The 57,671-nt window shown below is 65.2% G+C and carries 55 protein-coding genes (2 of these 55 running past the window's edge); 38 read left to right on the top strand and 17 right to left on the bottom strand.

Annotated features, from left to right (window positions below; genetic code table 11):
• A protein-coding gene (manB, locus tag CH295_RS25330) for a mannose-1-phosphate guanylyltransferase (RefSeq protein WP_037189923.1) crosses the window boundary here: on the top strand, positions 1–144 show its end. 951 nt of this gene lie to the left of the window's left edge; only the last 144 of its 1,095 coding nucleotides appear in the window; its start codon lies off the left edge, out of view; the stop codon is at positions 142–144.
• 16 nt (positions 145–160) lie between these two features.
• Here manB and CH295_RS25325 read toward each other — a convergent pair whose 3' ends face one another.
• From CH295_RS25325 to cofD, 3 genes are all read right to left on the bottom strand, one after another.
• Positions 161–622 (bottom strand): NUDIX hydrolase, encoded by a 462-nt coding sequence (locus CH295_RS25325; RefSeq protein ID WP_094742242.1) that lies wholly within the window; start codon positions 620–622, stop codon positions 161–163.
• A gap of 106 nt (positions 623–728) precedes the next feature.
• The gene (locus CH295_RS25320; RefSeq protein ID WP_052047542.1) at positions 729–2,108 is read right to left on the bottom strand and encodes a coenzyme F420-0:L-glutamate ligase; all 1,380 of its coding nucleotides are present in this window, start codon (positions 2,106–2,108) and stop codon (positions 729–731) included.
• Positions 2,105–3,079: a 2-phospho-L-lactate transferase gene (gene cofD / locus CH295_RS25315; RefSeq protein WP_037189921.1), complete on the bottom strand. Its 975-nt coding sequence runs from the start codon at positions 3,077–3,079 to the stop codon at positions 2,105–2,107. Before cofD ends, CH295_RS25320 begins: the two co-directional genes overlap by 4 nt.
• A 715-nt stretch (positions 3,080–3,794) precedes the next feature.
• On the opposite strand from cofD, the gene CH295_RS25310 reads away from it, so the two are divergent.
• Entirely contained in the window at positions 3,795–4,028 is a 234-nt protein-coding gene (locus CH295_RS25310; RefSeq protein ID WP_027496498.1) for a WhiB family transcriptional regulator, read from the top strand.
• 33 nt (positions 4,029–4,061) lie between these two features.
• On the opposite strand, the gene CH295_RS25305 is transcribed toward CH295_RS25310, so the two are convergent.
• Entirely contained in the window at positions 4,062–4,541 is a 480-nt protein-coding gene (locus CH295_RS25305) for a metallopeptidase family protein (protein WP_037189920.1), read from the bottom strand.
• Between the two features lie 72 nt (positions 4,542–4,613).
• On the opposite strand from CH295_RS25305, the gene CH295_RS25300 reads away from it, so the two are divergent.
• The 14 genes from CH295_RS25300 (at position 4,614) to secA (ending at position 23,334) form a co-directional block, all read left to right on the top strand.
• The gene (locus tag CH295_RS25300; protein WP_170946053.1) at positions 4,614–5,024 is read left to right on the top strand and encodes a DUF3499 domain-containing protein; all 411 of its coding nucleotides are present in this window, start codon (positions 4,614–4,616) and stop codon (positions 5,022–5,024) included.
• A 196-nt stretch (positions 5,025–5,220) separates the two neighbouring features.
• On the top strand, positions 5,221–6,603 hold the full coding sequence (locus tag CH295_RS25295; RefSeq protein ID WP_037189919.1) for a phosphomannomutase/phosphoglucomutase: 1,383 nt from the start codon (positions 5,221–5,223) through the stop codon (positions 6,601–6,603).
• A 71-nt stretch (positions 6,604–6,674) separates the two neighbouring features.
• Positions 6,675–7,817 (top strand): tobH protein, encoded by a 1,143-nt coding sequence (locus CH295_RS25290; protein WP_094742148.1) that lies wholly within the window; start codon positions 6,675–6,677, stop codon positions 7,815–7,817.
• Positions 7,817–9,046: a mannose-6-phosphate isomerase, class I gene (gene manA / locus CH295_RS25285; RefSeq protein ID WP_094634133.1), complete on the top strand. Its 1,230-nt coding sequence runs from the start codon at positions 7,817–7,819 to the stop codon at positions 9,044–9,046. Before CH295_RS25290 ends, manA begins: the two co-directional genes overlap by 1 nt.
• 145 nt (positions 9,047–9,191) lie before the next feature.
• Positions 9,192–10,709 carry an amino acid permease gene (locus CH295_RS25280; protein WP_037189916.1) on the top strand — a complete coding sequence of 506 codons (1,518 nt, stop codon included), beginning with the start codon at positions 9,192–9,194 and terminating at the stop codon, positions 10,707–10,709.
• A 257-nt stretch (positions 10,710–10,966) separates the two neighbouring features.
• Positions 10,967–12,070 carry an alkane 1-monooxygenase gene (locus CH295_RS25275; RefSeq protein ID WP_252342164.1) on the top strand — a complete coding sequence of 368 codons (1,104 nt, stop codon included), beginning with the start codon at positions 10,967–10,969 and terminating at the stop codon, positions 12,068–12,070.
• Positions 12,071–12,193: 123 nt separating this feature from the next.
• Positions 12,194–13,678 (top strand): adenosylhomocysteinase, encoded by a 1,485-nt coding sequence (gene ahcY, locus CH295_RS25270; RefSeq protein ID WP_037189914.1) that lies wholly within the window; start codon positions 12,194–12,196, stop codon positions 13,676–13,678.
• A 19-nt stretch (positions 13,679–13,697) separates the two neighbouring features.
• Positions 13,698–14,363 carry a dTMP kinase gene (locus CH295_RS25265; protein WP_037189912.1) on the top strand — a complete coding sequence of 222 codons (666 nt, stop codon included), beginning with the start codon at positions 13,698–13,700 and terminating at the stop codon, positions 14,361–14,363.
• A 4-nt stretch (positions 14,364–14,367) separates the two neighbouring features.
• Positions 14,368–15,045 carry an MtrAB system response regulator MtrA gene (gene mtrA, locus CH295_RS25260; protein WP_094742147.1) on the top strand — a complete coding sequence of 226 codons (678 nt, stop codon included), beginning with the start codon at positions 14,368–14,370 and terminating at the stop codon, positions 15,043–15,045.
• Positions 15,042–16,727 (top strand): MtrAB system histidine kinase MtrB, encoded by a 1,686-nt coding sequence (mtrB, locus tag CH295_RS25255; RefSeq protein ID WP_037189910.1) that lies wholly within the window; start codon positions 15,042–15,044, stop codon positions 16,725–16,727. The genes mtrA and mtrB overlap by 4 nt, the downstream gene beginning before the upstream one ends.
• Positions 16,728–16,762: 35 nt before the next feature.
• Positions 16,763–18,505 (top strand): MtrAB system accessory lipoprotein LpqB, encoded by a 1,743-nt coding sequence (gene lpqB, locus CH295_RS25250; RefSeq protein ID WP_052047595.1) that lies wholly within the window; start codon positions 16,763–16,765, stop codon positions 18,503–18,505.
• A 47-nt stretch (positions 18,506–18,552) separates the two neighbouring features.
• The gene (locus CH295_RS25245) at positions 18,553–19,236 is read left to right on the top strand and encodes a ComF family protein (RefSeq protein WP_037189909.1); all 684 of its coding nucleotides are present in this window, start codon (positions 18,553–18,555) and stop codon (positions 19,234–19,236) included.
• 200 nt (positions 19,237–19,436) lie between these two features.
• A complete protein-coding gene (gene hpf, locus CH295_RS25240; RefSeq protein WP_037189906.1) occupies positions 19,437–20,105 on the top strand; it encodes a ribosome hibernation-promoting factor, HPF/YfiA family in 669 nt (222 codons plus the stop codon).
• A gap of 307 nt (positions 20,106–20,412) precedes the next feature.
• Complete coding sequence (secA, locus tag CH295_RS25235) at positions 20,413–23,334, top strand: preprotein translocase subunit SecA (RefSeq protein ID WP_094742146.1); 2,922 nt, start codon at positions 20,413–20,415, stop codon at positions 23,332–23,334.
• Positions 23,335–23,371: 37 nt separating this feature from the next.
• Here secA and CH295_RS25230 read toward each other — a convergent pair whose 3' ends face one another.
• Complete coding sequence (locus CH295_RS25230; RefSeq protein WP_141217077.1) at positions 23,372–23,947, bottom strand: Rv3235 family protein; 576 nt, start codon at positions 23,945–23,947, stop codon at positions 23,372–23,374.
• 185 nt (positions 23,948–24,132) lie between these two features.
• On the opposite strand from CH295_RS25230, the gene CH295_RS25225 reads away from it, so the two are divergent.
• From CH295_RS25225 to CH295_RS25205, 5 genes are all read left to right on the top strand, one after another.
• Entirely contained in the window at positions 24,133–25,575 is a 1,443-nt protein-coding gene (locus tag CH295_RS25225) for a WS/DGAT/MGAT family O-acyltransferase (RefSeq protein WP_037189903.1), read from the top strand.
• A gap of 11 nt (positions 25,576–25,586) precedes the next feature.
• Positions 25,587–26,111 (top strand): DUF6912 family protein, encoded by a 525-nt coding sequence (locus CH295_RS25220; RefSeq protein WP_094634138.1) that lies wholly within the window; start codon positions 25,587–25,589, stop codon positions 26,109–26,111.
• Positions 26,112–26,235: 124 nt separating this feature from the next.
• On the top strand, positions 26,236–27,351 hold the full coding sequence (locus tag CH295_RS25215) for a ferredoxin reductase (RefSeq protein ID WP_037190255.1): 1,116 nt from the start codon (positions 26,236–26,238) through the stop codon (positions 27,349–27,351).
• Between the two features lie 107 nt (positions 27,352–27,458).
• Positions 27,459–28,760 carry a fatty acid desaturase family protein gene (locus CH295_RS25210; protein ID WP_094742241.1) on the top strand — a complete coding sequence of 434 codons (1,302 nt, stop codon included), beginning with the start codon at positions 27,459–27,461 and terminating at the stop codon, positions 28,758–28,760.
• 122 nt (positions 28,761–28,882) lie between these two features.
• Entirely contained in the window at positions 28,883–30,133 is a 1,251-nt protein-coding gene (locus CH295_RS25205) for a fatty acid desaturase family protein (RefSeq protein ID WP_037189901.1), read from the top strand.
• 54 nt (positions 30,134–30,187) lie between these two features.
• Here the strand turns inward: CH295_RS25205 and rsgA are convergent, their stop codons facing one another.
• Genes rsgA through ybaK form a run of 3 tightly spaced genes read right to left on the bottom strand, consistent with a single transcriptional unit; the run spans position 30,188 to position 32,988 of the window.
• Entirely contained in the window at positions 30,188–31,222 is a 1,035-nt protein-coding gene (gene rsgA / locus CH295_RS25200) for a ribosome small subunit-dependent GTPase A (protein WP_170946052.1), read from the bottom strand.
• Positions 31,174–32,490 carry a 3-phosphoshikimate 1-carboxyvinyltransferase gene (gene aroA / locus CH295_RS25195; RefSeq protein ID WP_094742144.1) on the bottom strand — a complete coding sequence of 439 codons (1,317 nt, stop codon included), beginning with the start codon at positions 32,488–32,490 and terminating at the stop codon, positions 31,174–31,176. The genes rsgA and aroA overlap by 49 nt, the downstream gene beginning before the upstream one ends.
• A gap of 6 nt (positions 32,491–32,496) precedes the next feature.
• A complete protein-coding gene (gene ybaK, locus CH295_RS25190; RefSeq protein WP_094742143.1) occupies positions 32,497–32,988 on the bottom strand; it encodes a Cys-tRNA(Pro) deacylase in 492 nt (163 codons plus the stop codon).
• 90 nt (positions 32,989–33,078) lie between these two features.
• Here ybaK and CH295_RS25185 point away from each other — a divergent pair, with 90 nt between their 5' ends.
• Both CH295_RS25185 and rsrA read left to right on the top strand, forming a co-directional pair.
• Positions 33,079–33,861, top strand: a complete 783-nt coding sequence (locus tag CH295_RS25185) for a sigma-70 family RNA polymerase sigma factor (RefSeq protein ID WP_094634140.1) — start codon at positions 33,079–33,081, stop codon at positions 33,859–33,861.
• Positions 33,858–34,166, top strand: coding sequence for a mycothiol system anti-sigma-R factor (gene rsrA, locus CH295_RS25180; protein ID WP_255137416.1), 309 nt, complete (start codon positions 33,858–33,860; stop codon positions 34,164–34,166). Before CH295_RS25185 ends, rsrA begins: the two co-directional genes overlap by 4 nt.
• A gap of 71 nt (positions 34,167–34,237) precedes the next feature.
• Here rsrA and CH295_RS28620 read toward each other — a convergent pair whose 3' ends face one another.
• A complete protein-coding gene (locus CH295_RS28620) occupies positions 34,238–34,312 on the bottom strand; it encodes a 50S ribosomal protein bL37 (RefSeq protein WP_370878772.1) in 75 nt (24 codons plus the stop codon).
• A gap of 119 nt (positions 34,313–34,431) precedes the next feature.
• Here CH295_RS28620 and CH295_RS25175 point away from each other — a divergent pair, with 119 nt between their 5' ends.
• Together CH295_RS25175 and CH295_RS25170 are read left to right on the top strand one after the other, a co-directional pair.
• Positions 34,432–34,647 carry a biotin/lipoyl-binding carrier protein gene (locus tag CH295_RS25175; RefSeq protein WP_037189892.1) on the top strand — a complete coding sequence of 72 codons (216 nt, stop codon included), beginning with the start codon at positions 34,432–34,434 and terminating at the stop codon, positions 34,645–34,647.
• A 21-nt stretch (positions 34,648–34,668) separates the two neighbouring features.
• Positions 34,669–36,147 carry a sensor histidine kinase gene (locus CH295_RS25170; protein ID WP_037189891.1) on the top strand — a complete coding sequence of 493 codons (1,479 nt, stop codon included), beginning with the start codon at positions 34,669–34,671 and terminating at the stop codon, positions 36,145–36,147.
• Positions 36,148–36,275: 128 nt separating this feature from the next.
• On the opposite strand, the gene CH295_RS25165 is transcribed toward CH295_RS25170, so the two are convergent.
• Complete coding sequence (locus CH295_RS25165; RefSeq protein WP_032366305.1) at positions 36,276–36,530, bottom strand: WhiB family transcriptional regulator; 255 nt, start codon at positions 36,528–36,530, stop codon at positions 36,276–36,278.
• 265 nt (positions 36,531–36,795) lie between these two features.
• The gene (locus CH295_RS25160; RefSeq protein WP_094634141.1) at positions 36,796–37,749 is read right to left on the bottom strand and encodes a diacylglycerol/lipid kinase family protein; all 954 of its coding nucleotides are present in this window, start codon (positions 37,747–37,749) and stop codon (positions 36,796–36,798) included.
• Between the two features lie 220 nt (positions 37,750–37,969).
• On the opposite strand from CH295_RS25160, the gene CH295_RS25155 reads away from it, so the two are divergent.
• Positions 37,970–38,398: a hypothetical protein gene (locus CH295_RS25155; protein WP_037189885.1), complete on the top strand. Its 429-nt coding sequence runs from the start codon at positions 37,970–37,972 to the stop codon at positions 38,396–38,398.
• 9 nt (positions 38,399–38,407) lie between these two features.
• Here the strand turns inward: CH295_RS25155 and CH295_RS25150 are convergent, their stop codons facing one another.
• Both CH295_RS25150 and CH295_RS25145 read right to left on the bottom strand, forming a co-directional pair.
• Positions 38,408–38,884: a GNAT family N-acetyltransferase gene (locus CH295_RS25150; protein ID WP_094742142.1), complete on the bottom strand. Its 477-nt coding sequence runs from the start codon at positions 38,882–38,884 to the stop codon at positions 38,408–38,410.
• A complete protein-coding gene (locus CH295_RS25145; protein ID WP_052047540.1) occupies positions 38,881–39,522 on the bottom strand; it encodes an acid phosphatase in 642 nt (213 codons plus the stop codon). The genes CH295_RS25150 and CH295_RS25145 overlap by 4 nt, the downstream gene beginning before the upstream one ends.
• Before the next feature lie 193 nt (positions 39,523–39,715).
• On the opposite strand from CH295_RS25145, the gene CH295_RS25140 reads away from it, so the two are divergent.
• Together CH295_RS25140 and CH295_RS25135 are read left to right on the top strand one after the other, a co-directional pair.
• Positions 39,716–41,182 (top strand): DHA2 family efflux MFS transporter permease subunit, encoded by a 1,467-nt coding sequence (locus tag CH295_RS25140; protein WP_094742141.1) that lies wholly within the window; start codon positions 39,716–39,718, stop codon positions 41,180–41,182.
• Positions 41,183–41,241: 59 nt separating this feature from the next.
• On the top strand, positions 41,242–42,036 hold the full coding sequence (locus tag CH295_RS25135) for a ParA family protein (RefSeq protein ID WP_037189876.1): 795 nt from the start codon (positions 41,242–41,244) through the stop codon (positions 42,034–42,036).
• Between the two features lie 21 nt (positions 42,037–42,057).
• Here the strand turns inward: CH295_RS25135 and CH295_RS25130 are convergent, their stop codons facing one another.
• Positions 42,058–43,311, bottom strand: coding sequence for an Rv3212 family protein (locus CH295_RS25130; RefSeq protein ID WP_094742140.1), 1,254 nt, complete (start codon positions 43,309–43,311; stop codon positions 42,058–42,060).
• 9 nt (positions 43,312–43,320) lie between these two features.
• Positions 43,321–44,841 (bottom strand): DEAD/DEAH box helicase, encoded by a 1,521-nt coding sequence (locus CH295_RS25125; RefSeq protein ID WP_230596229.1) that lies wholly within the window; start codon positions 44,839–44,841, stop codon positions 43,321–43,323.
• A gap of 440 nt (positions 44,842–45,281) precedes the next feature.
• Here CH295_RS25125 and CH295_RS25120 point away from each other — a divergent pair, with 440 nt between their 5' ends.
• Both CH295_RS25120 and CH295_RS25115 read left to right on the top strand, forming a co-directional pair.
• Entirely contained in the window at positions 45,282–46,004 is a 723-nt protein-coding gene (locus tag CH295_RS25120) for a ferritin-like fold-containing protein (protein ID WP_037189874.1), read from the top strand.
• 129 nt (positions 46,005–46,133) lie between these two features.
• Complete coding sequence (locus CH295_RS25115) at positions 46,134–46,361, top strand: DUF3107 domain-containing protein (protein ID WP_032397679.1); 228 nt, start codon at positions 46,134–46,136, stop codon at positions 46,359–46,361.
• Positions 46,362–46,433: 72 nt separating this feature from the next.
• Here the strand turns inward: CH295_RS25115 and fasR are convergent, their stop codons facing one another.
• A complete protein-coding gene (gene fasR / locus CH295_RS25110) occupies positions 46,434–47,087 on the bottom strand; it encodes an HTH-type transcriptional activator FasR (protein ID WP_037190243.1) in 654 nt (217 codons plus the stop codon).
• A gap of 300 nt (positions 47,088–47,387) precedes the next feature.
• On the opposite strand from fasR, the gene CH295_RS25105 reads away from it, so the two are divergent.
• From CH295_RS25105 to CH295_RS25095, 3 genes are all read left to right on the top strand, one after another.
• A complete protein-coding gene (locus CH295_RS25105; RefSeq protein WP_170946051.1) occupies positions 47,388–48,467 on the top strand; it encodes a DUF3152 domain-containing protein in 1,080 nt (359 codons plus the stop codon).
• 89 nt (positions 48,468–48,556) lie between these two features.
• A complete protein-coding gene (moeZ, locus tag CH295_RS25100) occupies positions 48,557–49,723 on the top strand; it encodes an adenylyltransferase/sulfurtransferase MoeZ (protein WP_094742139.1) in 1,167 nt (388 codons plus the stop codon).
• Positions 49,724–49,783: 60 nt separating this feature from the next.
• A complete protein-coding gene (locus CH295_RS25095) occupies positions 49,784–50,638 on the top strand; it encodes a TIGR02569 family protein (protein WP_037190242.1) in 855 nt (284 codons plus the stop codon).
• Here CH295_RS25095 and CH295_RS25090 read toward each other — a convergent pair.
• Positions 50,628–51,338, bottom strand: coding sequence for a FadR/GntR family transcriptional regulator (locus tag CH295_RS25090; protein WP_094742138.1), 711 nt, complete (start codon positions 51,336–51,338; stop codon positions 50,628–50,630). The genes CH295_RS25095 and CH295_RS25090 overlap by 11 nt on opposite strands.
• Before the next feature lie 81 nt (positions 51,339–51,419).
• On the opposite strand from CH295_RS25090, the gene CH295_RS25085 reads away from it, so the two are divergent.
• The 5 genes from CH295_RS25085 to CH295_RS25065 all read left to right on the top strand — a co-directional run.
• Positions 51,420–52,661 (top strand): MFS transporter, encoded by a 1,242-nt coding sequence (locus CH295_RS25085; RefSeq protein WP_052047594.1) that lies wholly within the window; start codon positions 51,420–51,422, stop codon positions 52,659–52,661.
• Positions 52,662–52,899: 238 nt separating this feature from the next.
• Positions 52,900–54,291: a nitrate/nitrite transporter gene (locus CH295_RS25080; protein ID WP_094742239.1), complete on the top strand. Its 1,392-nt coding sequence runs from the start codon at positions 52,900–52,902 to the stop codon at positions 54,289–54,291.
• A 61-nt stretch (positions 54,292–54,352) separates the two neighbouring features.
• Positions 54,353–56,848, top strand: a complete 2,496-nt coding sequence (gene nirB, locus CH295_RS25075) for a nitrite reductase large subunit NirB (protein ID WP_094742137.1) — start codon at positions 54,353–54,355, stop codon at positions 56,846–56,848.
• A 121-nt stretch (positions 56,849–56,969) separates the two neighbouring features.
• Positions 56,970–57,362, top strand: coding sequence for a nitrite reductase small subunit NirD (nirD, locus tag CH295_RS25070; RefSeq protein ID WP_037189868.1), 393 nt, complete (start codon positions 56,970–56,972; stop codon positions 57,360–57,362).
• Positions 57,359–57,671, top strand: partial view of a uroporphyrinogen-III synthase gene (locus CH295_RS25065; RefSeq protein ID WP_094742136.1) — the 5' portion only. The gene runs 899 nt beyond the window's last position; only the first 313 of its 1,212 coding nucleotides appear in the window; it begins with the start codon at positions 57,359–57,361; its stop codon lies off the right edge, out of view. Before nirD ends, CH295_RS25065 begins: the two co-directional genes overlap by 4 nt.

Below are 57,671 nucleotides of genomic sequence, written 5' to 3'. Positions count from 1 at the left end.
ATCGGACCCCGCGCCCTGGTGCGCGACGCGGTCATCGGCGACGGTGCCGACATCGGTGCCCGCTGCGAGTTGCTCCGCGGCGCACGCGTGTGGCCCGGGGTCAAGTTGCCCGACGGTGGAGTCCGCTTCTCCACCGACGTCTGACGCTTAGGGGCGGCCCCTACCGGCGACGTGCAGCGAGGGAGACGAGGTGGTCGATCGTCTCGCGCTCGGCGTCGTCGGGCAGAGCCTCGACCGGCCACCAGCGCAGATCCGTAGATTCCTCGCTGCGCACTGCCCGTGCGCCGTCCGGTGCCCGGACCAGAAACCTCAGGTCGAGGTGCCGCGTCGGCTTACCGAGCGAGCAGGTGATCGGGTGCGTGTGCGCGGAGAGCAGCATCGGATCGATCGTCAGATCGTCGATGCCGGATTCTTCGGTGGCCTCCCGTAGCGCCGCGTCGACCACGGTCTCGTCCGTCGGTTCGCAGTGGCCGCCGAGTTGAATCCACCGACCGACCTTCGGATGAAGCGTCAGCAGCACATGTGTTCCCGACGTGTCGAGCACCAGCGAGGACGCGGTGAAATGGCCGGCCTCGTTGGCGCGCAGGCAAGCATCCGGATTGCTGTGCAGAAACGCCAGCATCGTGTGCCGGAGCGATTCGTCGTTCGAATCGGACGGTGCCCATCGATCGAGCGATGCCCCGACCGAACTCCACAGAGTCGAGTGAGGCGGCGTCGACGCCGACACGTCAGAGCTCCAACAGTGACGACCCGGGAACCACCGGATCCCGAACGGTCAGGGATTCGCTGGGGTGCCCGATTGCGATGGCTCCCATCGCTTTCCAATCTGCACGCAGGCCGAGTTCGGCGCGTACGGTATCGGCTGCGAAAATCGTCGAACCGATCCAACAGCTGCCCAGATCACGCACCGCGAGGGCGACGAGCAGTCCTTGCACGGCCGCACCGACTGCGACGGTGAACATCGTGTCCTCCGCGGTTCGACGCCTCTCGTCGGGATACGAGTGCGCGCCGTCGGGCACGCAGAACGGGATCACGATCTCGGGGGCGTCGAACAGGATGTCGCCGCGGCCGAGTCTGGCGGTGATCCGCTCCTCGCTCAGCCCGTCGCCGGCCAGATCGGCTCGCCATTGCTCACGCATCGTCTCGAGCAGCCGACGCCGGACAGCGGGGGTCCTGACCCAGACGAACCGAACCGGACGGGTGTGGTGCGGGGCCGGAGCGGTGAGCGCATCGGCAACGGCCGCACGAACGGAGTCGGGGTCGACCGGTTCGTCGGTGAACGAGCGCACCGACCGTCGGCGCAGCAGCGCCTCGCGTCGACCACGATCGAGTGCCTCGGCGGTACCGAGCCAGAACAGATCGTCCTCGCCGCCGCGCAGCAGCGTCGCAGCGGTCGAACCGTCGTCGACGGGAGTCAGTCCGCGTACGACGGCAATCGGAACCCCACCGAGTTTGCCCTTCACCAGATCGCCCGCGGCAGCGAGCTCGTCGGCGATCGCGACCTCGGTGACGACGAGCTCGTTGCCCTGACCGTCCTCGGCTCCGGCGTACGCGTGCACGACGCCCAGGCCCGCGGCACCGATGGCGGCGTCGGTCTGGCCGATCCGCCATGCGCGCCCCATGGTGTCGGTGACGACCACGGCGACCGTCACCCCCAGCAGCGAACCGAGTGCAGTGCGCAGCGCTGCGGCACTGGCGTCGGGGTTCTCGGGCAGCAGCGCCAGTTCGCCACCGTCGACGTTGGAGCCGTCGATTCCCGACGCGGCCTGCACTATGCCGAGTCGATTCTCGGTGATGAGGGTTCGGCCCTTGCGTGCGACGATGCGCACGGCTTCCTGTTCCACGAGGACTCTGCGGGCGGCATCTCGCTCGTCCGCATCACGAGGTGCCTGCACCAGACGGCCCTCGACCTTGGAGATGATCTTGCTGGTGACGATCAGGATGTCGCCGTCACGCAACCACGGCGCTCGGTCCGCAACGGTCGCAGCCAGATCGTCGCCCGGCCGGAACTCGGGGAGCCCGGTCACCGGCAGTATCTCGATCGAGCCGCCGGGAGCGTGATCCTCGGGTGTCGACCGGATCGAATCGGGATCGTGAGTGTCGGTCACAGGTCGAGTCCGGCTGCGCGCAGAGCGGTGCGGGCCATCGCCGCAGTGGTCTCGGGGTCGGTCATCAGCAACGGAACCGACTGCACGTCCACACCGTCGACTACCGCCGTATCGGTTGTGTGCACCAGCCATGCATCGAGAATGCCGGTGCCGCTTCGGCTTCCGTAGTGACGGCCCACCGCCTGCGCCGTGGTCTCGACTCCGATGACGGACAGGCACTCGTCGGCCATGCCGCGCAACGGCTTACCGTCGACGACGGGGGAGAGGCCGACCACCTTGGCGGCCGTCGTGCGAAGGGCCCCGCGGATACCCGGCACCGCGAGGATCGCACCGACGCTCACCACCGGATTGGACGGAGCGAGGACAACGGCGTCGGCCTCGGCGATCGCCTCGACGACTCCCGGTGCCGGAGTTGCCTGTTCGGCCCCGATGTTGGCGAAGCTGTGGGTGGGAATCTGTGCCCGGTACCGAACCCACCACTCCTGGAAATGAATTGCGCGCTGCTGCTCACCGCTCGGGTCGTCCGGATCGGTGACGACGACGTGGGTCTCGGAGCGATCGTCGGTGACGGGCAGGAGCCGGACTCCGGGTTGCCAACGGTTGCACAGGGCTTCGGTGACGGCGGACAGCGGAAAGCCGGTGCGCAACATACGACTGCGGATCAGGTGTGTGGCAATGTCGCGGTCGCCGAGTCCGAACCAGTCGGGATCGGCACCGTAGGCCGCCAACTCGTCCCGGGCGTTCCAGGTTTCCGCGATGCGACCCCAGCCGCGATCGGTGTCGATTCCTCCGCCGAGTGTGTACATGCACGTGTCGAGATCCGGGCAGATGCGGAGCCCGTGCATCCACACGTCGTCGCCGACGTTGACCACTGCGGTGATCTCGTGCTCGGGTTCGTCGCCGAACAACGTTTTCAGGCCCTGCAGAAACCGAGCGCCACCGACGCCACCGACCAGAACAGTAACTTTCACAACACCCGAGCCTAGTGGGGTTGCGGTGGTGTGGGGTGAGCGCCCACCCGGGGCCGCAACGTCCGCGTGGACCGTTTGCGACGGCGAGAACCGATGCGACACGCACGGGACGGGCTTCGATCCGGGGAGAGCGCCGATTTCGGGCATGTGATGGTATTGGATTTGTGCGATCGGCTTGACCGCGACACACCTGGACGTGTCTAATCACAGGTATGTCATTCAGTGTTCGCAGCACGAGTTCGATTGCAGCGAACCTGGTTTCGAACACTCGTTCCCTTCCTCTTCGTCCCTGACTGGACGTCGAGTAGAGGTCGAGAGTCGGACCGGCACGTTGGACCAGCTCGATCGAATACCGGCGTGGGGCAAGGTATTCGAGAACACGAGGACCGAAAGTATCTGCGCTACCACAGGTGAGGAGGCGGAAGCGATGTATGACCAGCACGTGACACGTGATCAGCGGGGCGGACCCACTGCACACCTCAGCGCTGTCGACGACGCGCCGCAAACCGAGTCCGGCATCGGCGCAGATTCGAGCGTCTCGATCGACGCGGGTTCTGCGTACGTCGAGCGAACGGACGAGACCGACAACGACGTCGACGTCATCGACGCGGATGTCGAACTCGAGTCGGATTCCGACGCCGACTCGATGCCGTTCGTCGCCGAGTCGGTTCCACCGGCCAAGCCGTTCCTCAGTCTCGTCGCGGGTTTCGACGAGATGTTCGAGGAGATCGAGGACCAGTGGCAGGAGCGCGCCCTGTGCGCGCAGACCGACCCCGAGGCCTTCTTCCCGGAGAAGGGCGGCTCCACCCGCGAGGCGAAGCGCATCTGCCTCGGCTGTGAGGTCAAGGACGAGTGCCTCGAATACGCGCTCGCCAACGACGAGCGGTTCGGTATCTGGGGCGGGTTGTCCGAGAGGGAGCGTCGCAGGCTCAAGCGCGGAATCGGCTGAGAAGCTCGGTTCCGACGGGCCCCGAGGGTTCGCTCACTCCCCGGCCGGGTCGACCTCGTCGGGGTCGATGCCGAGATACGTGGCCACTTGCTCGACCAGAACTTCGAACAACAGATCTTCCAGGTCCTCCGGGTGCTTCGCGCGCCGTTCCAGCGGTCGACGGAACAGCACCACCCTGGCGCGTGTCGTCTCCCCGCGCTTGTCTATGCCTGCGGGTACCAATCGCGAAAGCGGTACCGGACCTTCCGCCACCACCTCCGGTGGCCACGTCACCGATTCCGGATCCAACGCCCTGATCTTCGGTACCTCGTCCACGGCGATGTCGAGCTTCGAGAGCTTCTCGTGCCAGCGATGATCGATCCGCGCGAACGCCTCGAGCACCAGTCGGTCGAACTTCTCGGCTCGTGAGCGCCTGGCCGGGATGTCCTCGGGCAGAACCGGTCCGCGGACGCCGCGGCCGTGCCGAGCCACGGACCGAGAAGTGATCCTGCGCGCGGATGAGAATCGAGGCATAGGGGGAGGTTATCGCGCTCGTCCGGTGTGTCGGTCGTTCGGTCGGTTGCACCCACCGGATACTCTGCACTCGTGAGATCACTGCGTGGCTGCTGCAGGCCTGGTTGCAACCGTTCTGCCGTTGCGACGCTCACATACGTCTACTCCGACTCCACTGCGGTCGTCGGACCGCTCGCGACAGTCGACGAACCGCATTCCTGGGATCTGTGCGAGGTGCACGCATCGACCACCACCGCGCCCAAGGGCTGGGAACTGGTGCGTTACGAAGGCGGCTACTCGACGTCGAGCCCCGACGAGGACGATCTGACGGCCCTCGCGGAGGCCGTACGCGAGGCCGGTCGCGGCGATCGCATCCGCTCCGAGGACCGTGACAGCGCCGACCGCTCGGCCTCACGGCCGTCCGAGACCGAACGCAGATCCGCTCCGGCCGTCCGAACGGGCAGGCGCGGGCACCTTCGAGTTCTTCCCGACCCCACGTCCTGAGCCGCCCGAGCACACCGAGTGTGGTGTGCATCGGTCCGACTGGCCGGTCCGTCCTGAGTCTGGCAAGGTTCGAGGAGCAGGACCGAAACGGATCGCGACGGTCTGCCGATACTTGGTGTGGATCGCACCGCTACCGACGCTCGATATCCGACGCCGATGAGCGGCGTCGTCGACAACGATCACCAGGAGAATCTTCGTGGCCCGAACCGCAGAGTCCGTCAACGCCGTCATCAAGGCCTACGACGTCCGTGGCGTCGTAGGTGAGCAGATCGACGAGGCGTTCGTGCGTGACGTCGGTGCATCGTTCGCACGATTGGTTCGCGACGAGGCAGGGGCCGCGCGCTCGGTGGTCATCGGCCACGACATGCGTGATTCCTCGCCCGCGCTGTCTCGGGCGTTCGCCGACGGCGTCACCGCACAGGGCCTCGACGTGGTCCACATCGGGCTGGCGTCGACCGATCAGCTCTACTTCGCCTCCGGCATGCTCGAATGCCCGGGAGCCATGTTCACCGCCAGTCACAATCCGGCGAAGTACAACGGGATCAAGCTCTGCCGCGCCGGTGCAAAGCCGGTGGGCCAGGACACCGGATTGGCCACGGTCAAAGCCGAATTGGTGGATGGGGTACCGGAGTTCGACGGACCGTCCGGAACTGCGACATCCCGAGATGTGCTCGACGAATACGCACAGTTCGTCCGAGACCTGGTCGATCTGTCGGGAATCGGGTCCATGAAGATCGCCGTCGACGCCGGGAACGGAATGGGCGGACACACGGTGCCCGCGGTGTTCGGGCCACTGCCGGTGACGATCGAGCCGCTCTTCTTCGAGCTCGACGGTAGCTTTCCCAATCACGAGGCCAATCCGCTCGATCCGGCGAACCTGGTGGATCTGCAGCGTTTCGTCGTCGAGACCGGTGCCGATATCGGACTCGCCTTCGACGGCGACGCGGATCGGTGCTTCGTCGTCGACGAGAAGGGCGACCCCGTCTCGCCCTCCGCAGTCACCTGCCTGGTGGCCGAGCGGGAACTGGCCAAGGAGCCGGGCGCGGTGATCATCCACAATCTGATCACCTCGCGCGCGGTACCGGAACTGGTCACCGAGCTCGGAGGCACACCGGTTCGCACCCGGGTGGGGCACTCGTTCATCAAGCAGCAGATGGCCGACACCGGAGCGATCTTCGGCGGCGAACATTCCGCTCACTACTACTTCCGTGATTTCTGGGGTGCGGACTCCGGCATGCTCGCCGCGCTGCACGTTCTCGCCGCACTCGGGGCACAGGATCGTCCGCTGTCGGAAATGATGGCCAGCTATGAGACCTACAGTGCATCGGGCGAGATCAACTCGACCGTCGACGATGCCGCAGAACGCACCGAGGCGGTCCTGGCGGCATTCGCCGATCGGACCGCGGGCATCGACCGACTCGACGGAGTGACGGTCGATCTGGCCGACGGTGCCTGGTTCAACCTGCGGGCCTCGAATACCGAACCGCTCCTGCGGCTCAACGTCGAAGCACGTACCGGAGCCGATGTCGATGCGCTTTCGACGGAGATATTGAGCATCGTTCGCGCCGGACTGGAATAGTGGTTACCGAGGGTTCGTGAGTGGGTATGCAGGCGTTTCGAGCGGGTGACGTAAGGGGAGGTGTCGCAGCCATGACGGCAGTGTCGTCTCTGGTCGATCTCGACGATTCGGATGCTCTCATCGCAGCCGATCGCGAGGGCTCCTTGCGCAGCGCAGCGCTGGCGGGCGCACAGGTGCGTGCTGTCGCGACCGCAGTGGACGAGTCGGTCCTCGCCCGGTTGGCCGATCTGCGTCCCCGGAGCGTGGTGATCGTCACCGGCGACGGGCGGAGCAGTCGGGCGGCGTCACTGCTCGTCGCCGCGCTCGGTGATCGCCTCGGGGTCCCTCTGGTACGCAGCACCGGCACTCCGCCGTGGATCGGCCCACTCGACGTGGTGGTGGTGGCAGGCGACGACGCCGGAGATCCACGTTTGGCCGAGTCGGTGGACGCGGCAGCCCGGCGTGGTGCCGAAGTCGTGGTGGTCGCTCCCGAGGAGGGGCCGCTGCGTGCCGTCCGGGGAGCCAGAGTCATGTGGCTGCCACCTCGAATCGCAGTCCGTGACCACAATGCTCTGATGCGCTACCTCGCTGCGTTCGTCGCGGTACTCGGGGCGGTTGCCGGCGGCTCGTGGAAGACGTTGCTGCCCAATCTTTCTCGTCTTGCCGACCTGCTCGACGCGGAGGCGGTACGAAACAGCCCGTCCAACGAGATGTTCCACAATCCGGCCAAGGCCCTCGCCAGTGGGTTGAACGGACGGCGGGTGGTGTTGACCGGGGGCAGTCCCGCCGCGGTCGAGGTGGCTCGGCACGGCAGCGAGGTGCTGCTGCGCGTGGCGGGTGTCGTCGTCGGTGCGGGGGAGTTGGGCGATGTCATTGCCGCGTCCATCCGGGCGTCCGTCGTCGAATCGTCCCGCACGCCACAGACATTCGACTCGTTATTTCACGACGAGCAGCTCGACGGGCCACCGCCGGCGCTGCCGATGCGCGTGATCGTGGTCGCCTCGGACGCCGATCGCGCGATGACCGAACGACGAATCGCCGGTGTCCCGGAGTCGGAATTGTTGCTCGCCGATTCGAGTGAGGCTCTGTTCGGCGGCGAGCGCGCGAGATCGGAATTCGACAACCCCGCAGCGGCATCGGATCCGGCTAGACTCTCGGTGCTCGACACGATGTCCGTGTTGGCGACGCGGTTGGACACCACTGCCGCGTATCTGCTGTTGATGGGCGGTAGCTAGTGCAGCTCTTGCGAGGCGCGGTTCGGTCCTACGCATGGGGTTCGCGAACCGCACTGGCTCGGATTCAGGGCCGCCCGGTCCCGTCCGATCATCCCGAGGCAGAGATCTGGCTCGGAGCTCACCCGGCCGACTCCGCGCACGTGGTGCACGAGGGTGGCAGTACGCCACTGCTCACGCTGATCGACGGCGATCCGGCCACCCACCTGGGTGGTTCTGCGCAGCACTACGACTCGCGTCTGCCGTACCTGCTGAAATTGCTTGCCGCAGAAGAGCCGTTGTCCTTGCAGGCGCATCCCAGCAGTGCTCAGGCCCGTGAAGGTTTTGCACGCGAGAACGCCGCGGGTGTCCCCATCGATTCTCCGGTACGCAACTACCGCGATCCGAATCACAAGCCCGAGCTCATAGTCGCGCTCACCGAGTTCGAGGCGTTGGCGGGCTTCCGGCGTCCCACCGACACCGTCGAACTGCTCGACGCGTTGGCCGTCCCCGCGCTGGCCGGGTATCGCACCCTGCTGGCCGCCCAGCCCGATGCCTCCGGGCTGCGCACCGTGTTCACCTCGTGGATCACGCTGCCCGGGCAGGCATTGGACGACATCCTGCCCGCCGTCGCCCAGGGATGCATCGACTATCTCTCCGGTCCTGCTCGCACCGACGGTGGACGATTCGCCGCCGAGGCCAGAACTCTGCTCGAGCTCGGGGAGTCGTACCCCGGTGACGCCGGAGTGCTCGCGGCGCTGCTGCTCAATCGGGTGACACTGACTCCCGGCCAGGGGCTGTACCTCGACGCCGGAAACCTGCACGCGTACTTGCGCGGTACCGGTGTGGAGATCATGGCGAACTCCGACAACGTGTTGCGCGGCGGACTGACTCCCAAACACGTCGACGTCCCGGAACTGTTGCGCGTGCTGGATTTCGAGCCTGCCGACATCTCGCCCATCACCCCGGGGGTCGGCGATCGGCCGACCTACCTGTATCCGACGCCTGCACCCGAATTCGCGTTGAGCCGAACTGCGGTTGCTGCGGGGGAGACGGTCTCCGTTCCCGGCTCCGGCCCGAGAATTCTGCTGTGCACGAGTGGCACTGTCGTGGCCGGTACCGCAGGCCGACAGTGCGAGCTGACGGTGCCGCAGGGCAGCTCGGCCTGGATACCCGCTGCAGACGAATCCATCACCGTGACCGCCGATTCGGGCGAGGCCGAGGTGTTCGTGGCCTCCGTCGGCCGCCTGTAGATCGCGTGTCGCCGGCATCTGTCGCTTCGAACCGCGCGATTGTGCAAATGGCGTGCCGCGAGGCAATAGTCTGATGCCACAGTGAAGAAGTGACGGATGAGTTCGGTGATCCGTCACCGAGGTGAAGTGGCGATACGGAGAACCGATGACCAGAGCAGACCGGCCCGCGAAGACCCCACGTACGACGGGTTGGTTCCGGACCAAATCGATCGAGCAGTCGATCCAGGACACCGACGAGCCGGACACGAAACTCCGGAAAGAACTGGGATCCTGGGATCTGACCGTGTTCGGCGTCGCCGTCGCTGTCGGTGCCGGCATCTTCACCCTGACCGCGCGGACGGCCGGAAACGTTGCGGGACCGGCAGTGTCGTTGGCCTTCGTGCTCGCGGCGATCGCATGTGGCCTCGCGGCGCTGTGTTACGCGGAGTTCGCATCCACGGTGCCGGTGGCCGGAAGTGCGTACACGTTCTCGTATGCGGCGTTCGGTGAGTTCATCGCATGGATCATCGGATGGGATCTCATCCTCGAGTTCGGCCTCGCAGCCGCCGTGGTGGCGAAGGCGTGGTCGCTCTATCTGGGCGATCTACTCGGTACGGCCGCTCCGGTGCTCGAGATCGGCTCACTGAACTTCGATTGGGGTGCACTGCTGATCGTGGTGGTCCTGACGGTGCTCATCGCGTCGGGCACCAAGTTGTCCTCACGGGTGTCGCTGGTCATCACGGCGGTGAAGGTGATCGTCGTTCTGTTCGTGGTCGTGCTCGGGGCCTTCTACATCAAGGTCGCCAACTACGACCCCTACATTCCGCCGTCGCAACCGGGCTCCACGGGCGAGGGACTGCATCAGTCTCTTTTCTCGTTCGTCACGGGAGCAGGTGGCAGCACGTTCGGTGCTTACGGACTGCTGGCCGCGGCGTCCCTCGTGTTCTTCGCCTTCATCGGATTCGATGTGGTGGCAACGACCGCCGAGGAAACCAAGGAACCGCAGAAGGCACTCCCGCGAGGAATCCTCGGATCGCTCGCGATCGTCACCGTGCTCTACGTGGCCGTCACCCTGGTTCTGACCGGAATGGTCAAGTACACCGACCTGGCCGGTGACAGTTCCACGCTGGCGACCGCATTCGAGCTGAACGGGCTGACGTGGGCCAAGAACATCATCTCCTTCGGTGCACTCGCCGGTCTGACGACCGTGGTGATGGTGTTGATGCTCGGGCAGACCCGAGTGCTCTTCGCGATGTCGCGAGACGGACTGGTGCCGCGGGCACTGGCACACACCGGAAAGAAGGGCACGCCGGTCCGGACCACGATTCTGGTCGGTGTCATCGTCGGCCTGCTCGCTGCGTTCGTTCCGCTCGGCACGCTCGAGGAAATGGTGAACATCGGCACGCTGTTCGCGTTCGTGCTGGTTTCGGCCGGGGTTCTCGTCCTGCGCAGAACTCGCCCCGACCTGGAGCGTGGTTTCCGCGTTCCCTGGGTTCCCCTGGTGCCGATCCTCGCGGTCCTGGCCTGCCTGTGGTTGATGCTGAACCTGTCGGTCGAAACATGGCTGCGTTTCCTGGTCTGGATGGCCGCCGGTGTCGTCATCTACGTCGTGTACAGCAGGCGGCACTCGGTGATGGGACAGCGCGAAGCCGAGAAATCTCGCATCGAGAAGTCGGAGCACTGACCGGGCTTACGCGCCGATTGATGTCCTGACCAGCGATTCTCGCCTGAATTTAGATAGCGTCACATCAAACCGCTGGAATGTTATACCCTCGAAAACAGACTTGGAGGACTCAAAAAGTTCGATGAGAGGGTGTTGAAACAGTGAGTGTGGACGGCCGAATTCCTTCGTTGGAGGGTTCGGGTGTCGCTTTCGGGGGGCGGGATTCGAAGGCCAGTGAACGGTCGGTTCGCTGGCAGGACAACAAACGTTATCTATGGATGCTGGGGCTGTTGGCCCCGGCGTCGGCATTGCTGCCGTCGCAGTTGGTCTACTGGACAGGCATATCGCTGTTCTGGTGGAGCGGCGTGCTGGTGTTCTTCGTGATCATTCCGGTGATCGACCTGATCGCCGGTGAGGACGGGCACAACCCGGACGAGTCGGCGAGCGAGAAACTGCAGAACGATCGCTACTACCGCTGGTGTACCTACCTTTTCCTTCCCATTCAGTTCGTCGGGCTGATCGTCGCGTGTTGGATGTGGGCGTACGGCGAGCTGACCGTGGTGGACAAGATCGGGCTCGCAGTGACGGTGGGCCTGGTGGCCGGAACCGGTATCAATGCCGCTCACGAACTGGGACATCGGATCGAGCAGCACGAGCGCTGGTTGGCCAAGATCGCCCTCTCGCAGACGCTCTACGGTCACTTCTACGTCGAGCACAACCGAGGGCATCACGTTCGAGTGGCAACCCCGGACGACCCCGCGAGCGCACGGCTCGGCGAGAGCGTGTGGAGCTTCGTGCCGCGCAGCACGATCCTCGGCCTGACCTCCGCATGGAAGCTCGAGTCGCAGCGACTTCGGCGCAAGGGCCGCTCGGTCGCGAGCCCCACCAATGCGCTGCTGCACACGTGGCTGCTCAGCGTCGTGCTGTTCGGCTCGCTGCTGATCGTGTTCGGCTGGTCCATCGCGCCGTACCTTCTGTTGCAGGCCGTCGTCGGATTCGTTCTGCTCGAGATGGTGAACTACGTGGAGCACTACGCCCTGCTCCGCGAGAAGAACGATCGCGGGAAGTACGTTCGGTGCTTGCCCCGCCACAGCTGGAACAGCGACAGGATCTGTACCAACATTTTCCTGTACCACCTGCAGCGACACAGCGACCATCATGCCAATCCAGGCAAGCGCTACCAGACCCTGCTCTCCTGCGACGAGGCTCCTCAGCTCCCCGCCGGATACGCCTCGATGGTGATGCTCGCCGCAATTCCGCCGCTGTGGCGTCGAGTGATGGACCCGCGGGTACTGGCGCACTACCAGGGAGATATCACCCGCGCGAACATCCTGCCTCGCAAACGGGCTCGAATCCTGGCGCGAGCCGGACGAAACGGATAGAGCGGGTTCTCGACAATCGGGTCGTTGCGCATGCTCCGCTCCTGCACCTCCGGGCAGCCGGAACCAGGAGCGCGCGGACCCGATAGCCTGGACGGCAGACACTCAGTCAACAGGAGAGGCAAGATGACGACCTCAGTTACGTCAGGATCGGCACTCACCGTGGATCACCGCGGTGGAATCGACTTCAAGGTCGCAGACCTGTCGCTCGCAGAATTCGGCCGCAAGGAAATCCGGCTCGCCGAGCACGAGATGCCCGGCTTGATCGCGCTGCGTCGCGAATACGCCGACGTACAGCCGCTCAAGGGAGCGCGAGTTTCGGGATCGCTGCACATGACCGTGCAGACCGCGGTGCTGATCGAGACGCTGGTTGCACTCGGAGCCGAGGTCCGGTGGGCGTCCTGCAACATCTTCTCCACCCAGGACCACGCAGCGGCGGCCGTCGTCGTCGGTCCGTACGGCACCGTCGAGGAGCCCAAGGGCGTCCCGGTGTTCGCCTGGAAGGGCGAAAGCCTCGAAGAGTACTGGTGGGCGGCCGAGCAGATGCTCACCTGGCCCGATCAGCCCGCCAACATGATTCTCGACGACGGTGGCGACGCCACGATGCTGGTGCTGCGCGGCGCGCAGTTCGAGAAGGCAGGCGTCGTCCCGCCGACCGACGACGATCACGATTCGGACGAGTACAAGGTCTTCCTCGGCCTGCTGCGTCGTTCACTGGAGGCGTCGAAGTCCAAGTGGACCGAGGTTGCCGAGTCCGTACAGGGCGTCACCGAAGAGACCACCACCGGCGTGCTGCGGCTGTACCAGTTCGCGGCTGCGGGCGAGCTCACGTTCCCCGCCATCAACGTCAACGACTCGGTGACCAAGAGCAAGTTCGACAACAAGTACGGCACCCGCCACTCGCTGATCGACGGCATCAACCGCGGCACCGACGTTCTCATCGGCGGCAAGGCCGTTCTGGTCTGTGGCTACGGCGACGTGGGCAAGGGCTGCGCCGAGGCGCTCAAGGGCCAGGGTGCACGTGTGACCGTCACCGAGGCCGATCCGATCAACGCGCTGCAGGCGCTCATGGACGGCTTCGACGTGCGCACGGTCGAGGAATTCATCGAGCAGGCCGACATCGTGATCACCTCGACGGGCAACCTGTCGATCATCACGTTCGAGCACATGCGCAAGATGAAGCACCAGGCAATCCTGGGCAACATCGGTCACTTCGACAACGAGATCGACATGGCCGGTCTGGAGAAGGCCCCCGATGTCACGCGGATCAACATCAAGCCGCAGGTCGACGAGTACCAGTTCAAGGACGGGCACTCGATCATCGTGCTGTCCGAGGGCCGTCTGCTCAATCTCGGCAACGCCACGGGTCACCCGTCGTTCGTCATGAGCAACAGTTTCTCCAACCAGGTCATCGCTCAGATCGAACTGTGGACGAAGCCGGACGAGTACGACAACGAGGTCTACCGCTTGCCCAAGCACCTCGACGAGAAGGTCGCGCGCATCCACGTCGAAGCGCTCGGCGGCTCGATCACCAAGCTCACCAAGGAGCAGGCCGAGTACATCGGCGTCGACGTCGAGGGCCCGTACAAGCCCGAGCACTACCGCTACTGACCGACGGACCGGTCCGGTAGTGGGAAAACTGTTCGTCATCGAAGGAGTCGACGGAGCGGGCAAGAACACGCTCGCCCGTCGGCTCGTTTCGGCGTGGGAGCGTGACGGCCTGTCGGTCGAGCGGATCGGGTTTCCCCGGTACGGCCGGTCGGTTCACGCCGATCTGGCCGCGGAGGCGTTGCACGGCGAACACGGTGACACCGCGAGCAGCGTGCATGCGATGGCCCTGTTGTTCGCGCTCGATCGCCGGGACGCGGGCGACGAGATCCGAAAGCTGCTCTCGGACAACGATATCGTTCTTCTCGATCGGTACGTGGCATCCAATGCCGCCTACACCGCCGCTCGGCTCGAGCAGTCCGCCGACGGCGAGGCCGTCGAATGGATCAGGTCACTCGAATTCGACCGATTCGCTGTGCCCGTTCCCGATGTCCAGATTCTCCTCGACGTCCCGGTGGCGCTCGCCGCCGAGCGTGCTGCGGCCCGTGAGAGTGCGGACGCCGCCCGCACCCGGGATGTCTACGAGCGCGACGGCTCACTGCAGAGCCGAACCTCGGCTGCGTACGGCAGGCTCGCCGCCTCGCACTGGGTATCGCCGTGGCACGTCGTCACCGCCGACGTCGATCCCGATCGACTCGCCGCCGACATGTTCAATCAGCCATCAGGCGTTCGGAAAGTGACACCATAGGACCATGAAGCCTCGGATTCTGGTTGTGGACGACGATTCGGCTCTGGCGGAGATGCTCACCATCGTGTTGCGCGGTGAGGGATTCGAGCCCTTCGTGGTCGGCGACGGTACTCAAGCACTGGCGGCCGTGCGCGAGAACCGGCCGGACCTGGTGCTGCTGGATCTGATGCTTCCCGGCATGAACGGCATCGACGTGTGCCGAGTCCTGCGCGCCGACTCGGGCGTGCCGATCGTCATGCTGACGGCCAAGACCGACACCGTCGATGTCGTCCTGGGTCTCGAGTCCGGTGCGGACGACTACATCATGAAGCCGTTCAAGCCGAAGGAACTGGTCGCCCGGGTTCGCGCGCGCTTGCGCAGGACCGAGGCCGAACCCGCCGAACTGCTGTCCATCGCGGACATCGTCATCGACGTGCCGGCTCACAAGGTCAGTCGCGGCGACGAACTCGTCTCCCTCACTCCACTCGAGTTCGATCTGCTCGTCGCATTGGCGCGCAAGCCGCGTCAGGTGTTCACCCGAGAGGTGTTGCTCGAACAGGTCTGGGGCTACCGCCACGCGGCCGACACCCGACTGGTCAACGTGCACGTGCAGCGGCTGCGCGCCAAGGTCGAGAAGGATCCGGAGAACCCCGAGGTGGTGTTGACCGTGAGGGGGGTCGGCTACAAGGCCGGACCGCCGTGATCCGTTTCTCCCATTCTCGGCGGCGAATCAACGGCAAGTTCTCTCCCGTACTGCGTTGGTTTCGCTCGCTGAGTACGTCGCTGGGCCATGCCTGGCGACGATCACTACAGCTGCGCGTCGTCGTGTCGACGCTGACTCTGTCCCTGGTGGTCATCCTCATCCTCGGGGTGGTGTTGACCAGTCAGATCACCGATCGACTGCTCGAGGCGAAGCTGTCCGCCGCCACCGAGGAACTCGACCGTTCGCGGACCACAGTGGAGGGCAACCTCGCCGGAGCCGACGATTCGAGCGGGCTCGCGACGCGCCTCGAACGAGCCAGGGCGGCGCTGACGAACCAGGACCTCGACGCCGCGTCGACCACCGGGTCGGCGGGATCGTTCGATCCGGTCCTGATCGTGGAAGGCGACGCCACCCGCGCGGAGGCCTCGGTCGGTCCGGTCGATCAGATCCCGAACAGCCTGCGCGACTTCGTCAAGAAGGGCCTGATCAGTTCGCAGTATGCGACGGTCACCGACAGTGACGGCGGCTATTCCGGCTCTGCGCTGATCATGGGATCTCCCACCGGATCCGACATCTCGGCCCTGCAGCTCTATCTCATCTTCCCGTTGGCCAGCGAGGATCGCACGCTCTCTCTCGTGCGCGGCACGTTGTTCATCGGCGCAGTGGTGCTGCTGGTATTGCTCGCGGCGATTGCGATGCTCGTCGCACGTCAGGTGGTCCTGCCCATCCGTTCGGCGTCGAGGATCGCGGTGCGGTTCGCCGACGGCAGGCTCAAGGAGCGCATGCCGGTCCGCGGCGAGGACGACATGGCCAGACTCGCGATGTCGTTCAACGAGATGGCCGAGAGTCTGTCCAAACAGATCACCCAGCTCGAAGAATTCGGAAACCTGCAGCGCCGATTCACCTCCGACGTCAGCCACGAACTGCGCACCCCGCTCACCACCGTTCGGATGGCGGCAGACCTCATCCACGACGCCAGCGACGACCTCGAGCCTGCCCTCAAGAGATCCTCGGAGCTGTTGGTCAACGAGCTCGATCGGTTCGAGACCCTGCTCGGCGACCTGCTGGAGATCAGCCGCCACGACGCGGGCGTCGCCGAACTGGCCGCCGAACAGCTCGACCTGCGCATGTGCGCCCGAGCGGCAGTGTCGACCGTGCGGCACCTGGCGCGCGAGACCGGTACCGAAGTGATCGTCGACATGCCCGAGACCGCAGTCGTCGCCGAGGTCGACCCCCGACGGGTGGAACGGATTCTGCGCAATCTGCTGGCCAACGCACTCGACCACGGTGAAGGCAAACCGGTCCTGCTGCGGCTGCGCTCGGACGCCGACGCGGCAGCATTCGTCGTGCGAGATCAGGGAGTCGGTCTGCGACCGGGTGAAGAGAAGCTGGTGTTCAACCGGTTCTGGCGCTCGGATCCCTCCCGTGTTCGACGATCCGGCGGTACCGGCCTTGGGCTGGCGATCAGCGTCGAGGACGCCCGCCTGCACGACGGTAAGCTCGAAGCGTGGGGAGCAGTAGGCGAAGGCGCATGTTTCCGACTCACCCTGCCGCTCGTGCGCGGGCACAAGGTGATCGGATCCCCACTGCCCCTCAAACCCAGCACCAAGAAATTCGCTCAAGGACAACCGATTCCCGCGATCACCGCATCGAAGACATCCGCGTCGGAGCCCGCGACGTGATCTTCTCGTGTCGTCGCAGCACCCGAGTGCTGGCGATGTGCGCGCTCGTCGTCGCCCTCGTGGGCGGATGCGCCAGCCTTCCCGAGTCGTCCAGCCCTCAGGCCATCGGCACCTTGACCGCCGGGGCCGTGCCCACCAGTGCTCCGGCTCCCGAGCCGGGACGCGAGCCCGATCGCTTGCTGGACGACTTCTTCGAGGCCAGCGCCGTCTCGGCCAACAGGCACCAGGCCGCCCGGCAGTTTCTCACCGAGGAGGCGTCGGGAACCTGGGACGACGGCGCACGTACGGTCGTCGCGGACCGGATCGACACCCTGTCCGGTCCACGAACCGCTGATACCGCGCAGTTCACGATCCGCTCGACGACGGCCGGGATGCTGGCGTCCGGCGGCGAGTACCAGGCCGGCTCGGACACCTTCGACGCCGCGATCGAGATGGAACGCGTGGACGGGCAGTGGCGAATCTCGAAACTGCCGCCCGGCGTCGTCATCGATCGATCCGCGTTTCTGAACACCTATCAGCAGCGATCGCTGTACTTCGTCGATCCGCTCGGTGGCGTGCTCGTGCCCGATGTGCGCTGGACCAGTGGATCGCAGGACCAGCTCGCCAACCAACTCGTACAGCTGCTCATCGACGGTCCCAAGTCGGCGCTGTCGGCCGCGGTGAGCAACGAACTGTCCGACGACGTGAGTATTCGCGGGCCGATCACCAAGGCCGACGGTCAGACCGCACAGGTGGGGGTGGGGCTCGGTGGCATCAAGATCGACTTCGGTGGCCTGCAGAACAAGGGTGACCGCGACCGTGAACTGCTTGCCGCTCAAGTGATCTGGACGCTCGCCTCGGCCGAGGTGGCAGGGCCGTACGTGTTGCTTGCCGACGGCCAACCCATCGACACGACCAAGCCCGACGGGTGGACCACCGCAGGCGTCGACTCCTTCGATCCGCTGGGCAGCACCGACGACAGTGTCGGACTGCACGCACTCGCGTCCGGCACTTTGCTGCGCGTCGACGAGGCGGAGACGACCCCCGCTCCCGGGTACTTCGGACAGGCCCGCAACCTGCGCTCGGTGGCACTGTCCAACGACGGCACGCTCGTGGCAGGCGTCGCCGACACCGGACGGCCTGCCCCCGCGCCGTCGAGCACGCTCATGGTCGGCAGCTACGACGGCGGCGCGTTCCCGGTGGCCGAGGGACAATCGATCACGCGGCCCACGTGGGGGGCCGACGACAACGCGGCGTGGGCGGTGATCGACGGCACCAACGTTATCCGAGCCGCCCGCGATCCCTCTACCGGACAGGTATCGGTGATACCGGTCGAGGCCACCGCCGTCACGACACTCGGCAACCGGATCACCGAACTGCGACTGGCCCGAGACGGAGTGCGAGCGGCGCTCATCGTCGACGGCGTCGTGTACGTGGCGACGGTGGTGCGCGAGCCCTCGGGTGTGTACTCCCTGACCGAGCCGAGGGCCGTGGCCATCGGACTCGGTAGCGACGCCACGAGTTTGGACTGGAGTACCGGCGACACCATCGTGATCGCGCGGGTCGCCACCGACGCACCGGTGGTCCAGGTGACCGTCGACGGATCCCGGATGGATCCGCTGCCCTCACGCAACCTGACCACTCCGGTGTTGGCGGTCGATGCCTCGCCGGAGACGGAGTACGTGGCCGATGCACGCGCCGTGTTCGCCCTCAACAATGCCGATCCGGTCGGCGATCGGTACTGGCGTGAGGTCACCGGATTGGCCGGAGTGAAAGCAGTGCCCATTTTGCCCGGCTGACGTCGGCCGCAGCTGTCTGTCGGTGGGCCCGGGCAGACTCCGCGTTCATGCGGACGCTCCTCGATCTGGTTCTGCCCCTCGAGTGCGCCGGGTGCGGTGTGCCGGGGGAGCACTGGTGCACTGTGTGTTCTCTGGCCCTGTTCGTCCCGCCCATCGCCGTTCGGCCACGAGTCGATCCCGGTGTGCCGTGCTGGTCCCTCGGTACGTACAGCGGGCCGCGTCGCAGTGGTGTGATCGCTCTGAAGGAGCGAGGTCGGCGGTCGGTGGCCCGGCCTTTCGGGCGAGCGCTCGCCGAGGCCGTCGGACACCTACGCGATGCAGGTGAGATCGATCCACCCGAGCTGAGTTCGCTGATTCTGATCTGCGCGCCCTCTCGGGCTCGTGCGGCACGGGCTCGCGGGGGCGATCCCGTTCTGCGATGCGCTCGAATCGCTGCCGAACGGTTGGCACCGGAACGAGTGCTCGTCCCCGAGTTGCTCCGCATGAGCGGCGGAGTCCGTGATTCGGTCGGACTGTCGGCGGGGCAACGTCAGCACAATGTGGCAGGCCGGATCGAGGCCGTCGGTGTGGCACGTCCGCGAGGCGACGCACGTGTGACGCGATCGGCCGACTTCACCGTTCTGCTGATCGACGACGTCGTGACCACCGGCGCTACGTTGGCCGAATCGGTAAGAGTGCTAACCGAATTGGAAGTGCCGGTGTCCGGAGCGCTGGTGGTGGCGAGTGCCTGAATGTGATGTGAGGGGACACGCCGACAACCAATTCGGGGTGAACGGTGGCACACGAGTCGATGACCGACTAACGTCGCGGACACGCCCCAACTGGACCAGATGTGAGGTGATGCCCCGGACTTTGATGCCGGAAGGTTCCCCATTCGGCATGCACACTTGCCACGTCCAACAGTGGGCGTGGCCGATATCTGGAGGTACGCGTGACGACCCCTTCACAAGCCTCGGTTTTCTTCGACGAGAAGCCCTCCGAAGAACCCCCCAAGAGCAATGCGGACGTTGTGGTCAAGGGCCGCAACGTCGAGATACCGGATCATTTCCGGATATATGTCTCCGAGAAACTGGCTCGCCTCGAGCGCTTCGATCCCTCCATCTACCTGTTCGACGTCGAACTGCAGCACGAACGAAATCGCCGCCAGGCCAAGGCATGTCAACGCGTGGAGATCACCGCGAAGGGCAAGGGGCCGGTCGTTCGAGCCGAAGCGTGCGCCGACAGTTTCTATGCCGCACTCGAAGCGGTGACGTCGAAACTCGAGAGCAGACTCCGGCGCACCAAGGACCGTCGCAAGGTTCACTACGGCGAGAAGAGGCCCGTTTCCGTCGCCGAGGCCACTGCCGAACTTGCCGAGGACGACACGCTGGCACTCGACCCCGAGACGAAACTCGACTCGTTCGAGGACGACCAGAGCGGCCCGGGGCACATCGTGCGAACGAAGATTCACTCGGCCGCACCGATGAGCGTCGACGACGCACTGTACGAAATGGAACTCGTCGGCCACGATTTCTTCCTGTTCCACGACAGCGCAAGCGATCGCCCCTCGGTCGTGTACCGACGGCACGCCTTCGATTACGGCTTGATCAGGCTGACCTGATCGGACCGCGCGGGACGGCTCGACACGTTCGCCGTCCGTGAAATCTTTTCACCGCTGCAGGCTCGACGCCGGAGACTCGATCCCCACGTCGAGCCTGCAGTGCTGTGTCGGTGTTGTCCGAATGGTCGACCGGCGATCTCCGACGACCGACAGTCGGGCTGCCGGGTTCACAGCGACACCGCCTACCATGGACGCGTTCGGGTTACCCGCCGCGCAGATGTCGTGGTGACGAACCCGTGAGCTCGTGCAGTATGCAGTGTTGTTCGTACCAGTACCCGTGAACCGAGGATCGAGGACGAGAAAGCCCGTGCCGTCGCTGTCGTTTTCCAAGCTGCTCCGTGTCGGTGAAGGTCGCATGGTCAAGCGGCTCAAGAGCATCGCCGACCACGTCTCGACCCTGTCTCCGGACGTCGAGAGCCTCTCCGACGACGAACTGCGCGGCAAGACCGCGGAGTTCAGGGAGAGGTACTCCGCCGGCGAGACCCTGGATCAGCTCCTGCCCGAAGCATTCGCCGTGGCCCGTGAGGCGTCCTGGCGAGTGCTGTCGCAGCGACACTTCGACGTTCAGGTCATGGGCGGTGCCGCTCTCCACTTCGGCAACATCGCCGAGATGAAGACCGGTGAGGGCAAGACACTGACGTGTGTTCTGCCCGCGTACCTCAATGCCATCTCCAGCGAGGGTGTGCACGTGGTGACGGTCAACGACTACCTCGCCAAGCGCGACTCGGAGTGGATGGGCCGCGTGCACCGTTTCCTCGGTCTCTCGGTCGACGTGATCCTTTCCGGCATGACCCCGGTGGAACGTCGCGCCGCCTATGCCGCGGACATCACCTACGGCACGAACAACGAGTTCGGCTTCGACTACCTGCGCGACAACATGACGCACTCGCTCGACGATCTCGTGCAGCGTGGCCACAACTTCGCCGTCGTCGACGAGGTCGACTCCATCCTCATCGACGAGGCGCGTACGCCGCTGATCATCTCGGGACCGGCCGACGCGTCGAGCAAGTGGTACGGAGAGTTCGCCCGTATCGCGCCGATGCTGAAGATCGACACCCACTACGAGGTCGACATCCGCAAGCGGACCATCGGTGTACACGAGGCAGGCGTCGAACTGGTCGAGGATCAGCTCGGCATCGACAATCTCTACGAGGCCGCCAACTCACCGCTGGTGAACTACCTCAACAACGCGATCAAGGCCAAAGAGCTCTACACCAAGGACAAGGACTACATCGTCCGCGACGGTGAGGTCATCATCGTCGACGAGTTCACCGGCCGCATCCTGGTGGGACGTCGCTACAACGAGGGCATGCACCAGGCGATCGAGGCCAAGGAAAAGGTGGAGATCAAGGCCGAGAATCAGACTCTGGCGACGATCACCCTGCAGAACTACTTCCGCCTCTACGACAAGCTCTCGGGCATGACGGGTACCGCCGAGACCGAGGCCGCCGAGCTCCATCAGATCTACGGCCTCGGTGTCATTCCGATTCCGACCAACCGTCCGATGGTCCGCGTGGACAACGGTGACCTGATCTACAAGACGGAAGAGGCCAAGTTCGACGCCGTCGTGGACGACGTCGTCGAGCGGCACGAGAAGGGCCAGCCGGTCCTCATCGGCACGACGAGCGTCGAGCGCTCGGAGTACCTGTCGAAGCAGTTCACCAAGCGCGGTGTCGCTCACAACGTGTTGAACGCGAAGTTCCACGAGCAGGAAGCGACGATCATCGCCGAGGCGGGCCGGCAGGGCGCGGTGACGGTGGCGACCAACATGGCCGGTCGAGGCACCGACGTGGTGCTCGGCGGCAACCCGGACATCCTGGCCGATCTGCAGCTCCGAAAGCAGGGCTTGGACCCGGTCGAGACCCCAGAGGAGTACGAGGCTGCCTGGGAGCCTGCGCTCGAGGAGGTCAAGGCGCAGGTCAAGGCCGACGCCGATACCGTGCGCGAGGCCGGCGGGCTCTACGTCCTCGGTACCGAGCGACACGATTCGCGCCGTATCGACAACCAGCTCCGAGGTCGCTCCGGTCGTCAGGGTGATCCGGGCGAATCGCGTTTCTACCTCTCGCTCGGCGACGAGTTGATGCGTCGATTCAACGGTGGCGCACTCGAGTCGATCATGACCCGGCTCAACCTGCCCGACGACGTCCCGATCGAAGCCAAGATGGTGTCCAAGGCCATCAAGAGCGCTCAGACGCAGGTCGAGCAGCAGAACTTCGAGATCCGCAAGAACGTTCTCAAGTACGACGAGGTGATGAACCAGCAGCGCACCGTCATCTACGAGGAGCGCCGCCGCATCCTCGAAGGTGCCGACATGGAGGGCCAGGTCGAGGGCATGATCACCGACGTGATCACCGCCTACGTCGACGGTGCCACCGGCGAGGGCTACGTCGAGGACTGGGATCTGGAACAGCTCTGGACCGCGTTGAAGACTCTCTACCCGGTGGGAATCGACCACAAGGTGCTGGCCGGCGAGAACGAGGACGGCGAGAAGGCCGACCTGAGCCGCGACGAATTGCGTGAGGCGCTGCTGGAGGACGCACGATCTGCGTACGCCAACCGCGAGGCCGAGATCGACGGTATCGCCGGCGAGAATGGAATGCGCGAACTCGAGCGTCGAGTACTGCTGTCGGTCCTCGACCGCAAGTGGCGCGAGCACCTCTACGAGATGGACTACCTCAAGGAAGGCATCGGCCTGCGCGCGATGGCGCAGCGCGACCCGCTGGTCGAATACCAGCGTGAGGGCTACGACATGTTCCAGGGCATGCTCGACGGCTTGAAGGAGGAGTCGGTCGGATTCCTGTTCAACCTGCAGGTCGAGGCGACACCCGCTCCGGCCGGACCTGCGGCGTCGGCAGGTCTCGCGGTGGCTCCTGGACTGTCCTCCCCGGTGGGTTCCGGCCGCCCGGCCGCGACACCCGCCGCTGCACCCGCGCCTACGGCTCCGGCCCCCGCTGCTCCGGCCACCTCTGCTCCGGCCCCCTCTGCTCCCGCACCTACGGCTCCCGCGGTGCCCTCGGCTCTGCGGGCCAAGGGTCTCGACGAACAGGAAGAGCAGAGACTGACCTTCTCCGGCCCGGCCGAGGGCGGTGGCACTGCCGTGCGCCGAGCCGGGCCGTCCACGTCCGGCAGCGAGTCCGCGGCCGAGGGCACTCGCCGCGAGCGTCGCGAAGCGGCGAGGACTCAGAGCAAGGCACCCAAGAAGGCAGCGCGTTCCAAGCGCAAGAAGTAGTGCACGAGGGTCGCGTCGCCACCGGGCGACGCGACCCTCACCCCACTCGCAACGATGTAACCGTCCACCCGGGGCGGCGTGGGTCGATGGCGAGCTCGATTCGGCCGGCGAAGGCGAACATCCGCGGGCCGCGGGTGTAGGAGCCGAAGATCTCCGCGGAGACATCCGACTGGTACGCCACATGTACTCGGTGTACGGCAGCGAAGCCGAGTCGTCGGCCCGGCGGTGGGTTCCGCACTATGGTCCGCACCAGGTCGATCATCGAGGCGGTGAACAACGCCGACAGCTGGTCTGCGCTGCGTCGTCGGTCGATCACCTCGATCATCATGCGCATCGCGCGGTCGGCACTCGAGCGTGCATCGGCGGGCACCGGTGGCCGATCGGGTGGCTCGATGCGTCGTCGAGAACGGTTGCTGCGCACGGTTGGTCGGTGGCGGGCCTGCGGCTGTTCGGCGGGTGCCGCTGGATCCCACGTGTGCACGGCGCCGGAGCAGAGCGGTGGCTCGAACGGTGCGGCACGCGAGAGGAAGCTGTGATGTTCGGCGCGGGGTCTCGGGCCCGGGGCCGACGTGTCCGCGATGTCCGGCGGCTCGTTCGATTCGATGACGCTCACACCGACATTGACGGTCCGAGAGCGCGTTCGGTTCCCGTCGGAACCCGGGAACATCACGCGACACGGTCCTCGACCGACCCCGAGACCGGCAATCTTCCGCCACGTACTCTAGGTTCGAGCACACCGCGCGCTCGGCCACAGGAATCGGCGCGTACTTCACGCGAGGACGGGGACTGGAACACGCGATGGCGACCAGGCTGACAGCGCAGGATGCGTCGTTCTATTTTCTCGAGGCCAGTAGTAGCCCCATGCACCTCGGGTCGCTCGCCATCTTCCGGACTCCGCGCAGTGGTTTCAGCTACGACCGTCTGCTGTCGTTGGTCGAGCAACGATTGGCATTGGTTCCTCGGTACCGGCAGAAGGTGCGTGAGGTCGCCTTCGGTCTGGCCAGGCCGGTGTGGGTCGACGACGCGGATTTCGACATCACCTACCACATCCGTCGTTCGGCACTACCCAAGCCGGGTTCGGACGATCAGTTGCACGATCTGATCGCGCGGCTGACCTCGCGCCCACTCGATCGCACTCGGCCGCTGTGGGAGATGTACCTGGTCGAGGGGTTGTCGAAGAATCGCTTCGCCGTCTTCACCAAGTCCCACTCGGCGCTGGTCGACGGCGAACACGCTCTCGACATCGGTCAGGTCATTCTGGATGCGAGCAAGAATCCGCCGCCGATGGCCGAGGAACTCTGGATGCCTGCGCGCGAGCCCAAGGATTCGGCGTTGGTCATCGATGCGTTGACCGAGCTGGTGGTACGTCCGGGGGAGAGCGTCGAGGCTCTGCGCGGCGCGGTCCACGGCGCTGCCGGTGTAGCGGGTGAAGCCTTGCGGGCGGCAGCGAAGGTCGCGGCGGTGCTGCGTACCGCGACCCAGAGCGCACCGTCGAGTCCACTGAACGCCCCGATCTCCCGAAACCGCAGATTCGCGGTGGCCAAGACCGAGCTCGCCGACTACCGCAGAATCCACAACAGGTTCGACTGCTCGATCAACGACGTGGTGCTCGCTGTCGTGACCGGGGCACTGCGCAATTGGTTGCTCTCGCGGGGCGAGCCCGTCACGGCGTCCTCGACGGTGCGGGCCATGGTGCCGATGTCGGTGTACGTCTCGGCTGATCGGGTCGGTTTCGGAGAGGCGGCCGGGCCGGTCGAGCCTGCCGAGGAAGATCGCAGCGAGGTCTCGTCGTTTCTCGTCGACCTACCCGTCGGTGAATCGAATGCCGTGGTGCGGCTCTCGCACATCGCGCACGCCACCGAGGCGCACGCCAAGCAGAGTCGAGGCGTCACTGCACAGACACTGATGCGGATCTCCGGATTCGCGCCTGCGAGCCTGCACGCGATGGGCGCTCGAGCGGGCAGTCGGCTGTCTCAGCGGGTGTTCAATCTGATCGTCACCAACGCCCCCGGACCCCAGTTCCCGCTGTACGTGGGCGGTGCGCGCATGCTCGAGATGTATCCGGTGTCGCCGCTGTTCGAGAACCAGGCGATGAGCATCGGGTTGACGTCCTACGACGGTTACGTGTTCTTCGGGCTCAATGCAGACCGTGGTGCCATGCCCGATGTGGATGTCGTCACGGCGCTTCTGCACGAGGCGCTGGAAGAGTTGGTCGACGCCAGTAACGAATCGAGAGTGTGAGGTCTTCTGCAATGCGTGTCTACGTTCCGGCGACGCTGGAGTTCTTGAAAGTGCTGTCGGCGGAGGGTGAGTTCAGCCCGGTCTCGCGCACGGCCTTCGCGGTGACACCGACGCTGCGTGAGGCGTACTCCTCCGGCGACGACGAGGAGCTCTCCGAGGTGGCGATGGGGGAGGCCGCTCGGGCCTCTCTGCGACTGATCGCCGCGGCAGTCGACGACGAGAACGACACCGGGACGGTCGCCGATGGGGTGGTGTACCGGCGGGCGGTGATCGCAGCCGATGTCGACGATCCCACTCTGCGCCCCGACTTGGACGATGCCGTCGTCCGGTTGAAGGAACCGTTGCGGATGGATCAGGTCGCGTCGGTCCATGTCGATCTCGAAGGGGCCGAATCGGCGGTCGCCAAGGCCGTCGCTGCGGTCGATGCCGCGGACATGGGTGACGCGGACGCGGAGTTCGTGCTTGGAGACGCCGAGGATCACACCCTCGCCTGGTACGCCCCGCAAGAGTTGTCGTTTCTGCTCGAACTGCTGTGACTCCGCCGTGTTCGTTCGCCCACGATTCACACCGGCACAGGTGTTCCCGGACCCGAACCTACGGTAGCGTAACCTCGATGACCGCAAGCGGTTCAGTATCTCGATCGAGGGGATGGAACACCCGATGGATCTGAAGAAGTGGCTGGAGGCTCCGGCGGCCGGTGTATCGGCCCCCAGGCGTCCGAGGTTGAACATGGTGCGTGGTGCGTTCACCCGCATCACCACTCCCTTGTTGCCCGACGACTACCTGCATCTGGCGAATCCTCTCTGGTCGGCACGCGAACTCCGCGGTCGCATCGTGCGAGTGGAGAAGGAAACCGCCACGGCGGTGACCCTGGTGATCCAGCCGGGTTGGGGCTTCAATTTCGACTACCGGCCCGGCCAGTACATCGGGATCGGGTTGCACCTCGGCGGGCGATGGCACTGGCGCTCCTACTCGTTGACCTCCCCACCGAACTGGGAAGACAAGCTGATCTCCATCACCGTCAAGGCGATGCCGGAGGGCTTCCTCTCCTCGCACCTCGTCGGCGGTGTGCCACAGGGAACCATCGTTCGGCTGGCCGCCCCGAAGGGCAATTTCGCGCTGCCCGTGCCGCCGCCGAACAAGATCTTGTTCGTCACCGCAGGCAGCGGCATCACCCCGATCATCTCGATGCTGCGGGCATTGGACCGGCACGGCGACATGCCCGACACCGTGCACATCCATTCGGCACCCACCGAGGACGAAGTCATGTTCGCCGCCGAGATCGCCGCGCTGGAGAAGTCTCATCCCAACTTCACCTCGCACGTGCAGCTGACTCGATCGGACGGCAAGTTCGCACTCGCCTCGCTCGACGAGCTCTATCCCGACTGGCGCACGCGCGACACCTGGGCGTGCGGCCCGGCAGCACTGCTCGAGGAGATCGAGAAGACCTGGAAGCGTGAGGGTATCGAGGACCGGCTTCATCTGGAGCGATTCGAGATCTCGCGAGCCGACACCTCGGGTGCAGGCGGTACCGTCACGTTCTCCAAGTCGGACAAGAAGACCACCGTCGACGGTGCGACGAGTCTGCTCGAGGCCGGCGAGAACGTCGGAGTTCAGATGCCGTTCGGTTGCCGGATGGGTATCTGCCAGACGTGTGTGGTGCCGTTGACGGCAGGGCATGTGATCGACCTGCGATCCGGCAAGGAACACAGCGAAGGCGATCGCGTCCAGACGTGCATTTCTGCAGCTGCGGGCGACTGCACATTGGAACTGTAGGTCTGTTTTTCGCACACAGCCTTCTCAGGCTGTTCGGTTACGCTTACGTAGGTTGCCCACGTCGAAACCCGAATTTCGGGCACTGCACTCAACTGTTGGAGGACCCGGTGGCCATCACCGACATCAAAGAGTTCGCTCATCTCAGCGAAGCGGACATGGAAGCGTTCGGTCGTGAACTGGATGCGATTCGTCGAGACGTCGAAGACAGCCGCGGCGAGCGCGATGCCGCATACATCCGTCGGACCATCAGGCTGCAGCGGCTGCTCGAGCTCGGTGGCCGCGCGGTGCTGCTCGGCAGCAAGTATCGGCCGGCCTGGATCGCAGGTACGGCGATGCTCAGTGTCGCCAAGATCATCGAGAACATGGAGCTCGGCCACAATGTGATGCACGGGCAGTGGGACTGGATGAACGATCCGGAAATTCACTCCACCTCGTGGGAGTGGGACCAGACCGGACCGTCGGAGCAGTGGAAACGCGCTCACAACTACTCGCACCACACGTACACCAACATCGTCGGCATGGACGACGACATCGGCTTCGGCATCCTGCGCATGACCCGCGACGAGCCGTGGAAGCCGATCAACCTCGTTCAGCCGCTCGCCAACATCGTGCTGGCCACCACCTTCGAGTGGGGCATCGCACTGCACGACTACGACGCGCAGAAGCAGCTGGACGGCGAGGACGAGAAGGGTCTGCTGAAGTCTCCGGCGAGCCGCGCCTTCGCCCGCAAGATCGCCAAGCAGGTCGGTAAGGACTTCGTCCTGTTCCCGGCATTGTCCGGCCCGGCGTGGAAGTCCACGTTGACCGCCAACGCCACCGCCAACCTGGTCCGGAATCTGTGGGCGTACGCGGTGATCTTCTGCGGTCACTTCCCCGACGGAGCAGAGAAGTTCACGATCGGCCAGTTCGAGACCGAGACACGGCCCGAGTGGTACCTGCGTCAGATGCTGGGCAGTGCGAACTTCGAGGCCGGTCCCGTCATGGCGTTCATGAGCGGCAACCTCTGCTACCAGATCGAGCACCACATGTTCCCGGACCTGCCGAGCAACAGGTACTCGGAGATCGCCGAGAAGGTGCACGCTCTGTGCGAGAAGTACGACTTGCCTTACACCACGGGGTCGCTCGGCAAGCAGTACCTGCTGGCGCTGCGGACCATCCACAAGTTGTCGCTGCCCGACTCGTGGTTGCGCGCTACGTCCGACAACGCTCCCGAGACGTCGTCCGAGCGGCGATGGCGGGTCGGCGATTCGCCCGCCGTCCATGCGCTCCGGATCGATCCGCTCACCGGGCAGCGTCGAGGCCTGCGTTCGGCAATGCAGGAGGCGCGCGTGAGCTTGCGCAACGCGAAAAAGGAAGCCAAGCGTCAGGCCAAAGCTCTCCGTCCTTCGGGCGACCGCGTTCCGTTGTGAATCGTCACACAGATTTCCGTCCGTAACCTACGGGACCGTAAGTTACGATACGGTAGGTGACGGACTTGCACATGGCCTGATACGCGAGCTGTGTGTTCACGACTGCCAGGAGGTTGTTTCCCATGGCGATTACGGACGTCAAAGAATACGCGCATCTGACCGATGCCGACATCGAGGCGTTGGGCCACGAGCTCGACTCCATCCGGCGTGACATCGAAGCGTCCCGCGGTGAACGCGACGCCCGGTACGTCAAGAACACCATTCGCTTGCAGCGATCCCTCGACATCGGTGGCCGGGCCGTGCTCTTCGCCAGTCGCAGGCGTCCCGCGTGGCTCGTCGGCACCGCCATGCTCGGGGTTGCGAAGATCATCGAGAACATGGAGCTCGGCCACAACGTCATGCACGGCCAGTGGGACTGGATGAACGACCCGGAGATCCACTCCACCTCGTGGGAGTGGGACAACACGGGGCCGTCGGCTCACTGGAAGCAGACTCACAACTACATCCACCACAAGTACACCAACGTGCTGGGCATGGACGACGACGTCGGCTACGGTCTGCTCCGCGTCACCCGCGATCAGCGGTGGAAGCCCTTCAACATCGGCAACCCCGTCTACAACCTGCTGCTGCAGTTGTTCTTCGAGTACGGAGTGGCGCTTCAGCACCTCGAACTGGGCAAGGTGGCCAAGGGCCGGGTGCCGCGCGAGGAATTCGAGCAGAAGCGGCGCGAGGTGCTCGAGAAGGTCGGAAAGCAGATCGGCAAGGATTACATCCTCCATCCGTTGCTGACCGGTCCCGCCTGGAAGAGCACGTTGACCGCGAACATCGTCGCCAACATGATGCGCAACGTGTGGACCAACACCGTCATCTTCTGTGGACACTTCCCCGACGGTGCCGAGAAGTTCACCAAGTCCGACATGGAGGGCGAGACTCAGGGCCAGTGGTACCTGCGTCAGATGCTCGGCAGCGCGAACTTCAATGCCGGTCCCGTCATGGAGTTCATGAGCGGCAACCTGTGCTACCAGATCGAGCACCACCTGTTCCCTGACCTCCCCAGCAACCGCCTGCGGGAGATCAAGGTTCGAGTGCTCGAACTGGCAGAGAAGTACGACCTGCCGTACACGACCGGTTCGATCGTGCACCAGTACTTCCTGTCGTGGCGCACCATCGCGAAGCTGTCGCTGCCCAACAAGTACTTGAAGGCAACGAGCGACGACGCCCCCGAGACCGCGTCGGAGCGCAAGTGGGCCGATGCTCCCGCCGGCCTGTTCACCGTCGATCCCGAGACCGGCAAGCGTCGTGGTCTGCGCACCGCCATCGCAGAAACGAAGAAGCGCAAGGGAATTCGTCGGCTGGTCGGTAGGGCCGCGTAAGCCCTCCGCCGAGTTCGAGCCTGGTGGCAACCTGTTCCGAAACGGAATTCGTTGCTACCAGGCTTCGTTCGTTCGAACGGCCTCGAGGAGCAGGCGCACGGCCGCGACGCGACGGGCCGGATCTCCGGTGAGTGAGTCGAGGGCGCATTCGGGATCTGCCGGTGGGCCGAGATGTGTGCATCCGCGCGGACAGTTCTCGATCGTATCGGCCAGATCGGAGAACGCCGCGACGACGTTCTCGGGGGAGATGTGCGCCAGGCCGAACGACCGGATGCCGGGAGTGTCGACCACCCAACCGCCGCCGGGCAGCGGTAGCGCCACCGACTGCGTCGAGGTGTGACGACCCTTCCCGACGCCCGAGACCACTCCGGTGGCGCGATAGGCGTCGGGCACCAATCTGTTGACGAGCGTGGACTTTCCGACGCCCGAATGCCCGATGAGAGCGGTCACGTTGTCGGTGAGCATGGCGGTCAGCTCCGTGAGGTCCTCGGACTGACCCGCCAGCACCACCGGTACGTCGAGATCGGCGAAGGCCGCGGTGAATTCTTCGGGGTCGGCCAGATCGCTCTTGGTCAGGCACAGAACGGGTTCGAGTCCACCGACGTACGCGGCCACGAGTGCGCGCTCGACGAAGCCGGTGCGAGGCGGTGGGTCCGCGAGCGCCGCGACGATGAGCAGTCGGTCCGCGTTGGCCACCACCACGCGCTCGAACGGGTCGGTGTCGTCGGCGGTGCGACGCAACACCGTGCGCCGCTCGGCCACGCGCACTATTCGGGCCAGAGTGTCGACCTTGCCCGACAGATCTCCGACGATACCGACCTCGTCTCCCACCACGATCGGAGTTCGACCGAGCTCACGGGCGCGCATGGTCACAACCGGACGAGACGGGTCGCCGCCGAGGACGCAGCCCCATCTTCCGCGGTCGACCGAGACCACCATGCCTGCTTCGGCGTCGTTGTGTTCGGGTCGAGTCTTGGTGCGTGGACGCGAACTCTTGCCCGGTCGGATACGAACGTCCGACTCGTCGTACCGGCGCGCGGTCAGGAGCCGACCCCACTGGGTGTGGATGCGGACAACATTGCGTCCCACAGCATCTCGAAGCCAGGGAGGGTCTTGGCGGTGGTGCCGATGTCGTCCACTTCCACGCCGGGTACACGCAGTCCGATGATCGCGCCTGCGGTGGCCATGCGGTGGTCGGCGTAGGAGTGCCAGACTCCTCCGTGCAGCGGCACCGGATCGATTCGGATGCCGTCGTCGGTTTCGACCGCGCTCCCACCCAGTCGAACGATCTCGGTGGTCAGTGCAGCGAGTCGGTCGGTCTCGTGGCCGCGCAGGTGGGCGATGCCGCGCAGAATCGACGGCCCTTCGGCCAGTGCGGCCAGTGCCGCGACCGTCGGCGTCAGCTCGCCGACATCGTGGAGATCGAAGTCGATGCCGTGCAACGTATCCGGGCCCTCGACAGTCAGAATTCCTGCTGTCAGGTCCACCCGAGCTCCCATCAGCGCGAGTATCTCGCGGAAGACGTCGCCGGGCTGAGTGGTCGATTCGGGCCAATTCGGTACGCGCACTCGGCCTTTCGTCACCACCGCTGCAGCGAGGAAGGGGGTGGCGTTGGACAGGTCCGGCTCGATGCTCCACTCGATGGGTGCGACCGGACCCGGGTGCACCCGCCAGGTGTTCGCGTCTCCACCGGTCTCGGGGGTGTCCACGCGCACCCCGGCCCGCCGCAACATGTCCACGGTCATGTCTATGTGCGGCATGGACGGAACGGGCTTGCCGATGTGGTGGATTTCGATTCCCTCGTCGAATGCCGCCGCGGAGAGCATCAGACCGGAGACGAACTGCGAGGAGCCGGAGGCGTCGATGTCGACGGATCCGCCGCGCAGCGAGCCGGTGCCGCGCATCGTGAACGGCAGCGCGCTGCCGTCGATCTCGGCCCCCACCGCGCGAAGAGCGTCGAGGATCGTGTCGAGCGGACGGATACGTGCCTGCTCGTCGCCGTCGAACGACACCTCGCCTGCGGCGAGCGCAGCCAGGGGCGGCACGAAGCGCATGACGGTGCCCGCCAGTCCGCACTCCACGGCTCCTCCGTGCAGCGGTGCCGGAGTCACACGCAACGCCGTCTTGTCGTCGTCCGCGGCGACGATCTCGATACCCAAGGTTGCCAGGGCGTCGATCATCAGATCGGTGTCACGGCTGCGCAGGGCACCGGTGATCGTCGAGGAACCGGTGGCGAGCGAGGCGATGATCAGTGCGCGATTGGTGATCGATTTCGATCCGGGCAGAGTGACTGTCGCGTCGACGGGTGCGACGGCGGCGGGGGCTGTCCAATTGCTCACCCGTCCATCTTCTCTCATTCGGGATCAGCGCGCGGCGATGGGCGCTGATGTAGCGCGTGTGAGTCGGACCAGATCGGCTGGTGCGAGTTCGATCTCCAGCCCGCGTCGACCTCCACTGCACAGAATCGTCTCGAAATCGAGGGCCGAGACGTCGATCGCGGTCGGCAGGGATTTGCGTTGGCCGAGAGGTGAGATACCGCCGAAGACGTACCCGGAGGAGCGTTCGGCGGCAGCCCTGTCGGCCATGGTGATCTTTCGGGTGGACAGAGCGACGGCCGCGGCCTTGAGCGAGAGCATCGCGGTCACCGGGACGATGGCCACCGCCAGCGTGCGATCCGCGCGTTCGACGACGAGAGTCTTGAAGACCTGTTCGGGACGAACGCCGAGCCTGTCGACGAGGATCTGTGCCGCCTCCTCGCCGTAGGACTGCGCCCGTGCATCGTGATCGTACGAATGCACGGTGTGGGCCACCTTTCGTGCGGTGAGCAGCGCGAGAGCGGGTGTGGACGCAGCCATTCACGGGACTCTAGCGACCCGGCGGGAACACGGCGGCGCGACGCCGTGTTGTGCAACAACAGATACGCATGCAGGCGGAAGGAATGACGAATGGCAGTGCTGACCGCGGGACGGCCCCTCGCGTTGAAGGGGGTGATCTCTTCGCAGAAGTCGACTTCGGGCGCGGTAGCCTGGGCGGTGGAAGCTATCGAAGGGATCAGCGTGACAGAAGCCAGCAATCCCGTCGCTGACGTGGACGACGAGAAGGCGATCGCGGAGCGCAGAGCTGCCGAGACCGAGGCAGAGTTGACCGAGCGCTTCGAGCGCGACGCGTTGCCGATGCTCGATCAGCTCTACGGCGCAGCTCTACGAATGACGCGTAACCCGGCCGACGCCGAGGACCTGGTTCAGGAGACGTTCGTGAAGGCCTACTCGGCGTTCCGATCGTTCCGTGAGGGCACGAACCTCAAGGCGTGGCTGTACCGAATTCTCACCAACACCTACATCAACTCCTACCGCAAGAAGCAGCGTCAGCCCGCTCAGTACCCGACCGACGAGATCAGTGACTGGCAGCTCGCCGCCACCGCCGAACACACGTCGACGGGCCTACGTTCCGCCGAGGTCGAGGCCCTGGACGCGCTGCCGGACGACGACATCAAAGCAGCGTTGCAGTCTCTTCCCGAAGAGTTTCGGATGGCCGTGTACTACGCCGACGTCGAGGGGTTCCCGTACAAGGAGATCGCCGAGATCATGGGCACTCCCATCGGCACGGTGATGTCGCGTCTGCACCGCGGACGCAAGCAACTGCGGGGCCTACTGGCTGGGGTCGCGCGTGAGCGAGGTTTCAACCGGGACGGCGCAGTCGACCGGCACGAGCAGGAGGTAGTCCAGTGACGGGCACCGGAAAGATCGACGGCGGAGCCGACGGCGACGCACAGTTCGAGCGCCTCGACTGCTCGGCAGTGATCGCGGACGTATGGGTGATGCTCGACAACGAATGTGACGAGGCGAGCCGGTCCCGTCTGCAGAAGCACATCGACGAATGCGGATCCTGCTTCGAGGCCTACGGAATCGAAGAGAAGGTCAAGCGGCTGATCTCGCGCAAGTGCGGGGGAGACCAGGCACCCGCCGGGCTGCGCGAACGACTCAGCGTCGAGATTCGACGGACCGTGTTGATTCGCCAGACCGACTCCGAGTAGTCGCAGGTCGTACAACGACGAGGGGCCGAGAAGCAGTTGCTTCTCGGCCCCTCGCGGCTTGTGGCAAACCGTCAGCTGTTCGGACGTTTGCCGTGGTTGGCCTTGTTGCCCTTACGAGCACGCTTCTTACGTCCACGCTTTCCCATGATGGGCTCCTCTCGTTTGTTCACTACAGTCTCCCACGTGTGATTGGCTTACTGTGACGGGCCTGGTCTCCGATGGGTGTCCAGCGCAGTTCGTGGTGACGTGAGAGAGGGGTTCGCCGATGTCCGAGGACGTTCGCGCGGAGATGGTGTCGACGGTGTTTCAGGTGGTCGTGGCCCGAGGCGACGCCGTCGAAGTCGGTGACACCCTCGTGATCCTGGAATCGATGAAGATGGAAATTCCCGTGCTGGCCGAGACCTCCGGGACGGTCACGTCGGTGGACGTCGCTGTCGGCGACGTCATTCAGCAGGGCGACCTCATCGCCGTCGTCTCCTGAGCAACGGTCACGTGAGATCTCGTGTCGACCCTCAGTGACCTTCTGGCCGAACACACGGACCTCCCCGGCGTCGCGGTAGACCACCTTCAACGGGTCGTAGGCGAGTGGCAGCTGCTGGCCGACCTGTCGTTCGCCGACGTGCTGCTGTGGGTCGGCACCGACGACGTGTCCAGTGGAACCGCGGATGTGCTGTGTGTGGCCCAGTGCCGGCCGACCACCGCGCCCACGGTCTTCACTCACGACATCGTGGGAACGACGATCTCCGAATCCGAGCACCCCGACGTGATGGTCGCGCTGCAGCAGCGGGAAATCGTGCACGGAGGAGTGGTGACGCGGACCGAGAGCATTCCGGTGCGCTGCGGAGAGCACGTCATCGCGGTGCTGACCCGCGACACCAATCCCGCCCAGCTGCGACCGCCGAGCGCGCTCGAGGTGGCGTATCGAGAATGTGCCGACGACCTGTGTCTGATGATCAGTGAGGGGACCTTTCCCACCCCGGAGGAGCGCACCGATGTGAACTCGTCCCCGCGGGCAGGCGACGGATTCATCCGCGTCGACACCGAGGGCCGGGTGGACTACGCCAGTCCCAATGCGCTCTCGGCGTACCACCGGATGGGATTGACGACGGAGTTGTCCGGTCGAGATCTGGCCTCGGTCACCCGGTCTCTGGTCACGGACCCTTTCGACTCACAGGAGGTGTCCGACCACATCAGGTCGTCGCTCAGCGGCAACGTGGGCCACCGGATGGAGGTCGACGCACGTGGTGCCACCGTTCTGGTGCGCACGCTGGCTCTGCAGCCCCGGGGGAGGTCGGCCGGTGCGGCAGTGCTGATCCGCGATGTCACCGAGGTGAAGCGACGCGATCGTGCTCTGCTCAGCAAGGATGCGACGATCCGGGAGATCCATCATCGAGTGAAGAACAACCTGCAGACGGTGGCGGCATTGTTGCGATTGCAGTCGCGGCGACTCGAGAACGAGGAAGCGCGGACGGCGTTGTCCGAGTCGGTCCGTCGGGTGACGTCCATTGCACTCGTGCACGAAATGCTGTCGATGTCGGTGGACGAGGAAGTGGACCTCGACGAGATCGTCGATCGTCTGGTGCCGATCATGTTGGACGTAGCGACGGTCAATCCGCGGGTTCGAGTGGTGCGCGAGGGCAAACTCGGAGTGTTCTCGGCCGAACGGGCTACGCCGTTGGTGATGGTCCTCACCGAGCTGGTGCAGAACGCGATGGAGCATGGATTCGACGCCGGGTCGGCCGGTGTCGTCCGAATCGGAGCCGACCGGTCCGCGAAGTGGCTGGACGTGGTCATCCACGACGACGGGCGTGGGTTGCCCCCAGGGTTCTCCTTGGAACGCTCGGAGGGTCTCGGGCTGCAGATCGTGCGCACGCTCGTGTCGGTGGAACTGAACGGATCGCTCGGTCTGCATCCGTCGGCGGGTGGGGGAACCGACGCGATGTTGAGGGTTCCTCTGGGACGGCGTGTGCCGAGGCCCTGATGCACGTTCTGTGAACAGTGCGTAACGCGCTCGTCGACGGCCCGTGGAACACAAGAGGTCCGAGGAACGCAGAAGGCCCGGTATCCGCTTGGTGGATACCGGGCCCTGCTGATTGCTGCGTAAGCGTCCTAGACGGAGCTGCGTGCGCGCGTACGTGCGTTGCGTCGCTTGAGTGCACGGCGCTCGTCTTCACTCATTGCGCCCCATACTCCTGCGTCCTGGCCGGATTCGAGTGCCCAGGACAGGCATTCAGCGGTGACGGGGCACCGAGTACAGACGACTTTGGCATCGGCGATCTGCGCGAGCGCCGGACCACTGTTTCCCACCGGGAAAAATAGTTCCGGATCTTCATCGCGACAAATAGCCTTGTGGCGCCAGTCCATCCTCTGCTCCTTACCGGGCGCCGAAGCGCCGTTTCGTTTCTCTTCTGTTCACGAGTGGGTAACCAATGTTTCCGCACTGTTGCTTGTGAATGCTTTCACGAACTCAGGTGAAGTCAAGGGGTACGCGCGTGACCGTGGTCAAGCTCACTCTGTTAGGCTCGCTTTAGCCTTCTGCGCTCCTTTGTACCCCGAGTGAGCAGATTTCGCTCGTGATTTCACAGAAAGTGCGCTCTGCGTCGCAGTAGGGGCTCTATGTCTGCGACCCTCACATGCTCGGCGCAACCACTTCCAGAGCGTCGGGAGTGGAGAAGAACTCGGCCTCGGTGCGTTCGCCCAAGTAGTCCCCGTCCATCTGCAGACCGACCGGCTCTGTCGAGGAAATTCTGACACTCGGCACATCGTCGATTCGAATCAGCTTGCGAGACTTCGGTTCTGCACCCTTCGCAAGCAACTGGCGAGACACCCGCAAGGTAGGGAACAACGCAGTCGAGCGCATGCCGAACACTCCCAGACCCGAATCGAAACCGGTACCCGGATTGGTGTGCACCGGCCTGGCGTTCAAATACGTCCACGGACTCGAATTCGACACGAACGCATAATGCACACCCTCGAACGGATCCTGACCCGGAACCTCCACCGTCAACCGAGCCGGCCGCCGCTTGTGTTTGAAGAACTCCTGCACTGCCGACCGCAGATAGCGCGTCGCGGACACCGGCTTGCCATCCTTACGACTGGCATCGATCGCCCGACACACGTCGGCATCCAGACCCATGCCCGCATTGAACGTGAACCAACGATTGTCGCAGTGCCCCAACCCGATCGTCCGCCGCGCCCGCGCATCGAGCAGCCCGATCAACTGATTCGTCGCCGCCACCGGATCCGCCTCGATACCGAGCGAACGAGCGAACACATTCGCACTACCGCCGGGAACGACCGCGATCGGAGGGATCGCACCGATCGTCACAGCCTGCATCGACGTCGGCAACGGCACCCCGAGCAAACCGTTGATCACCTCGTTGACCGTCCCGTCACCACCGTGAACGATCACCAGACCCATCCCGTCCTCACGGGCACCCCGAGCAAGCTCCGACGCATGATCACGATGGGTCGTCTGCGCAACCGTCACCCGCACCCGGCTCGACAACGCATGAGCCAACAGATCCCGAGCCGCAGCCGTCGTAGAAGTCGCATTGGGATTGACGATCAGCAGCGCACGCACGAGGACTGACACTAACCGGGTCGTTCCGCAGGCTCCACTCCGGTCACCTGGGTCGTTCCGCAGGCTCCACTCCGGTCACCTGGGTCGTTCCGCAGGCTTCACTCCGGTCACCTGGGTCGTTCCGCAGGCTTCACTCCGGTCACCTGGGTCGTTCCGCAGGCTCCACTCTCGGCCCAGGGTCGTTCCGCGGGCTTCACTCCCGGTTGCCTAGGCTGGTCGCGTGTCCACCTCACCCGAGAACCTCACCCCGCCGGCCACGTTTCGATCCGCCGGGGCGCTCGTCGCAGCGCAGGGCGCGGCGTCGTTGGTGGCCGCGATCGTCCTGCTCGTCCGAGCGTTCTCCGGAGAAGGGGACAACGCCGTGGCCAACGGGTACGGCACCGCGGGGTGGTTCGGCGTCCTGGGCATCGGAGTCGGGGCGGCAGGCGTGGCCCTCTTCCTCGGAAAACGCTGGGGACGATCCATCGCCACCGTCGTACAGCTCCTGCTGCTGCCCGTCGTGTGGTCGCTGTTGACCGGATCGCATCAGACCGTCTACGGCGTCGCCCTCGGAGTCGTGGTCGTCGGCGTGCTCGTGTTGCTGTTCAGCCCGCCGTCCTCCCGGTGGATGGCCGCCGAGTACAGCGACGTCGACGACGACCTCCGGTGACGTAGTCGTTCAACGCGCCTGAATCGCCAGGTCGGCCAATGCATCCTCGGTCAGGCGGAACGTGGTCCACTCGTCCTGTGGCTCTGCCCCGAGCGATCGGTAGAAGCCGATCGACGGAGTGTTCCAGTCCAGAACCGACCAGGCCAACCGCGTGTACCCCCGATCGACGCACTCGGCGGCCAACGCGGCGAGCAGGGCGGTTCCGAAGCCTCCTCCTCGCGCAGCGGGCTGCACGTAGAGATCCTCCAGATAGATTCCGTTGACTCCGTCCCACGTGGAGAAGTTCAAGAACCACACCGCGCACCCCACCACCGTCCCCTCGTGCTCGGCGACGTGCGCGAACACGGACGGCTGGGCTCCGAACAGCGCAGAGCGAAGCTGCTCGTCTCGGACGGTGCACAGCGAGGACGACTTCTCGTAGGCGGCGAGCTCGTGCACGAGAGCGGTGATGGCGGGAACATCGGCCTCGGTGGCGCGGCGAATCATCGTGGATTTCCTTTCGGTGCCGTGGCAGCGGTGAGAATCGAAGGGTGCACGTTGTGCGCGACGAGCTGGCGAAACGAATGCTCGAATCCCAGCAACGAGTACGCGGCGGGCGAGAGGGCGAAGCGTTTGCCCTCGGTGATGGGGGCCTCGGTCCAGCCGGCGATCAGTGCACGCGAGAAGTGGCCGTGGCCGACCAGTACGACGTCGCGGCCGCTCAACAACGGCAGGACGACCGAGAGCACCAGTTCGACGCGCACGGCGATGTCGCCGATGGACTCGCCACCCGGACACGGATGAGTCCAGACGGTCCAGTGCGGCACCGTCTCGTGGATCTGCGTCGACGTGATGCCCTCGTAGTCGCCGTAGTCCCACTCCGACAACGAATCCCACGTTCGATCGACCTGCAGGCCCGCGAGCTCGGCTGTTCGACGGGCGCGCTCGCGCGGACTGGTGATCACCAATGGATCGCGCAGGTTCAGTAGTCGGAGGAGCGATCCGGCCTCGACGGCCTGTTGCTCGCCGGTACTCGTGAGAGGAACGTCGGTGTTGCCGGTGTGCTTACCGGCCAGCGCCCATTCGGTCTCGCCGTGTCGGAGTAGAACGACTCTGCCTGCCTCGACGCCGCCGTGTGTGGTCATCCAACGATCATGCCTGCCGTACGGATGTGGCCCTTGTCATAGGTGGTCTGCGGATGTGTCCGATTTGTCGATTGAGTACAGACCTACCGGCCGGTTACATTCGTCTCGAATCTTCCCCCTCTCGGGCGACGCAGCACTGCCCGTCGTGCGCCCCGGCCTGCCTCACAGCTCCTTCTCATCGACCTGGAGAACCATGACCGACCTGCAGATGCCCGCGTCGTCCGATGCACCGGAGAAGCTCGACGGCGCATTGTTGAAGATCGCCGGGGTGGTTGTGCTCGGGGCCATCATGTCCATACTCGACGTGACCGTCGTCAGCGTCGCGCTCCGAACGTTCACCGACGTCTTCGACACCACCTACGCCAACGCCGCATGGACGATGACGGGCTACACGCTCGCCCTGGCCACCGTCATACCGCTGACCGGGTGGGCTGCCGATCGGTTCGGAACCAAGCGCCTCTACATCACTGCGTTGGTGCTGTTCGTTCTCGGTTCGGTGCTGTGCAGCTTCGCCTGGGACATCACGTCGCTCATCGTCTTCCGAGTGCTGCAGGGACTCGGCGGTGGCATGTTGATGCCACTGGGCATGACGATCATGACGCGCGCCGCCGGCCCGGAGCGGATCGGGCGCGTGATGGCCGTGCTGGGTGTACCGATGCTCATCGGGCCGATCGCAGGGCCCATCCTGGGCGGCTGGCTGATCGAGGCAGCGAGCTGGCACTGGATCTTCCTCATCAACCTGCCGATCGGCATCCTCGCCCTGATCGCGGCCGTGATGATCTTCCCCAAGGACAACCCGACTCCGTCCGAGTCCTTCGATTTCCGCGGCATGCTGATGCTCTCGCCAGGCCTGGCGCTGTTCCTCTACGGCGCGTCCTCGGTCGTCGAAACCGAAACCGTTCTCGCGGTCAAGGTGCTGGTCCCGGTCATCGTCGGGCTCGTGCTGATCGTCCTGTTCGTATTCCATGCCCTGCGCGTGCAGCATCCCCTGATCGATCTACGGCTGTTCGGGAACAGATCGCTCACCGTGGCCGTGATCACCACGACGCTCTTCATGGTCGCCTTCATGGGCGCGGGTCTGCTGTTCCCGAGCTATTTCCTGCTTCGCGGCGAAACGACGTTGACCGCCGGGCTGCTGCTCGCACCACAGGGCATCGGCGCGATGATCGCGATGCCGATCGCCGGAGTGATCGCCGACAAGTTCGGTCCTGGCAGGATCGTGCTGGTGGGCATGGTGTTCATCACCGCAGGAATGGCGGTGTTCACGCAGGTCGGCACCGACACCTCCTACTCACTGCTCATCGGCGCACTGTTCGTCATGGGACTGGGCCTCGGTTCGACGATGATGCCCATCATGACGGCTGCTCTGCAGACGTTGACCGACGAGACGGTTGCACGCGGCTCGACGTTGATGAACATCGTCCAGCAGGCAGCCGGGTCGATCGGTACTGCGCTGATGTCGGTGGTGCTGACCGCTCAGCAGAAGCCCGCACTGACCGCGACCAGCCAGGTCGAGGCCTTCGACATCTCGGCGAGGGCCTTCGGCACCACCTTCATGGTTGCGTTGGTTCTGATCGTCCTCACGTTCGTTCCCGCCTTCTTCCTGCCCCGAACGAAGCACGTGACCGAGCGGTCCGCGGCACCGGTCGCGCTGCACTGACGCGCCCGAGAGATGCCGAACCCTCGCTCATCGGCTCGATGTAGGCAAGGATCAGGGCCGTGACGACAATTCTCGCGGTAGCGAATCAGAAGGGCGGCGTCGCCAAGACCACCACGGTGGCTTCGCTCGCGGCTGCGCTGCATGCTCTCGATCGACGAGTCCTGGTGGTCGACCTCGATCCGCAGGGCTGTCTGACGTTCTCGCTCGGACACAACCCGGACAAGCTCGATTCCTCGGTCCACGAAGTGCTGACCGGGGATGCCAAGGTCGAGGACGTACTGATCGAGACCGCGGAAGGAATCGTGCTGCTGCCGGCGACGATCGATCTCGCCGGCGCGGAAGCGTTGCTGCTGATGCGTGCGGGTCGCGAATTCGCACTCAAGCGGGCGCTCGCACCGATCCTCGAGGATTTCGATGTCGTCGTCATCGATTGTCCGCCGTCGCTGGGAGTGCTGACCCTCAACGGCCTCACCGCCGCACAGTCGGTGCTCGTGCCTCTGCAATGCGAGACTCTCGCGCATCGCGGGGTCGGGCAGCTGTTGCGAACGGTGTCCGAGGTACAACAGATCACCAACCCCGATCTGGCGTTGCTCGGTGCCCTTCCCACACTGTTCGACGCCCGCACCACGCACAGCAGGGATGTGCTCGGCGATGTCTCGGACCGCTATTCGATGCCGGTTCTCGCGCCGCCGATTCCGCGAACCGTACGCTTCGCCGAGGCCAGTGCATCGGGCGCGACGGTACTCTCGGGCCGAAAGAACAAGGGCGCGCAGGCCTATCGAGAACTCGCCGAGAATCTGTTGGCGTACTGGGACGGCGGAGCCGATCTCAAGACCTACGATCCGGCGGAGTAGACCGAGGCCCGTGCCGGCGAGTCAGCCGAGAGCGACCACGTCGGAACCGCGTTGCTCGACGACCACATCACCGATCACCGACATCTGTATCGGTCCGTCGTAATCGCCTCGGTCGACCGGAATGTCGGCCGTCGAGGCGCCGGTGGCGAGATCGACCACCGAGATGCCGTCGGGCACGGGTACGAGAAGTCGGCCGGCCATGACCGCTCCACTTCCGAGGGCTCCGGGGACGGTCCACAGAGGACCGAGACTGTTGGCATCGAACGCCTGGACCCCGGCACCGGTGAACCAGGTGAGCACCGAACCTGCCTTCGTCGCAGGCACATTCGGAGAGGCACGGGTAGGGGAGGAGACGGCCGGGAGAATGAATTCGGATATCTTCGCGGCCGTGTCGTCGTAGAGTCCCACCCGGTCGGGCGCGCCGTTCTCCGCTGGGATGTACAGCGCGACGATGTTGCCCGTGATCGCGATGATCCGCCCGGCAGTCGGTGCGTCGGGTCCGGGAACGAGTTCCGGTACCACCGTCGACCCGTACTCCTCGGGTTCGCTCGCGTCCTTGGGTGCTGGATTGATCAGTGACAATCGGGCCGCAGTCTCTCCCGGGCACTGTTCCAGTACGGCCGTCCGTGCGTTCGTCGACCCCGAGGACAGCAGCGTGCACCCGGTTCTGGGCTGACTGCCCGGATTGACCGGGGCATCGACGCGACCGTATTCGAGGGTGCGAACCATGTCCGACCGCCACAGCTCCATGCGGGTGTCGCCCCTCGACGTCACGTACGTGCCATCGGAGGACAGTCGGATCGCATCGTCGGCGTCGGATGTGCGTTGTGCCTTGCGTTCTCCGGTTGCTCCGGCGAGTTCGGTCACCTGAGAGCAGCCGCGGTCGTCGCGGTAGACCGCGACTGCGGTGTTCCACGACGCGACCACCGAGCAGAGCGGGAGATCGCGTGTGTACGACCAGGATTGCTCACCGGACCGTGGATCACGGCCGAGGACGGAGCCCCCGTCCGCAGTCACCACCGTGGATCCGGTGACGACAGGAAGCGGGGTTCGCGTCGAATCCGTTGCTGCGCTCGGCGCGCGCCACAATTCGGTGAGCGCCGTAGGCACCGCGGCTGCGGGTTCGGCCTGAGGCAGTGGCTCGTCGGCCGGCATCGATGTAGTTCCGCGAGCATCACCGGTGAACCACGCGATGCTCGCGGCAACCACCACGACCACTGCGATGACGGCGGCGACGACGAGGTCGGTTCTCGTCCGACGTTCTGGAGCCAGCACGGCGGGAGATTACTCCGATGCGCTCGCAGTCGACGGTCCGGCATCGGCGGACGATCCACTGGGGCGACGACGCCTGCGGCGGCGCGGAGCAGTCTTCGTCACCGTGCCTGTGGACCCCGCATCCGACGTATCCGATTGCTCGGCAACCGAATTCGCGGCTGGTGCGGAATCGGCCGATGCGACGGAGGTGGCGGCGGCGTTGTCGCCGTCCTGACCTGCGCGGGTGCGACGGCGACTGCGCGAGCGGCGCGGCTTGGTCGCCGTCGACGCGTCGGCCGCAGGCGCTGCTGTCGCCTCGCCGTCTTCGTCCGTCTTCTCCGGGGCGCGCGAGGGTGCCTTGCGTACGGTGCCGGTGGCGTCGGTGGCGATACCGAGGTCGGTGAACAGATGCGGTGAGCTCGAGTAGGTCTCGACCGGATCCGGCATGCCGAGATCGAGAGCCTTGTCGATCAGCTGCCAACGGGGGATGTCGTCCCAGTCGACCAGAGTGACCGCGATGCCGGTGCGTCCTGCACGGCCGGTGCGGCCGATGCGGTGCACGTAGGTCTTCTCGTCCTCGGGGCACTGGTAGTTGATGACGTGGGTGACGTCGTCGATGTCGATACCGCGTGCTGCGACGTCGGTCGCCACCAGAACGTCGATCTTGCCCGTTCGGAACGACTTGAGGGCTTTCTCACGCTGGACCTGGCCGAGGTCGCCGTGCACGGCACCGACCGAATATCCGCGCTCGGCCAATTCGTCGGCGACCTTCTGGGCGGTGCGCTTGGTGCGGGTGAACACCATCGTCGCGCCGCGACCCTCGGCCTTGAGGACCTTGGCGACCATCTCGACCTTGTCCAGGGCGTGGGCCCGGTAGACGTGCTGGGCGGTGCGGTCGTGGACGGCCGAGGACTCGGCCTCTTCGGCGCGGATGTGCGTCGGCTGCGTCAGGAACGTCCGGGCCAGGGTGATGATCGGACCCGGCATCGTGGCCGAGAAGAGCATCGTCTGACGCTTGTCGGGCACCATGCCGAGGATGCGTTCGATGTCGGGGAGGAACCCGAGGTCGAGCATCTCGTCGGCCTCGTCGAGAACCAGGACCCCGACCTTGCCGAGGATCAGGTGGTTCTGCTTGGCGAGGTCGAGCAGACGGCCCGGGGTACCGACGACGACGTCGACGCCGTTCTGCAGCGCGCTGATCTGCGCCTCGTACGGACGGCCACCGTAGATGGAGAGCACCTTGACGGGACCGTTCGCGCCGCTGAGGTACTTGGACGCGTTCTCGAGGTCGGAGCTGACCTGAACGCACAGTTCACGGGTCGGCACGATCACCAGGGCGCGGGGGGTGCCGTCGAGCGGGGAGGTGCCGGAGTTGTCCGTGGCGAGTCGGTGCAGCAGGGGAACACCGAAGCCGAACGTCTTGCCCATTCCGGTGCGTGCCTGACCGATGAGGTCGTCGCCCGCGATGGCGAGTGGCAGCGTCAACTCCTGGATGGCGAACGTGCGCTCGATTCCCATCTCGGAGAGCGCGCGAACGATGGAGGGATCCACGTTCAGCTCGGCGAAAGTGGGGGGTACGTGCGTGTCGTCCAGCTGCGCCGACAGCGTGGTGTCGCCGGTGTCGGACTCTTGGTCGATGACTATCTTGCTCAGGGGACTGGCCTTCCTCGTGGTCGAACGTGCGCACGAGGAAGGGCATAGGCCTATTGCCGGCCGAAGTCGATGCCCTCGATCCGATGTGATGTCGCCGTCAGCCTCAGCGCGGCCGCGAACTGCGATGTCCGCTGCGGCGAAGCTGTCGAGGCGACCCGGATCAGGTGCGCACACATTATCGATGACCGTCGCGTGATTCTTCGGTCCGTTTCATCGGTCCGCGAGCGACGATCGAGCACCATGGTAGCTTGCCGAACGGATTTCTCCATTGTCGGCAGGTCACGGCGGGTCCGGCGCGCGCCGAGACGAGGCGTCGGGCACGGGACTACGATTGCCGCATGGGAGCCCATTCGTCGGAGCCGTCGTCCTCAGTTTCACCCACCACGCTCATCGAGTCGGACCGAGTCGAGCCGGCGATCGCGCACGATCACCCCGGTATCCCGGATCTGTTCGCGGTGCTCGCATACGGCGAGATATCTGCGTTCTATCGCCTGGCGGACGACGCTCGGATGGCTCCGTCCATGGAGGGTCGTGTCGCGCTCGCGAGCATGGCGGCTGCAGAGATGAGCCACTTCGAGACATTGCAGAAGGCCTTGTCGGACCGCGGTCTCGACGTCTACGCCTCGATGGACCCGTTCGTTCGCGCCCTGGACGAGTACCACGAGTCGACGACTCCGTCGACGTGGTTGGAGTCACTGGTCAAGGCATACGTGGGAGACGGCATCGCGGCCGATTTCTACCGGCAGATCGCGCACAGTCTCGACCCCGACGTGGCCGAGATCGTTCGCGACGTGCTCGCCGAGACCGGGCACTCGGAGTTCGTGGTGCACGAGGTGTCCGACCGGGTTCGCGCGAGCTCGCAGGAGAAAGCGCGACTGATGCTGTGGGGTCGTCGTCTGCTCGGCGAGGCCATCACCCAGGCGCAGTTCGTGCTCGCGCGCCGCGAGTCACTGACCGATCTCGTCATCACCGCGTCGGGAGACCTCAACGGCGTCGTCGCACTGTTCGACCGCATGCAGGAACAGCACGCGGAACGGATGTCCTCACTCGGACTGGACTGACCGCTGTGGCCGGTGTTCGCCGGCAGCACAGGGCGGTGTTCGCTGACAGCACAGGGCGTCGGGCGTCTGGTTCGACCCCGCTGCACTAGCCTGGCGTGAGCAGAGTTGTCGAGAGTTCGGAGGTTGACCGTGGAGGTCAAGATCGGTGTTTCGGAGAGTTCCCGTGAGCTCGTCGTGAACAGCACGCAGTCCCCGGCCGAGGTCGAAGCGCTCGTATCGACCGCCTTCGCCGGTAAGGACGGAGTGCTGTCGTTGGAGGACGAGAAGGGACGCAAGTTCTTGATCCAGGCTTCCAAGGTGTCGTACGTCGAGATCGGTCCGTCCGATGCTCGGAAGGTCGGATTCGCGACCGCCTGAGACTGCTCGGAACGCACGACACGCCCCTCACTCGAATCGAGTGAGGGGCGTGTCGTGTTCGTGGGTCGGTATCTACGGTGACTGCAGGGGCACGTGTGACAGACCGCCCCAGGCCAGCGACACCGTGGTGTCGACGGCGTCTTCCTTGGAAATCGGCCGGTCGGCCTCGAGCCAGTACCGAGCGGTGAACTGGCTTGCACCGACCAGACCGACGGCCAGCACGCGGGCCCGGTAGGGATCGAGTCCGGAGTCGTGGGCAACCAGGTCGAAGACGGCGTCGACACACGCTTCGGTTGCCTGCTCGACGCGAGAGTTGACCTGCGGGTCGCCCATCAGATCGGACTCGAAGACCAGCCGGAATCCCTGAGTGTCGGTGTCGACGAAGTCGTAGAACGCCAGCACCGCAGCACGAACGCGCTGCCGATTGTCCGTGGTCGAGCGCAGGGCCTGGCGTACTCCTGCGATCAGGGTGTCCACGTAGCTCTGCAGCACCGCCAGGTACAGCTCGAGCTTTCCGGGGAAGTGCTGGTACAGGACCGGCTTGCTGACGCCCGCGCATTCGGCGATCTCGTCCATTCCGGACGCGTGATATCCGCGGGTCACGAATATTTCGCTCGCAGCAGCGAGCAGTTGCGCCCGACGGGCATCGCGCGGCAACCGTGCGCTGCGGCGATTGCCGGTGGTGGCCGGCCGGTCGGAAGACCGCCGGTCGTCGAGATCTGTCATGAATTCTGTTCCCATCCGCGTCGACAACTGCGCTCGTCTTGGTTCGACAACGAACTGTCCGGCATGAACTTCCGGCGGGTGGCCGTCGGTTCGGACCGCTCGTAGCGCAGATCACGGGCAACGATACGCGTGGCTGCCTTCACTCACGGGATCCTGGGGGACCGTTGCGGAAAGTGGGCAATACCGGATCACGTCGAGCGGTTTGTTCGTACGATGTTTTCGTACCTGAAACCCGATAGTTCCCGTCCCGGTATCGGCGTGCCGAGCGGCGGGCGGTGAGGATTGTGAGATCGTGAGCGAGTGACTGACCGAGGCGGGCCGCGTATCCGCGGTGGTGTGCAGTCGGGCGGCGTCGACGAGGGGTACGACGATCGGTCGGACGATTACCCACGCACCGTGGGAAGTCGCGGGTCGCATCAACCGCTCCGCGCTCAGTGGGACCCGACACAACGCGAGGTCAAGCAGCGCAGTCGTCGTCCGGAACGCGACGTCAAGAAGCAGAGCAAGCTCGGAAAGTTCGCGTCCACCTACGGATGGCGGGCGTACGCGGTGCCGATTCTGATCGTGGTGACCGCACTCGTCGTCTTCGATGCCGTGCGCACCGGTGACCCCGTCACCGGCACTGTCGCGCAGTCCACCAACGCCGATCCCGGATTCGGCACCTTGAGTTCGGATACGACGTCGGGCACCGGAATCATCGGCGTGCCGCCGCAGGCCGACGGCAATTTCGCGGCGTCGGTCTCGTCGGGTGAGCTGCCCGACGGTGGTCCGTTCGCAGTCCAGGGAGCCGGAACGTGGCACACCGTGCCTGGCACCACCGAGCAGGTGGGGCAGGGGACCGAACGGGTGTTCACCTACACGGTCGAGGTCGAGGACGGCGTGGACACGGTCGGGTTCGGCGGCGACGAGTCGTTCGGCCGCTTGGTGGATCAGACCCTCGCCAATCCCAAGAGTTGGACGAACGACCCACGGTTCGGATTCCGTCGAATCGATCAGGGCGATCCCGACTTCAGGATCTCGCTGACGTCGCAGATGTCGATCCGGCAGGCCTGTGGCTACGACATCCAACTCGAGGTGTCCTGCTACAACCCCGGCATCGAGCGAGTGGTGCTGAACGAGCCGAGATGGGTGCGCGGGGCGATCTCGTTCCAGGGCGACATCGGCTCGTACCGCCAGTACCAGATCAACCACGAGGTCGGCCACGCGATCGGTTATCAGCAGCACCAACCGTGCGAGACCGACGGCGGGCTCGCCCCAGTGATGATGCAGCAGACGTTCGGGACGTCCAACGACGACATCGCGCGACTGGACCCGGCGGGCGTCGTGCCCATGGACGGCAAGACGTGCCGATTCAATCCGTGGCCCTACCCGCGAGGCTGATCGGTCGAGAGTCGGACGGGCTGAGTTAGATTCGAACGAGGCGATCGGGTCACCGGCCGCCGTGTCGAGTCGAGGAGCGTCGCTGCGTCGTGGTCCACCTACCTCCGCTGGTCGAACCCGCAGGCGAACTGACGCCCGAGGACGTCGCGCGGTACAGCCGGCACCTGATCATTCCCAGTGTCGGAACCGACGGTCAGAAGCGACTGCGCAACGCCCGCGTGCTCGTCGTCGGTGCCGGGGGACTGGGTTCACCCGCGCTGCTGTATCTCGCAGCTGCCGGTGTCGGAACTCTGGGCATCGTGGAATTCGACGATGTCGAACTGTCGAACCTGCAACGGCAGATCATTCACGGCCGATCCGACGTGGGTCGTCCGAAGGCCGACAGCGCCAGGGACTCGATTCTCGAACTCAACGACGGCGTCGAGGTGGCGCTGCACCGTGTTCGACTCGACTCGTCGAACGCGCTCGAGCTCTTTCGGCAGTACGACCTCGTGCTCGACGGGACCGACAACTTCGCCACCCGATACCTCGTCAACGACGCGGCTGCCCTGGTCGGAATCCCGTACGTGTGGGGTTCGATCTACCGGTTCGAGGGGCAGGTGTCGGTGTTCTGGGATCGGGCCCCCGGCGACGCAGGCATCAACTATCGCGACCTGTACCCCGAGGCTCCGCCGCCGGGCATGGTGCCTTCGTGCGCCGAGGGTGGGGTGCTGGGGGTGCTGTGCGCGTCGATCGGGTCGGTCATGGTCACCGAGGCCATCAAGCTGATCACCGGAATCGGCGAGACGTTGCTGGGTCGCTTGATGATCTACGACGCCCTGGCCATGAGCTATCGAACCGTCGGTCTGACTCGGGACCCGCATCGAACGCCGATCACCGAGCTGATCGATTACGAGGCATTCTGCGGAGTGGTCCCGGCCACCGAATCCACCGGTGAGTCGATCACCCCGGCGGAGCTGCACGCAATGATGCAGTCCGGTCGCGAGGTTGCCCTGATCGACGTGCGTGAGCCGGTGGAGTGGGACATCGTCCGCATCGACGGTGCGCGTTCGATACCCAAGGATCGAATTCTGTCGGGGGCCGCGATGGCAGATCTCCCGCAGCACATCCCCATCGTGCTCTATTGCAAAACCGGCATCAGGTCCGCAGAGGTGCTCTCTGCCCTCGTCGGTGCCGGTTTCTCGGACGCCTCCCATCTGCACGGCGGAATAGTGGAGTGGGCCAAGCAGATCGATCCCGGTCTGCCCATGTACTGATGTGGTCCGTGTGTGCGCGTCGTTCGCAGTGGCACCGCGATCGGCGGTAGCGTGGCGCTCGTGAGCTCTGTCGAACCTCCTCAGCACGTGATCTCTACGTTCGGGCTGCGCGATGTCGAGCCTGCACCTCTCGGCGCGGACTGGGACGGTGGATGGCGTCTGGGCGACGTCGTGCTGTCTCCGGTGGCAGACCATGCTCGCGCCGCGTGGTCGGCCAAGGTGCGCGAGACCTTGACCGTGGACGGGGTTCGTCTCGCCCGACCGGTGCGTTCCACCGACGGCCGTTACGTCGTGTCGGGCTGGCGAGCGGACACGTTCGTCGCCGGTGAACCGGAGCCCCGTCACGATGAGGTGATCTCGTTGTCGATGCGGTTGCATGCGGCGACCGCGCAACTCGAGCGACCCCGATTCCTGGTTCAGCCGCCCGTGGCGCCGTGGGCCGACGTGGACGTGTTCGTTGCTGCCGACAGAGCTGCATGGGAGGCGGTCCCGCTGCGCTCGGCTCGCGGTGCAGGCGCACCCGAGCCGTCGTCCAGCGATGGCAAGAGCAGCCTGGAATTGGTCAAACAGCTTGCGACACTACGCAAGCCGGTCGAGTCGCCTGATCAGTTGGTGCACGGTGATCTGTTCGGAACGGTGTTGTTCTCCGGAAGCGATGCCCCCGGAATCAGTGACATCACCCCGTACTGGCGTCCCGCGCCGTGGGCTGCCGGGGTGGCCGTGGTGGACGCCCTCTCCTGGGGTGACGCCGACGACGGTCTGGTCGGCCGCTGGGACGATCTACCGGAATGGCCGCAGATGTTGTTGCGCGCGTTGATCTTTCGTCTCGCAGTGCACGCGCTTCACCCACGTTCGACGTCGGAGGCCTTCCCCGGCTTGGCACGAACAGCAGATCTGGTGCGCCTCATTCTGTGAGTTCTGCTGCGCGAGCCGGGAGTTCCTCTGCGCGAGCCGGTGATTCGGAGAGTTCGTGGAACAGAGATCGAGCGGCATGCATCGCGCGGGCGGCGTCGCCGTCGATGACCGCCGCCACGAGTGTGGTGTGTTCGTCGATGTAATCGTCGTCGTGCTCGATCGCATGGTGGCGCATGGCGTCGTGGATCACCGGCAGCAGTGAATCGTAGAACTCCAGATAGATGGCGTTGTGGCTGGCCGCGACGATGGCGCGGTGCAGCCGTGCGTCGATCCGAACGGCATCCGCCAGCGGCGTTTCGTCGGACCACGCCGCATTGCGATCGGCCAGCGCGCTCAGCATCGCGACGATGTCGTCGTCGTCGCGTCGGTCGGCTGCAAGAGCCGCCGCGGTGACTTCCAGTGTCTCGCGTAGCTCGGTGACGTCGCGGTGCCGAGCGTCCGAGAAGTACTTGCCCAAGGTTCCGCCCAGGTCGGAGCACGTCATGACGAACGTGCCCGAACCCTGCCTGCGTTCGACCATGCCTGCGTGGACGAGTGCCTGCACTGCTTCACGCACGGTGTTTCGCCCGGTGCCGGTCATCTCGCACAGTTCGGGTTCCGTGGGAATGCGGGTACCCACCGGCCATCGCTGCGAGGTGATCTCCTCGCGCAGCGCAGCCGTCACCTGGGAGATCAGGCTCGATCGCTGGACCTGCCGCACGTGGGCTCCTCATGCCGGGGACGTTGCAGCGTCGATAGTAATGCTTTGCACCCAATGATCCGGTCATCCTATGATTACGCGGTGAGTGCGCCTACCGTCCCCGCCGCCCGAACCGTCGGTACCTCGCTCCTGCGCGGGCGAATTCTCGTCTTCTCCGCGATCGTTCTGTCAGCCCTGACACTGCGGGCGGCAGTGACCTCGATCAGCCCGCTGTTCGGCAGGATCGGCACCGACCTCGAGTTCGGCGACACGGTTGTCGGCGTCGTCGGAATGTTGCCCCCGGCGATGTTCGCCGTGTTCGGTCTGGCAACACCGTTTCTCGCCAAGCGCACCGGTCTCGAGCGAGCTGCGCTGCTGGCCATGGCACTGACCACCATCGGCATGGCCACCCGTGCATTCGCGCCGAACACCGCCTCGTTGCTCGCCCTGTCCGCGATCGCCCTCGCGGGAATGGGAATCGGGAACGTCGTCATCCCGCCGTTGGTCAAGCGGTACTTCTCCGATCGTCTCGCTGTGGTGAGCACCGTCTACATCTGCGTCATGCAGATCAGCACCATGGTCCCGCCGCTGCTCGCGGTACCCATCGCCGACGCGCACGGATGGCGTGTGTCCATCGGGATCTGGGCCGTGGTCGGCGTCGCGGCCGCACTGCCGTGGCTCGGTGTGGTGGTGGCCCGACGCGGCCACGACGAGAAGGACGTCTCGGCCGAGTCCGGATCGGCCGCGGTGCGCGTGGAACCGAGCGGCCGAATTCATCGATCCTCGCTGGCGTGGGGGATGGTGATGATGTTCGCAATGACCTCCCTGATCACGTACTCCATGCTCACCTGGTTGCCGACGCTGTTGATCGATGCGGGGATCGGAGAAGGCTTGGCCGGTGCTTCTGTCGCGGCCTTCGGCGCGATGGGCTTGGTCACGTCGCTGGCCGCGCCGACTCTCTGTGCGCGAGTGCGTAATCCGTTCGGCCTCGTGGTGGTCGCCGCGGTCTGCTATTTCGGTGGCTTCTCGGGTCTGCACTGGTCGCCTGCCGCCGGTACGGTCGTGTGGGTGTGCCTGGTCGGGCTGGGCACGATGACCTTCCCGATGTCGCTGACGCTGATCAACCTCAGGACGCGTACCGCGGTGGGATCGTCCTCGCTGTCGGGGTTCACTCAGGGACTGGGTTACGTGGTGTCCTCGACCGGTCCGATTCTGTTCGGGCTGCTGCACACGCAGTCCGGTGGATGGGGACTCTCGTTGGTGCTGCTGACCGGGTGTGTGGCGGTTCTGCTGGTCGGAGGGTTCCTGTGCTGCCGACCGAGGATGCTCGAAGACACCTGGTGACGCACGACGACCGTTGACGCTTCATCTCACGTCGGTGCCCGTGATCGCGTGAGACCGAGTTAATCTTCCGAGTCATCGCACGCAGCGCCGCTGCAACATGGCTTTCCTATGTTCGGTCCACACACCGATCAGGAGGCCACACGTGACCAGCCTTTCTCGCAGCGCTTCGGCAGATGCCGGCTCAGCCACCACGGCGACCGTTCCGCCCGGAACGGTTCCCGTCTCCGTCAATCATCACATCGCGCACTGGAATTCCGAGGACGTCGAGGCATGGGAGGCCGGCGGCAAGCAGATCGCCAAGCGCAATCTGATCTGGTCGGTCATCGCCGAGCACGTCGGATTCTCGATCTGGTCGATCTGGTCGGTCATGGTGCTGTTCATGCCGTTGTCGGTCTACGGCATCGACGCTGCGGGCAAGTTCTTCCTCGTGGCCGTCCCCACACTCGTCGGCGCGATCCTGCGGATTCCGTACACCTTCGCCACGGCGAAGTTCGGTGGGCGTAACTGGACCATTTTCAGTGCTCTGGTGCTGCTGATCCCCACCGTGCTGACGATGTATTTCATGCTCAACCCGGCGTCGTACACCACGTACATCATCGTTGCGGCGTTCGCCGGACTCGGCGGCGGTAACTTCGCGTCCTCGATGACGAACATCAATGCGTTCTATCCGCAGCGCGAGAAGGGATGGGCTCTCGGCTTGAACGCGGGCGGCGGCAACATCGGTGTGCCCGTCATCCAGCTCATCGGCTTGCTGGTCATCGCCACCATCGGTAACACCGCCCCCGAGATCGTGTGCGCCGTCTATCTCGTCTTCATCGCGCTGGCCGCCGTCGGTGCCGCGCTGTACATGGACAACCTGGACAACCAGAAGACCAACGGGCGCTCCATGATCGACGTGTTGAAGTTCTCGGACTCGTGGTGGATCGCCTTCCTGTACATCGGCACGTTCGGATCGTTCATCGGCTTCAGCTTCGCGTTCGGGCAGGTACTGCAGATCAACTTCCTCGCCGGACTCACCGACGGGGCACCCGCAACTCCCGCTCTGCAGGCGCAGGCATCGCTGCAGGCCGCTCAGATCGCCTTCATCGGACCGTTGCTCGGGTCGTTGTCGCGGCCGTTCGGCGGCAAGCTCGCCGACAAGATCGGCGGCGGCAAGATCACCCTGTACACGTTCGTGGCCATGACGTTCGCCACCGGAATTCTGGTCGCGGCCAGCACCTGGGACGATTCGACTCCCGGGGCGGCCAGCGGAACCGTGATGGTGCTCTTCGTCGTCGGATTCATCGCCCTCTTCCTGCTCTCGGGCCTCGGAAACGGATCGGTCTACAAGATGATCCCCGCCATCTTCGCTGCGAAATCTGCTCAGCTTCAGGGCATGACGGTCGACGAGCAACAGCACTGGTCGCGCAAGATGTCCGGTGCCCTCATCGGTATCGCCGGTGCGATCGGCGCTCTCGGCGGCGTCGGAATCAACCTGGTGCTGCGGGCGTCGTACTCGGGTACCGCGAAGTCCGCGACCACGGCATTCTGGGTCTTCCTCGGCTTCTACATCGTCTGCGCGATCGTCACCTGGGCGATCTACCTGCGCAAGACGAATTCCGCCGACGCCGACGCACCGGTAGCCGTCTGAGGATCCATCACCGGCAATGACGAAACGCCCTGCACGGCAACGTAGATCGGAAGGACCCGCAATGAAGAACGCGGTAGTGGTAGGTCACGGGATGGTCGGACACCGATTCGTCGAAGCGTTGCGTGCGCGCGACGAGGCGGCCGAGTGGAAGGTCACGGTCCTGTGCGAGGAGGCACTGGCGGCGTACGACAGGGTGGGACTGTCGTCCTACGTCGGTGCCTGGGACCACAAGGAACTCGCTCTGGCGGGGAACGATTATCCCGGCGACACACTCGTCGAGATGCGCACCGGAGTACGTGCCGATCGCATCGACCGTGACCACCGCACCGTCGTGACCTCGGCGGGAGACGCGGTCGAGTACGACGCTCTTGTCCTCGCCACCGGTTCCTACCCGTTCGTGCCGCCGATCACCGGACACGACCTGCCCGCGTGCTTCGTCTACCGCACCCTCGACGACCTGGACAAGATCCGTGCCCGCGCCGACGCTGCGGGACCGGGAGCCGTCGGTGTGGTGGTCGGCGGTGGTCTGCTCGGGCTCGAAGCGGCGAACGCGCTGAAGAAGATGGGCATGACCCCGCACGTCATCGAGTTCGCTCCACGATTGATGCCGCTGCAGGTGGACGAGGGCGGCGGTGCGCTGTTGGCCCGCCTCGTCACCGAACTCGGGCTGAACGTACATGTGGGAGTGGGCACGTCGTCGATCTCCGAGAACGACAGCGCCGGCCTGACGGTCGAGCTGAGCGACGGCAGCACCATCGACGCCGCGTTGCTGGTGTTCTCCGCCGGTGTGCGTCCCCAGGATCGGCTGGCACGCGAGAGTGGCCTCGAGGTCGGTGAGCGCGGCGGCATCATGGTCGACATCGGTTGCAGTACCTCCGACCCTGCCGTCTACGCGATCGGCGAGTGTGCCGCCGTCGAGGGTCGGTGCTACGGGCTGGTCGCTCCCGGATATTCGACGGCGGAGGTCGTGGCCGACCGATTGCTCGGCGGCGCAGCACAATTCCCGGGTGCAGACATGTCCACCAAGCTCAAGCTGATGGGTGTCGACGTCGCCAGTTTCGGCGACGCGATGGCTGCTACTCCTGGTGCGCTCGAGGTGGTGTTCAGCGATGCGCCCAAGGGCACGTACGCCAAGCTCGTCGTGACCGACGACGCGAAGACCCTCCTGGGCGGCATCCTCGTCGGCGATGCTTCCGCGTACTCGCTGCTGCGTCCGCTCGTCGGGCGCGAGTTGCCCGGCGACCCGGGAGCCCTGATCTCACCGGCGGCCGAACAGGTCGGGATCGGTGCACTTCCCGACGACGCCGAGATCTGTTCCTGCAACGGCGTGAGCAAGGGTGCCATCTGCTCGGCGATCGCCGACGGGGCCTGCGATCTGGCGGCCGTGAAGAGCTGCACCACCGCGGGCACCACCTGTGGCGGATGCCTGCCCTCGATCAAGTCGCTGCTCGCCGCGTCCGGTGTTGTCCTCTCGAAGTCGTTGTGCGAGCACTTCTCTCAGTCCAGGGCCGAGCTGTTCGAGATCGTGCGGGCCACGAACACCCGCACCTTCTCCTCGCTGATCGCCAAGTACGGTGCGGGAACGGGGTGCGACATCTGCAAGCCCGTCGTCGCGTCGATCCTCGCGTCGACCTCCTCGGATCACATTCTCGACGGCGAGCAGGCGTCGCTGCAGGACACCAACGACCACTTCCTGGCCAACATCCAGAAGAACGGCACGTACTCGGTTGTACCCCGGATGCCCGGCGGCGAGTGCACGCCCGAGCAACTGATCGTCATCGGTGAGGTCGCCCGCGATTTCGGGCTGTACACCAAGGTGACCGGAGGTCAGCGCATCGACATGTTCGGTGCCCGCGTCGAGCAGCTACCGGCGATCTGGAAGCGCCTCGTGGACGCGGGTATGGAATCGGGCCAGGCCTACGGAAAGTCGCTACGGACGGTCAAGAGCTGCGTCGGATCGAGTTGGTGCCGTTACGGCGTCCAGGATTCGGTGGGGATGGCGGTCGATCTCGAGAACCGCTACCGAGGTCTGCGGTCGCCGCACAAGATCAAGTTCGGAGTCTCGGGCTGCGCACGAGAATGCGCCGAGGCCCGCGGCAAGGACGTCGGAATCATCGCGACGGAGGGCGGCTGGAACCTGTACGTGGCCGGCAACGGCGGTCAGTCACCCAAGCACGCTCAATTGCTGGCCTCCAACCTCGACGATGCCACCCTGGTCAGCTACATCGACCGCTACCTCATGTTCTACGTGCGCACTGCCGACCGGCTGCAGCGCACGGCACCGTGGCTCGAATCGCTCGACGGGGGACTCGATCACCTCAGAGCCGTCGTGTGCGAGGACAGCCTCGGGATCGGTGCGGAGCTCGAGGCCGACATGGGACGCCACGTCGCCGGATACAAGGACGAGTGGGCAGGCGTGCTCGAAGACGACGAGAAGCTCGGTCGATTCGTCTCCTTCGTCAATGCCCCGGACGAGGCCGACCCCACCATCGCGTTCGACGAGTCCGGGGCGCGCAAGGTACCCGTGCTCATGGGAATGCCACGTATCGGCGCGTGAGCCGACGCGGGAGCTGACAACCGGCAGGTCACGAAACTGAGTGCATGTGCACAGACGAGTAATCGCGACTTAACGGGTCAGAAACACAAGCAACGTGGAATAGCTGATCAGGAGGTGCGCCATGACTGTCATCGATTCATCAACAGTGAAGTCACCAACAGCGGTACCGAACGGCATCGCTCGTGATTGGACCCCGGCCTGCACACTCGACGCGCTGATTCCAGGGCGCGGAGTGGCGGTGCTCCTGCGAGGCGGCACCCAGGCAGCGCTGTTTCTGCTCGACGACGGACGACTGTTCGCGGTGGGCAACATCGATCCGTACGGACGTGCAGCAGTGATGTCACGCGGACTGGTGGGAGACCGTGGGGGCGAACCCACCGTTGCATCGCCGCTGCTCAAGCAGGTCTTCTCCCTGGCCGACGGGCGCTGCCTCGATGACCCGGAGGTCACCCTCGGATCGTTCGAGGTCTCCTGCGTCGAGGGCGTCGTGCTCGTGCGCGGCGGTTCTACGTGAGCGAAATCGCCGGGGCAGCAACGCCTCTGGCCGGGTTCACCGTCGGGATCACCGCGTCGCGTCGGGCGGAGGAGTTCGCGACTCTGCTCGAGCGGCGCGGGGCCACCGTGATGCATGCCCCCGCAATTCGCATCATCCCACTGGCCGACGACGCCGAACTCGAACGCGTCACCGCCGCCGTCATCGAGAATCCCCCCGAGATCACCGTCGCCACAACAGGAATCGGATTTCGCGGCTGGATCGAGGCAGCAGACGGGTGGGGTCGGGCAGAAGAACTGGGGCGCGCACTCGGCGCGTCGCGCCTGCTGG

This window comes from Rhodococcus sp. 14-2483-1-2 (assembly GCF_002259405.1).
Taxonomy (GTDB): Bacteria; Actinomycetota; Actinomycetes; order Mycobacteriales; family Mycobacteriaceae; genus Rhodococcoides.
Note: the sequence above shows the minus strand (reverse complement) of the source record. Positions and strands in the feature narration are given on the sequence as shown.

Excerpts from the sequence above, each read along its gene's own strand:
- CH295_RS25280 (WP_037189916.1), top strand. The coding sequence starts at position 9,192 with ATGACCAGAGCAGACCGGCCCGCGAAGACCCCACGTACGACGGGTTGG.
- CH295_RS25325 (WP_094742242.1), bottom strand. The coding sequence starts at position 622 with ATGCTGGCGTTTCTGCACAGCAATCCGGATGCTTGCCTGCGCGCCAAC.
- CH295_RS25275 (WP_252342164.1), top strand. The coding sequence starts at position 10,967 with ATGCTGGGGCTGTTGGCCCCGGCGTCGGCATTGCTGCCGTCGCAGTTG.
- nirB (WP_094742137.1), top strand. The coding sequence starts at position 54,353 with ATGAAGAACGCGGTAGTGGTAGGTCACGGGATGGTCGGACACCGATTC.
- lpqB (WP_052047595.1), top strand. The coding sequence starts at position 16,763 with ATGTGCGCGCTCGTCGTCGCCCTCGTGGGCGGATGCGCCAGCCTTCCC.
- CH295_RS25310 (WP_027496498.1), top strand. The coding sequence starts at position 3,795 with ATGTTCGAGGAGATCGAGGACCAGTGGCAGGAGCGCGCCCTGTGCGCG.
- CH295_RS25225 (WP_037189903.1), top strand. The coding sequence starts at position 24,133 with ATGGCGACCAGGCTGACAGCGCAGGATGCGTCGTTCTATTTTCTCGAG.
- ybaK (WP_094742143.1), bottom strand. The coding sequence starts at position 32,988 with ATGGCTGCGTCCACACCCGCTCTCGCGCTGCTCACCGCACGAAAGGTG.
- CH295_RS25185 (WP_094634140.1), top strand. The coding sequence starts at position 33,079 with ATGGCAGTGCTGACCGCGGGACGGCCCCTCGCGTTGAAGGGGGTGATC.
- CH295_RS25175 (WP_037189892.1), top strand. The coding sequence starts at position 34,432 with ATGTCCGAGGACGTTCGCGCGGAGATGGTGTCGACGGTGTTTCAGGTG.
- CH295_RS25305 (WP_037189920.1), bottom strand. The coding sequence starts at position 4,541 with ATGCCTCGATTCTCATCCGCGCGCAGGATCACTTCTCGGTCCGTGGCT.
- aroA (WP_094742144.1), bottom strand. The coding sequence starts at position 32,490 with ATGAGAGAAGATGGACGGGTGAGCAATTGGACAGCCCCCGCCGCCGTC.
- CH295_RS25205 (WP_037189901.1), top strand. The coding sequence starts at position 28,883 with ATGGCGATTACGGACGTCAAAGAATACGCGCATCTGACCGATGCCGAC.
- CH295_RS25290 (WP_094742148.1), top strand. The coding sequence starts at position 6,675 with ATGACGGCAGTGTCGTCTCTGGTCGATCTCGACGATTCGGATGCTCTC.
- CH295_RS25140 (WP_094742141.1), top strand. The coding sequence starts at position 39,716 with ATGACCGACCTGCAGATGCCCGCGTCGTCCGATGCACCGGAGAAGCTC.
- nirD (WP_037189868.1), top strand. The coding sequence starts at position 56,970 with ATGACTGTCATCGATTCATCAACAGTGAAGTCACCAACAGCGGTACCG.
- CH295_RS25120 (WP_037189874.1), top strand. The coding sequence starts at position 45,282 with ATGGGAGCCCATTCGTCGGAGCCGTCGTCCTCAGTTTCACCCACCACG.
- fasR (WP_037190243.1), bottom strand. The coding sequence starts at position 47,087 with ATGACAGATCTCGACGACCGGCGGTCTTCCGACCGGCCGGCCACCACC.
- ahcY (WP_037189914.1), top strand. The coding sequence starts at position 12,194 with ATGACGACCTCAGTTACGTCAGGATCGGCACTCACCGTGGATCACCGC.
- CH295_RS25145 (WP_052047540.1), bottom strand. The coding sequence starts at position 39,522 with ATGACCACACACGGCGGCGTCGAGGCAGGCAGAGTCGTTCTACTCCGA.
- CH295_RS25165 (WP_032366305.1), bottom strand. The coding sequence starts at position 36,530 with ATGGACTGGCGCCACAAGGCTATTTGTCGCGATGAAGATCCGGAACTA.
- mtrA (WP_094742147.1), top strand. The coding sequence starts at position 14,368 with ATGAAGCCTCGGATTCTGGTTGTGGACGACGATTCGGCTCTGGCGGAG.
- CH295_RS25150 (WP_094742142.1), bottom strand. The coding sequence starts at position 38,884 with ATGATTCGCCGCGCCACCGAGGCCGATGTTCCCGCCATCACCGCTCTC.
- CH295_RS25245 (WP_037189909.1), top strand. The coding sequence starts at position 18,553 with ATGCGGACGCTCCTCGATCTGGTTCTGCCCCTCGAGTGCGCCGGGTGC.
- CH295_RS25220 (WP_094634138.1), top strand. The coding sequence starts at position 25,587 with ATGCGTGTCTACGTTCCGGCGACGCTGGAGTTCTTGAAAGTGCTGTCG.
- CH295_RS25215 (WP_037190255.1), top strand. The coding sequence starts at position 26,236 with ATGGATCTGAAGAAGTGGCTGGAGGCTCCGGCGGCCGGTGTATCGGCC.